Here is a 57,671-nt window from a genome sequence, read left to right on the forward strand (position 1 = left end):
TACACCGTCACTTTCGTTCCTTTTGAAAGTATTGCGACTATGCTTGCGGTAGCTTTCCCACTTTTTCGCATATTCAGTGAACCCGTGCTCACATTCACATATTTCGTCGTCGTTTTTGCAGGTGTGGCTGCCGTTGATCCCGATCCTGGCTTCGTTGACGATAAATACTTGGTACTGACATATCCTTCTTTTCCATTGGCTTTGACTTTCGCCCAGCCATTGGATTCCGAATACACCGTTACCTGTGTACCTCTTGTCAGCTTCGTGACTATGCTGGCACTACCACTTCCGCTTCTCCGCATATTTAGTGAACCTGTGCTCACATTTACATATTTTGTTGTCGTTTTAACCGTTGCCGCAGCTTTTTTTACCGCTCCGGGCTTCGTTGACGATAAATACTTGATACTGACATATCCTTCTTTTCCATTGGCTTTGACTTTCGCCCAGCCATTGGATTCCGAATACACCGTTACCTGTGTACCTCTTGTCAGCTTCGTGACTATGCTTGCACCTTCAGCCCCGGTTTTTCTCATATTGAGCGAACCGGAATTTACATGTACAAACATGACGTCTTCAATATTGGCCTGTTCATCATGTAGTGGAGCTGCAGATATTTTTTCTTCGAAAGCAACTGTAGACAACACTGCAAAACAGAAAGTTGGTATAATTAATTTCTTCATCTCATCCTCCCTACTAAAGAATTATATTTTTAACATTTATTTAAATATCGGTTAAAATAAGTATAACAACATAGGTATTTATACTCATCCACTTAAAATATATCATATTCCTTTAGATTTAGAGGGAGATAAAAGTAAACTAATAGACATTTGAGTAATTAAGTAGAACTATTCGCAATGAAGCTTATGCGACAAGCAAATGATGAATATAAAGTATATTGATATACTTACTTTCGCTCAAATTAATGCTTATGAGACGAGCATCTTTCTGCATTTACCGAATATATATAAAGGGTAAGCACACGATCTTTATATTTGACGGATCGAGGCAATAACCTATATAATAACTGTATATAACTTATAAGAATCCTTCTGTTAAGGGGAGTAGCTATACAATAAAGTCGTCAGTACAGGATTGAATCCTCGGCTTTATTGGCAACTGATTTTAGTTGTTAGCAAGACCTTGCCGATTATTTGGTGAGGTCTTTTAATTTTGAAAAGACGGAATAACCAATAATCGGTTATTCCGTCTTTTTTGATTCGAAAAATTGCACAATAGAGGTGAAAAGCATGCAGAACTATAATGAATTAGCTCAAAGCGTTAAGATTTCCGATGATAAAAAGCATATATTGCTTGATGCCGACCCATCTTTATCACTGATTGGAAAAGGCCGCAGCGCATATGTATTCCGAATACATTCCACCAATAAGGCACTAAAAGTGTTTTTCCCGGATCATACTCACACAGCTAAAGTTGAAGCTGAAATATACAAAACCGTCCAATCCATCGAATACTATCCAACTCTATATGATGCGGGGATAAATTACCTGGTTATAGATCACATTGAAGGACACACTCTTTTTGAATGTTTAACATTGGGAATCCCTATAACGGAAGAAAACATTGCGGAGATAGACCATGCCCTGCAATTGGCAAGGAAAAAGGGATTGAATCCTTCGGATATCCATTTACGAAACATCTTCATCACTTCCGAAAAAAAGGTGAAGATCATTGACGTTGCAAGGTTTAAGCAAGTAAAATCCTGCAATCAGTGGCACGACTTGAAAAGTGCATTTCACCTTTTCTATTCGAAGTCATTTTTTCCGAAGAAGATTCCCAGCTTCATACTGAATTCCATTGCAGCGATTTATAAAAAGAGATTTCTGCCCATCTGATCCTTCCTATAAAAAATCACATTGGAGGCACATATGAAAAAAATAATGACCATTGCTTTACTGTCCATCCTTACATTAAGCGGATGCTCGCTTTTGGGAGAAGTCAATTCATCATTGGAGTATGCAGATAATGCGACGGAGTATGTGAGTACCGTTAAGGAATTTGCCAATGAGGTGCCCGCATTGTCACAGGACGCCGTCACGAATGCCGAAGCAAGAGCAAATCTTGAAAAAGAACTGGAATTGATGAAAACGGAGATTGAAGAATTCAATGCAATTGAACCACCCCAAATCGCTGAAGGCATCCACGAGAAGATGGTCAGCTCAAATCAACAGCTTTCAGAGGGAATTGAATTATATCTGAATAATATTGAAAATGGCCAAATTGACCCTAAGGCATTGGAAGATTCAGAGATAATGAAATCAATCGATAATATAACAGGATTGGCAAAACAAATTGAAGAGTTGGGTAATTAAGCAGCCTGCAATGAATAAAAAGGAATCGCTTGAAACAAATTATTGACATGAAACCAAAAGGTTTTATATAATCAACAAAGCAAAACCAATTGGTTTCATATTTTCATTTAAAAAGGAGAATCAGTATGGAAAATCAACATACATTACAGGATATCAAGAAGACGGTTATTCTTGAAGCACCTATCCAAAAAGTTTGGGATACAGTTTCGACTGCAGAGGGCATAGCTTCATGGTTCATGCCAAATGATTTTCAACCGAAAGTGGGACATGAGTTCCATGTTCAATCACCTTTTGGTCCATCTCCTTGTAAGGTAATGGAGTTAGATGCTCCTCATCGGCTTTCATTCAGTTGGGATACGGACGGTTGGATCATTTCCTTCATTTTAAAAGAACTGGATGGCAAAACGGAGTTCACCCTTATTCATGGTGGTTGGAAAGAGCCTGAAACGATTCTTCCGAAACCGAACGAAAAAAGCTCAGTGATTCGCGATAGAATGGATCATGGCTGGGAACAGATCGTTAATGAAAAACTTAAAAAGGCTGTTGAAGGCTAAGTGTCCGCAGCAGAAAAGCACGATGTATTTCAGGCTATCGCCGACCCAACCCGCAGAAAGGTCCTGCAATTGCTTGCTGAAGGGGATTTACCCATTTCAGAAATCACTTCTCATTTTTCCATGAGCCGTACAGCGATTGCCAAGCATCTTCATATCCTGTCTGAAGCTGAATTGGTCAGTGGCCGGAAGGTAGGGAGAGAGAAACGCTTTCGGCTTCAGCCAGAACCTTTAGCGGAATTGAAACAGTGGCTTTCTTTTTACGATCAATTTTGGGATAACAAATTATCCATCCTTAAACATGTGATTGAAAATTCAGGGGAAAATGGATTGAAAGTCATCGAAAAAGAAAAGGAAACGGATGAACCATCATAATGAAGAAAACCCTCGGCGCATTGCACCGGGGGCTTTTTCATTAGTTTATGCATCCATCTCAATATTATGTTCTTTTCGCTTCCTGATGACCATCGTTAGCAATAGTAGTAGATTAAAGACAATGATGCATCCAGTAAGGAACACTATACTCGTTGTCAATGCATCCGTTCCAAGGCTCGTACTCATCGCCTGACGGAAGCCCATGACAGAGTATGTCATGGGTATGAACGGGTGAACATGACTGAAGAAGTTATTCGTCAGTTCCACAGGAAACATTCCTCCGCTTGCACCTAGCTGTAATACAAGGAATATCATCGCTAATAAACGACCTGGATTACCAAATCCTACGGTCAGGAAGGTAACGATGAACATGAAGGTAAGGGAAGTCAGTATGGAAACCCCAATGAATTGCCCCAAGTTCTCGACCTGTAAATCCATTCCCCAAATCATGATCGCATCCAACACTAATGCTGAAAGCGTCGCTTGGATAAATAGGACCGTAAATTTACTGAACCACCATGCCACTCCTGATGTAGGCCTTGTAGAAGGCAAGCCTGTCGGGAATCCCATATTGAAGGCAATAGCTCCTACAAATAAACCAAGAGACAATACATAAGGAGCCAGGGCATGACCATAATTCGGCACGTCACTGCTTTTTTGTTCTTTAACCTGTGTCGGTTCAGCAATCATGCTGTAATTATCATCGGTTGTTTTATTTTCACTTATTTCTTCTGCACCATCACTGAGTTTTTCCGATAGCTCGACCGTTCCATCTTTAAGTGAGGAGATTCCATCACCCAATTTATCGGAACCTTCAGCAAGTGCTGATGAACCTTCATTGACCTTATCTGCGCCATCAGCAAGCTGGATGACTCCATTGCTCAAAGTAGGCAGATTGCTTGCCAATTGTTCAGTGCCTTTAACAAGTGCTGATGAGCCCTCGTTCAAGGCCGCTGAGTTGGCATTCAGTTGATTGGCCCCATTAGCAAGTTTGCTTGCCCCTTCGCCAACTTGGCTAACCCCAAATGTGTACTTCTCAAGACCATTCCCAAAGGAGGATGACCCTGCTTGAAGTTGTGAAACTCCATCAACCAACTGACCAGATCCCTCAGTTAGTTTTGAAAGGCCATTATTTAACGAGGAACCGCCTTGTGCTAACTGGTTGATCCCCTTCACTAATTCAGGTGTCTTTTCATTTAAACTTTGTGTTGCCGCCGTTAATTGATTGCTGCCTTCAACAGCTTCATTCAAACCGCCATATAATCGGGTTGAACCAGGAATCAATTGTTCTTCCAGTGCATTCCTTATTGCTGTATACCCGTTTAACGCTGAAACAGCGTTTGGATTTACTTTATTCACCGCATTATTTAAATTGGCCACTTGTTCTGGAAGCTGGCCTAATCCATTCAATACAGGCATTACTTTATCCGTTAATTGCGTTGATAAGTCGGATACACTTGCAGCAAGAGTCGATGCGATTTGTTTTTGTGCTTCCGCTTGGTTTTGAAGTTCATTTTGAATGGCTCCGATTAATTCGGATTGTTGTTCACTGGTCACGCTTTTGAATGCTTCCGTGTTTTGAACGGCACTGATCGTGCTCTGACCATTATTCGCAATTGTTGATTGAAGTTCCGTTAAGGCCGCTTGACTGTTATTGAGGTCTTCAGTAATGCCGGATACGGTACCGGACGTGCTGCTTCCTGCGGGAACAGCTTCTTGCAATTGATTTACACCGCTTTGAATGCTTGTCAGTCCTTGCTTAAGCTGATTCAGCTGTTCTTCTGCGGGCAATTGACCATCCATTTTTTTCAGGCCGTCATTTAACGCCTGGCTTCCTTCTCCCAGTTTATTGATTCCCTCATTTAAACTCTGCTGACCTGATGCCAATTTTGGAATTCCTGTCGATGGGTCCGCCAGCTGGCTTGCATTTTGTGATAATTGATTCAACCCATCATTCAAATTCGCACTGCCTGTTTGCGCTTGTGCCAATCCAGTATTTAAAGTTTGCGCTCCCGGAACCACTTTGGCCAGCCCAGTGGATAGTTGGGAAGAACCTTGTATAAGTGCTTCACTATTATTAGTCAATTCCCCTGTACCTGATGCGAGTTCGTCCGCACCCTTTTGCAACTGGCCTACACCGGTAGTGTATTGTGAAATTCCCTTATTTAATTCAGACGCGCCACTTTCAAGTTCATTGGCTCCTTCCAAAAACTCGCCGACGCCAATTTGAAGTTTATTCGCTCCATCTTTAAAAGTTAATGTGCTCGAAGCTAACTTATTCAGATTTTCTGTCACTTCTTTGTTTCCATCATGCAGTTTTTCAGCACCGTCATCCAGTTTTGATGCCCCATCTGCCGCATCGCCAAATCCTTCTCCGATTTCATCCAGTTGGGAGAAGATCGCTTCCGCATATTCTTTTGTGACACTTTCGGCAATTTCCGTTTTCAAATTATTCGTTGCCTGTTTCCCGACCGTTTCAGAAACGAAACTGCGTCCAGGATTCACATCATACGTTAAATTCATTTTTTGGGGCTTATCATCCATGACGGTAGAAGCATTTTTTGAAAAGTCCTCCGGAATGGTAATGACCATATAATATGTACCATCATCGAATCCTTTTTTCGCCGCCTTTTCCGTTACGAAATGCCATTCCAAATCATCATTGTCCTTTAATTGCTCGATTAGCTCATTACCGACTTTTAAGGTTTTCCCCTCATATTCCGCCTTCACATCCTTATTCACGACTGCAACAGGCAATTTTCCTGTATTCCCGTATGGATTCCAAGCAGAACTAAGGAATAACCCCCCATAAATAATCGGGACGAACAGTAAAACGATTGCGACACCGAGCAGTTTTCGATTTGTAAGGAAAAGCTTCCATTCTTGTTTAAGCATGTTCACTCTTTTTCACCTTTCTTTTTCCGCAGTACTTCACTCAATGACGCCGAATTCCAATTAAGAGTCGGTATATCCGTGGTGCCAAAGCTTTCTTTTAGTAAATCTGCCACTGTTTGTCTGGAAAAGAACTCCATTAATAGTTCATCCGCCTGAGAAAACATCCGCCGAAGGACGTCCATCCCCTTCTCTGCATACTCTCCATCTTTAAACGCTTTTTCTATAAGACCTGTATCCGGAAACATCGAAATGGGTCCTTCCATCGCTTCAATAATTTCAAGGTTTTTAATCTTATCTACGCTTTTGGCAAGAGAAAGGCCGCCGTTATTACCAGGAACGGAAGTGATTATCTGCTTAACGACCAATTTCCTTATGATTTTTTTCAAATAAGAAGGAGACACCTCTAATCGCCTACTGATCTCATTAGATGAAAGCGGTACATTTTTATCCTGGGTAGAGAGTATAACAATGATGCATATAGCTTGCTCAACCCCTTTTGTTAATTGCAAATCTGTTCACCTCTTCTAGTATGTATATAGATGTTCAATATCCATAATGGACATTGGGTATCTATAATTAAATCTCGTTTCATCTTAAAAATCAAGTTATTTCTAGTAAAAATTTCTAAAAAAAAAGTGAACCCCTTATTACAGCACCATGCGGGGTTCACCTTTTCAAGGTCTTTTATAGGTCATTTAGAAATTCATTGACCGCTTCTGGAGTTTTAGCATTTGCACTGTGCAGGTGTGCAACCTTTTCGCCATTTTTAAATACTAATAGTGATGGAATACCCATTACCGTTTGCTCTTCAGAAATCTCAGGGAACTCGTCACGATCGATTGTAAACCACTGTTTGTCTTGATGTTCTTGAGTGATCTCATCGATGAACATGTCTAAACGTTTGCAGTCTGGACACCATGTCGTCGTAAAAATCCCGACCGTCAGTCCCTCTTGGTTGATTTGTTCACGGTATTCTTGTTCAGTATTGATATTTTTCATGATTGTCTCCTCCGGGCTTTTATACTTTAATCCATGAATTAATGTACTCAAGGATTAATATATAATTAATTCCTTCACAGTACAAACGGTTTATCCTGGATCTATCTAACTCTTGCCCGGTTTCCCCCCCCCTTTTAGATCGTCTTTTTATTAAAATCCAAAATAATCAAGCAGCCTCCAATTCTTCTTTATGGTCCTTGGAAAATTTCCTCGCAATAAGGCTGACTCCAATCATTACAATCACATTTATGAGGAGAGCGACAAGACCAATGTTCAAGTCTTTAATGGCTTGCGGCAATGCCCGAAAAAGCTACAGTTTTTTCTAAAAAAAAACATTCCGTTGATTGTAACGGAAGGTGCGAGACTCCTGCGGGAAAAACGTGTCCAAGGGAGACCCCGCAGGCGCAAAGAGCGCCGAGGAGGCTCCCGGACCGCCCGCGGAAAGCGAGTGCCTGGAGTGGAAATCATATAGTACAACCAGGTCTTGTTTATGTTTTTTCATTCGTTAACGCACTTTTTTCAATCTGTCCGTGCCTCATGGTTCGGGGTGTCACTTACGAACCCCCTTTGGCCAACAAACTGAAATAAGCCACTATCCAGTGGCCTTTTCACTTCATTCATATTGGGAGAGTAAGCTGCCAGGAAACACCAAATTTATCAGATACCCATCCGAACTTCTTACTAAAGGAATAATCACCCAATGGCATCAGCACTTGTCCGCCATCAGTTAAGCTCGAATAAAGCCCGTCAATTTCCTCTTCACTATCACATGTAAGGAATATTGAAAAAGAAGGTGTAAACGTAAATTGATGCTTAACATTGCTATCGATGCACATAAATTCCTGATCCTTCAAGGTAAAGGTAGCCTGCATGACACTTCCCTCTGTACCTGTTTCATTTGCACCATACCGGATCATGCTGGTTATTTTCGATCCTTCGATTAAAGATGTGTAATAATTCATTGCTTCTTCCGCATTTCCTTCGAACATCAAGAAAGGTGTGACCTTCATCATTCTCATCCAGCTCCTTTTCTTCTTTAAATAGTTTCTTGCATTGTATCATGGCGCCCACCAGTTACCTGAAACCACGATCATTGTCTGTAATTTTACCGTGTTGGAAAAATAGTCATCATCGTCTTGTTCCTGTATCGTCCGATTCCATAAGCGGTTCATCCATTGCTGATTGGTGGAATCAACCATGGCACTTACCATGAATGGAGCAACAAAACTTGTACTATTCCCTTCTTCCACTACTTTTCCGCTTAGCGTATAACCGGATTGGATATTTTCAGGTTTGCCATCCGTTTCCGCTTTAATCCAATCATTCATCCGCTTTAATTGCGGAAGCGCTCTTTCATCACCAGTCAGTAAGTAATCGAGCGTAAAGCGCCAAGGGGTCCTGCTGCTGTTCCAGCTATAATTGCCGTCATTTTCCCCTTCTAAAAAATCAGCTTCTGCCGGCAGATATTCTCCCTTTGATTGTATAATGAAGTCCGGCATTAGACCTGTATTGTTGCTTTCCTCCTCATAAATTGAATGAATGACCGCATAGGCTTTATCCGTTACATCTTTCCATTCATCATTCCCAGTTACCGCCCCAAATGACTTAAAATGATTGAGAAGAAGGTCAGATGAACGAGTCGATTGTCCGTATACTTCATCTTGATCTTCCGCCCAGTCCCCTAGTTTAACCAGGGACTGCGACCGATTTATCTCATTCGACATGATCGCATCCAAGATGTCCTTTGCACCGGCAAGATAGTCGATTTCCCCTTCACTTCCCCACTGGCGATCGGCCAATAATAGCGAATAAGCGATATCCATATCGCCATCAGTTGCTGAATCGGCATCCCCTGGCGTATTGATGATTTTACCCGATTTATCCTTTACTTGCTGCCACGCCATTAAGGAAGGGTCATTATCACTTCGATGCGCTTTATAAAAACGATAAAGCCCATCGAAGTACTGCTTGTCCTGGCTGCCTGCCATGATTGCCGTTATCATCATCCCATAACCATGCGCTTCAGAAACGGTCACTGCGTTCTTTGGCTCTGCATATCCTTTATCATTGTAAAAAATATAATATTGATCATTTTTATCGGCAGGCTGCTTAAGATATTCATTTTTCCAGGTTTCATAAAAATTCGCTACGGCAGCATCCATTTCCTCCTGTGACAGATTGTCCGGTTTTATCGTACCCGCCTGATAGACTGTATGCTGAGGAAACGCCCTTTTACCGGTGAGCTCTTTCTTTTTGGTTTGGGAAACCAATGCCATCGAGGCAATGATCCCGAAAACGATCACGCCCATCGCTATCAATAAACTTCTTTTTTTCATGGCTGGCTCCTTGGGTTATGGTGCAGTATTCACTTCGAATATTGAGCGAACCATAAATATTTGTATGTAATTATTTTCCTGATCTTCAATGATTCAATAGCAAGATCAAAAGGTCCTGCCCACTTTTGCTTCCATTCCCTTCCATATTCTCTTTATATTTTCCCGATGCAAAATGATGACGAATAAGCAAATGAATGATGAGAGTGCAAGGATAAGCCTGCCTTCAAATAAAAAGCTGTAAATCAATATGGAAATGCTCCCCAGAATCGAACTGAGGGATACATATTTTGAAAATAGCAAACTAATGAGAAATACCATGCAAGCAATGAATATACCTAATGGAGCTAAAAATAAAAACACTCCCGCCGATGTTGCCACGGCCTTTCCCCCTTTAAATCCCGCGAAAACAGGAAAGGCATGCCCAATTATTGCAAGTAAGCCGCATAGTGCAGGGGAAACGTTCGTATGCAGCGCCATCGGGAGTACGCAGGCTATGAAACCTTTCAATAAATCTGCAAATGCTACCATCGTTCCTGCTGTTTTGCCCAATATTCTAAAGCTATTAGTTGCCCCAAGATTCCCACTCCCATATCCGCGGATATCGGTACTGTAAAACGATTTCCCGATGACCCATGCAAATGGGATGGATCCTATTAAATAGCTTGATAGGAGAATTATCATGTTCAGCATAAATTACCTTCTTCTTGGAATTATTGAGAATCCTACGATTCTTTTATTCATTCTTTTACAATCCCGACATCATAGGAGATACATTAATGGCAGGCAGCCCTGCTTCTACGTTAGCTTTCATGATAGAATCGGTCGAATGAAGTTTATTACCAAAATTATAACTACATCATTCCACTTTTTTCAATTCCATTAACCCTTCGCCATCCAATGAAATAGCTAGTTGCTGATTTATGACTAGCGAAAGGGGAAAGATTTCCGACTCTTTATCCGAGAAAATCCAACGCCGTTTCCTTGGACCTAAAAGTAAAAACGAACCTGCTTCATGTTCCCCCATGAAATTCAATCCATCTTCCCTTATCGCTTCACCCTTCCTTACAGGTACACCATTATTGATCAATTGATTTCCCAAAACGGTGACTTCATCTGTCGTAATGTTTATTTCACTAATGCACAGGACGTTTTGAGCTGAAAAAGACTCAGCCTCGGATTCGGGTGATACGGAATATCTCGATATGAACTCGACAATGTTGCCTGAAGGGTCTAAAAAATAAAAAGAATGTGCGTCTGAAAAGCTGAAATAAACTTCGTCATCATCATCTTCTCTAGTCAATTCCACTTTTGATTTGGCCCATGCTTTTGCCGAAGTAAATAAATTGGTCGGTATGTTTATGGCAAAATGGTAAAAAGGCTTTTTTTTGTGATGATATTTTTTAATTTCAAGCACACTTTCCCCAGCCTTCATTTCAAAACCATCATCAGTTTGCGATAGTACCTCAAATCCTAACACATCAACATAAAAACTCCGCATTTCATTCCATGCATGACTATACAAAGTGACTTTATTGATAATCAACGTTCAATCCCCCTTATCCCGATACACCTAACAAATATTGTAAAGTAATCCTGAATTTGTGCAAACATTCCGTACTCTTTAAAATCTATATGTTTCTATTCACGCTACCTATTTTTACCACAAATAACTAATGAATTATCTCTTAACTATGAAAGCCAAATCAAAAAGGGCCGCCAAATCGGTGGTCCCTCGATTTCTTATAGCTTTATTGAAAGATCTCTTCCCCAGCGCAGTTTACTCTCCATTAGCCATTTTTCACCTTAAAAAGGTTCACTCTTTAATTTTCAGTCCAAGCATGGCTGCAAAGACTATCGCTTGGTCCGGGGAAACTTCGCATCCCTTTAAATCCTCCGGGGAAACGGTAAGCCTTTGAAATGTAGAACTGCTAATATCAATCCCTTTGAGCGGTGTCCGGGAAAAGTTCACTTCATTTAATCTACATGTTTCGAACTTCACTTTGACGAATTTACACTCATAATAATCAGCACTTTCCAATGAGCAATGATCGAACTTCACTTGCTTTAAATTGGAATAACCAAAGGCACTTAAATTCAAGTTGCAATTCTCAAAGGAGACATTTCCTAAACTTGCGTCAGACAGGTTAATCCCTAAAAGTTTGGACTCTTTGAATTCCACCCGATGAATTGAGCCACCCATGAAATCGGCATTCGTCAAATCGCAATGATCAAAAATGACATCCGTCAACTCGATATTCCGGAATGATACATCGCTGAATGTCACATTTTTAAAAACAACCTGTGATAATACGACTTTGTCCATCTTTTCTCTATCGATCGTGCAATTGGTTATGATACAGGAATCAAGATAAGGCTCATCATGATAATATATTTCCTGAAAGTTCGCTTGAGTTAAGTCTTGAGGGATCTTTGGCTGTTCAATTTTGATTTTGCCTGACATATTATCACCTTTTCACCTTATTCTTCAGTCACTGGATAACATTTCCCCAGCTGCATCACGCTTCTATACCGGAAAAAGTACGTCTTGCTTTTAACTGCATATCCCTTTAGCGTTGAAGCGATAAGGGCCCACCGCTGGTTATATAGCAACTGGTCTACTCAATTTCGACTTAAATATAAACTATATTTCAGTGAAGTTCAATCTAAGAATTTCATGAAAATCACTATTATTTTTCGTTATTTTGTGTCATCTTCCATCAAAAAAAAGCTGCCTCATCGACAGCCTTGTGACTTTAAATTTCAGTATCGAATCCTGTTGGCACCCGGAAATAATATAGAGCTGCACCTATTATGGCTATCATTCCGCCTATAAGAAAAAATGCTTGAAAGATATTTCCTCCAACAGTCGGGGAATTGGATACAAAACCACTTGAAAGCAGAAAAAGGATACCCAATCCCAATAAGAATAGAGCCATTTTTTTAATACTTCTTTTGAATAGGATAAATCCCGTAAGTATGATTAAGTAAAATGCTGTGATGACCATAAGAAATGGAAATAACGGTTTGAATTTTGCGGCATACACGAAATGGTCGAAACTCGAAATATCATCTGCATCCATCGCCTGATCATCATTAACTGGTGTGAAATGCGTGGAATACTTCCATTCCCAAGGTCTATCCAGAATTTCACTGCCTTCGTACCAGGTGCAAAATGTAAAAACCATAAAGAAAAGTGCAACGATAGTCATTTGTAAATAATTGTTGAAAGTCAATTTCATCTCCTCCAGCTGTCATTATACCAATAAATGGGTAATTTTCAACCAGGGCTCCCGGTGTTAAAGCTATATGTAAACAAACACTGTTTCCTGAATAATATAATGTAACCACTTTTAAGGAGCGTTTGAGATATGATCACTCATGGAGATGACCTCCTTATTTCAGGAGCATGGCTACTGGGCATCGGCACACTTGTAGGCGCAATCGGGCAAACCCGGCAAACTTTAACGGGCACTAACCTCGGAAAAGACCTGGTCCTCAAAGGGAATGGCATCGAAGCCGTTGGAAATTCGCTGCAAGCAATCGGCCGTTCGAAAATGCTGAACCCGGAAAATGAACGTTCGGAAACCTATTTCATTTTCGGTGCTTGGCTTGAGGCTGTTGGCAATATCACAAATGCAGTTGGAATAGATATGCAGTTGAGTGGTTCAGAGGAAGAGGGAACCAGAACCGATGCACTCGGCAGTGGAATCCAAGGATTAGGAGCCGCATTTGAAGCATTCGGGGCATCATTGACTGAGGAGTCCCTTTCACGCTCTCATGAGATCACGGGAAATGGCCTCATTGCAGCCGGTTCTTTTTTGGAATCGATCGGAAATATTTTCATTTTAAATAAAAAGCGACGGATGGGAGAACAAATTCTTTTACTAGGCAGCTGGACCCAGGTTTTCGGTGCATTTATATTGATCGATGCCTTTTCACTTGACCCAGAACCCGAACAGCCTGAGAAAGGTAAAGATGGACATAACAGCCATTATAGCTATGCCAACCATTGCCTTTGATTAAGGGGCCGCGAGTTCGATCTTCATCCGATTGTGATCTTTGAAATATACCGCATAATGATCCTTCCCGCCTGCGAATGGATGCTTGTCGGCATATAGGATGGTAACTCCTTTGCCCCTTAACTTTCTGGTGATCACATCAACCTGATAGCTGGAAGTGGCATGAAAGGCTAGATGGTTAAGACCCACTCGTCCCCTATGATGGAACGTCAAGAAACCTGTTTCGGCTTGTACAAAAACAATGTACATCTCCCCCAATCTCCAACTCCTCCCGCTTTCCCACCCTGAAATGGCTCATAGCCCATCTCGTCCAAAAACCAGCCCCAAAAATCAATCGACCTATTTAAATTTGATACATACAGCTCAATATGATAAAGAAATCCCTTTGACACCTTTCATCTACTCCTTCTGATCACTTTTTTGGCCCTTTACTCGTGAGTTTGGGAGTTTTACTCGTGAGTTTCCGCCTTTCACTCGTGAATTTGGTGCTTTTACTCGTGAGTTTCCGCCTTTTACTCGTGAATTTCCGCCTTACTCGTGAGTTTGGGGCTTTTACTTAATACAAATCCGAGTGGACAGAATGGATTTGTTTTGATATTATAGTTACTCAGGGTAACGATTACTCACAGTAACTATATATTAATTTAAGGGGTGTTTCTGATAAAGACTTATCAAAAATTCTTTCAGCAATTATTGCTTCTGTACCGTCCATTTGAAAATAATCTTAATATCCAGCTGAACAAGCATGATTTACACAGGGCGCAATGGTCCATTTTATATTACTTAACCAATTATGGTTCGGCGACGCTTGTAGAGCTTGCCAATTACCAAAGTGTGGAGAAACCCACGATTACGAGAACCATTGCCCGCTTGGAAGAGCTGGGGTATGTCGAGCATGTACCAAGCAAAGATCGACGCGAGAAAAGAATGCGGCTTACGGAGCTAGGCTCTAAGATCTACAGTGAAGTCCGCGTGACAATCGATCAATACGAACAGGAAATCTTGAAAGGGATCACGGAAGAGGAACAACTCGCAGCCATCCGCATCATGGGCGAAATAAGAAATAACATAATTAAGTAAGGAGATAATAACATGGAACAATCCAGAACTAGACTGTGGACGAAGGATTTTGTCATCGTTTCTTCCATTAATTTTTTCATAACATTAATCTTTTATTTACTGATGGTGACACTTGCCATCTATGCTGTTAATGAATTGGATGCTTCTACAAGCGAAGCCGGACTCATATCGGGTATTTTTATTATCGGGACGTTAATCGGACGTCTGTTCATTGGCCGTTTCATTGATTCAATCGGCCGTAAGAAAACATTATTCATAGGTTTGATCTTTTTCACTTTGACAACACTTCTATATTTTGTGGATCTTGGAATTGGCTTCCTGCTTGTTAACCGCCTGATCCATGGGATGGCGATGGGGATGGCGAGTACTGCGACAGGAACGATCGTTGCCCAGATCATCCCGGCAACACGAAAGGGAGAAGGCATCGGCTATTACAGCATGAGCGCAACACTTGCGACGGCAATAGGTCCTTTCATCGGTCTGTATATGGCTCAACATACAAGCTTCCAAGTGATTTTCAGTTTCTGCCTGGCTTTAGGGGTGATCTCCCTGATTACAGCATTCTTCCTTTATGTCCCAGCATTGAAAGTGACGGCCAAAGTTTCGGAAAGCAAAGGATTCAAGCTTTCCAATTTCATTGAACCTAAGGCTCTGCCCATCTCGATCATCACTCTGTTATTGGCATTCTGTTATTCCAGCGTCCTTTCTTTCATCAGTTTCTATGCCATGGAAATCGACCTGGTCAATACGGCAAGCTTCTTTTTTGTCGTTTACGCAGTAGCCGTATTGTTATCACGTCCTTTCTCCGGACCGTTAATGGACCGGAAAGGATCGAACTTCATCATGTATCCGGCTTTCATGATTTTCGGAATCGGTTTGCTGCTTCTAAGTATAACAACCAATAGTTTCACTTTACTGGCAGCTGGTTTCCTCATTGGCCTTGGGTTCGGTAATATGCAATCAAGCTCGCAGGCGATTGCCGTTAAACTGACACCGCCTCACCGAATGGGGATGGCAACGTCCACCTTCTTTATCATGCTTGATGCAGGACTTGGTTTCGGCCCTTATATTCTCGGATTCATCATTTCAGTAACAGGGTACAGCACACTTTATGTCATCCTGGGTGTTGTGGTCATCGCAACCTCCGTCCTTTACTACTTCTTGCACGGCAAGAAGGAACGTTCAGCTAGAGCGAACTTAGCTTCCATTTAAATGAAAAAGGGATATCCTATTGAAGGATATCCCTTTTTCATTTAAAGCAGTATGCCGATTAATTACCCACCGGAATTCGACTTTAACGACCGATAATTCGACATTCACCAAAAGAAGCCGCCAAAAATGTTTATACTTTTGAGACAGCTTCTAGCGATAATGGTACTTATTTGACTTCCAAGCCATGGGTAAAAAATCCAATTTTTTTGCCGTTCTTTTTATTTGTTGCTTGCATGACTGTTTCACCTTTATATAAAGTCTTTCCAGTCTTGAAATCAGCGATTAGAAGTTGGGCAGGCTTGTATGTTAAAGAGCCCTCTTGATCAAATTCGTTGCCTAATAGGAAGTACACACGCCCATTCTTAAAGGCAGCGAAGTGCTGTTTCTTTTTATTAACAGGTAAACCTAGCTCCTGGTCATTCGTTAACGTTTGACTGCTTAGGTCAAAGGTTTTAATATGATAATTATCGGATTTCAGATCAATTAGGTAAAGGTTTTTCCCATCCACATAGCCTGATCTTGCCATGTCCAGGCTAAGCGATTCCTTTTTGGGCAATTTAACCGTTTCTATTTTTTCCGTTTCATAATGATAGGATAACAGTTTACTTTCATTTGGTTTTTCCTCATAGGGACCATCCTCATGATTTACCCCTTTCATTAAAGAAAATAAAACCATGTTGTTTGGCTGGGAGGGAGCAATATCAATTGGCATCTCTAAATCAACTTGATTGGGGTAAGTAAAGGTTTCAGATAAAAGGGTTTTATCTCTCAAAACTTTCTTATTAGCTAAATCGATCGTATACAGATGAACCTCTTTCATTTGCTTGTCATCGTTTGAATTCACATCATTCATCGTTAAAACCTGTAGTTTTGAATGGACCAACTGCACATCCCTGACATAAGTATTCATGATTCTCTCTTGATTCGGAAGCTCGATTTGGAAGGAAGTTTCTTCTTCGTCTTTCTTCTCCAGTAAACCGATATCAAATTCCGCTTCCATTTTCCCGCTCTTTGTAAATTCGCTATTCACCCAGGCGTAAGCCAGAAAGTCATCGTCTTCATATAAAGAATCAATGGAATCCTTACCACGCATAAATGAACGATGTTCTTTTATTAATCTCTCACTTTGATAATCTTGTCTTCCAGATAGTTTTTCCCAGTAAGACTTTTCACTGTCATACGTGGTTTGATTGGATTCAAATGTTAATGATTGATAAAATGAACTATTTTCAAACGAAGCATTTATGATCACCGGATCAAGCTCTTTATCATTGCCTTCCAGTGTCTTGAACGTATACTTTGGAAGGCCGGAAGCGGAGGATGCTACTTTGACATAATAGGTCCCGATGCTTAAGATGACAACCATTCCAATAATGATGCTGCATATATAACGTTTCACCTTGTTCACTCTCCTTTAATAGTTGTTATACGGTAACGCGATTTTTCAATAACCAGGAACCAAGCCAAATCGATAGTCCTGTCACAATGATTCCTAATGCGAGCAGCAAACCAAATAATTCATTAGGATAAAAATAGAAATTACCAAGCCCCATTACGAAAACAGGAGCTAAAAACAACGCAGCAGTGATTCCGCAATACACCAAGCCAAAAATGATACCTTTTATGCGGAAACTCCTTTCAAACATGATGGCTGTGAATAATATCGACATAACCATAAGACCGGCTCCATAGGAAAGCAGGAATTGCGTGAATGTACTTGGAATGATAAAGGACAAAACAACATTGACACTCATGATGGAAGAAGAAGACATTTCCATATTCAAGAACACTTCAGGCACGGTTGAATTAAATAGGGCATTTTCCATTGGTAAAATGATAATCTGCAAAGCAATCAATCCTAACACCATCAAAAAGATGGCCGTGGCTTTGGAAAAATAGATTGTTAATCTGGATGTCGGTAACATCAAAAGGCGATAAATGAACGTATTCTTTCCAAACCAATCACGGTACCAAATAAGGAAAATGTAAAAAATAAGAGCAACGGCACTTAACGCAATCGGTCCTTGAAACCAGAGGGAATTGGCGATATAGGTAAAATCAATGCCACCATTATTGGTTACAAAGGCGGCTTCGGATAGTCTTTCTTCCGACATGGTATCCCTGGCTCCATTAAGAAAATTCTTCGTTCCAATGATCACTCCAACAAATTGCGAAACCAAGGTGATCAACAATAAGCTAATATAGATTTTACTGAATCGATTGATTTCAAAATTCACTAGCTTTAAATATCGCATCATGCTTGATACACCTCTCTCATTACATCGACTACCGATTTTCCTTCCTCTTCCCGCATTTCTTCTGTATTGAACTCTCTTAACACTGTACCATTATCCAATAAAATGACCTTGTCGATTAAATGTTCAATATCACCGATTTCATGGGTCGTGATGATGACTCCTCTATCTTCAATAAGGTGGCTCGCAAAGACATCGGCAATTTGCTCGCGGCTAAACATATCGATTCCCGAAAATGGTTCGTCCATCAGTACATAATCCACGTCAAGGGACAATCCAAGCATCAGGTTGAGCTTAGCTGTATTCCCTTTTGACAATTCCGAAATGGGGGTCTCCTCTTTAAGCTTGAAGAAACCCATTAATTGGTTAGCTCTTCTGGAATTCCATGAAGTATAGAAATCCGCCATGAAAACCATAGCCTGTTTAATGGTCATTTGCGGAAGCATGATCGGTGCGTCGGGAATGAAGGTGATTTTTTCATAACTGTCCTTCGTCATCTTTTGATCATCGATCAGGATTTCACCTTTATATGGCGTCAAACCCATAATGGCTTTGAGTGTAGTCGTTTTCCCGACACCATTTATCCCAATCAGACACGTGACTTCCCCTTTATTAGCTGTAAAAGAAACACCATCCAAGATTTTTTTCCGGCCGTATTTCTTGGAAATCTTTTTTACTTCTATCATTTTTCTTCCTCCTCCCTTATTTCTTCCGAATATTTTTCTTTAACCACACGAAGCAGTTCATCAACTGGTACATTAATCGGACGAATCGCATCGACAAACGAATCGACGGCTGCCAAAATCAATTCCTGCCTCACAGCTTGTAGAATCGTTTCATTCGTCGTGATTTGACTGGGAAAATTTCGTTCAGTGTGAATCAAGCCCTGTTCCTCCATTTCTTTATACGCTTTTTGAGCGGTATTGGGATTTATATTCAGTGAAGCCGCCAGTTCTCTTCGGGAGGGAATTTCCTGTCCAGCCACGAATTTGCCTATGGCTATTTGTTCTTTAAAATGCCTAACGACTTGCAGATATACCGGTTCCCGGGTATTTACGTTCATTAAAACCACCCCCTATTTATTTTAAAAAATCTGATATGCGTGTATGTACTAAGTGGTTCATACACCTTATAGATGTACTATACCCGTAGTACACCTAAGCTGTCAATAAAGAATTTAAACAAAATGAAAACCCCCGAATGCTTGGTACAGTCGGGGTTTTCGATAATTTACTTTAGAAGGAGATCGTAAAATCTCATTCGAACAGATGATGAAGCAGACGATCTTTATCTTCAAAAAACTGTTTCATTAACAAATAATGATTGGACTCCTCTAAAGCCACCTCACTCATTCCCTCATCTGAAATTTGAAGGATTTTAGCATCCGGGTAGGCCATGATGATCGGGGAATGGGTGGAAATGATGAATTGGGAACCTTGTTCGGCAAGCTCATTTATCCTGGCCAGCATCGATATTTGTCTCAATGGTGACAAAGCAGCTTCAGGCTCATCGAGGATATACAATCCATTACCTTGAAATCGTTCTACAAAGGCTGAAAAAAACGATTCCCCATGAGATTGCTGGTGAAGTGACTTGCCACCGAAGGAATCGATGATTTTCGACCCAAATGATGCCTCCCTGTCCAATTCCTCTATATTCGTAGCTAAATTATAAAAGGTTTCCGCCCTAAAGAAAAAATGATCCTTCGGTTTGTACACGCCTTTTTTCAAACGGAGGTATTCGTCCAAATTGGAATGTGAATCATAATTGGAAAAATTGAAATTCAGCGTTCCGCCTTCCGGATTGAAGCCATACGCAATCGCAATACCTTCAAGCAAGGTGGACTTTCCCATTCCATTTTCCCCGATAACATAAGTAACACTGGGATGAAAAGCCACTTCCTGAAGGTGCTTGATAACCGGCAGATCAAGAGGGAAATGGTCATACGAAGATATTCGGTCTCTATTCAGGTAGATGCCCCTGATATACTGTGAATCATAATCCAGTTTCATTTGTAATCACCTTCTGTAGAATATATTTAGAGCGCATATGTGTCCTTCTTACATTCCATTAAGACTACAATCCAAGACGCCATTGATTAGCCCAATTGCTAGATTGATAATGTTTGATTCTAAATGACCGCCCACTTTGGATTAGTGTTACGTGAAATCCTTAGCTATTTAAAAAAGCAAAAAATCTCGATTCCTGGGGAAGTGGCCATTGTCAGCATTGATGAGCTTATACGGAGTTTTATGAACCATCCATCACAACAATCGGACAACCCATACAGCAAATGGGAATTAAAACAGCAGAGTTATTATTGAACCGGATAACTAATTCGGATCAGACCCCGTACATTACTTACCGGTTTGCCCCCGAACTGATTGTTCGAAGTTCATGCTAATTGCTCAAAAAAAAACGGCAGTTCGCATTCACTGCCGTTACCATCTTTCAGGTAATTTACAGAAACATGGCTAAATCTTTCACCTTTGAAACCACCCGCCATTCACCTCATTTTTAGCTGATTCTATGACATTCAGGATAAATGGCGCTTTCGCTTTGGTGTACCCCACTATATCAGCAGGATGCTTTTGAGCTAAGGTTAATTTTAATTGCTGATATTGTTTCCGTACGTCAGGATGGCTTCTTAGATAATCCCTAAATGAAAGTTGATTCTTCCACTGTTCACTTCCGAATCTATAGATATGCAAATGGTGTGTCCCTGCCCTCCATCGGCCTTTTCTAAAAAAACGCCTTTCGGGAAACTCCTTATGCGGGACAAATTCATACCCAATCGATTTCAATGGTTCAATGAACGTGTCAACTTCATCTAAATGTTGGACGCCCGCCATGATGTCCAAAATCGGTTTTGCCTCCAACCCTTCGACAGATGTACTTCCAATATGCTCAACACAAAGGGAATAGTTCTTTAAAACTTCCATGATCCTCGCTTTTTCCTGTTGAAATTCACTAATCCAATCAGGGTTATAATCCTCGATCTTAACTGTATTCCCCATGTACTCACTCAACTTTTCATGAAATAGTATTGTCAGCCATCATTTTTCATCACGTGACCATTTGACGATAGGATCTTGCGAGCTCGGCTCATAATAAGTTCCGGCATACACCTTTTCTTTTCCCGTTATTTTATTCGTTCGGATGACTGTATATCTTCCTTTATCATAATTTTTGGTAAGATAATATTTCCGGTATGAAAACCCTTTTTCGGGACCGGTTAATTTTTCTTTAGATTTATAATTCTGCGGCTTGTTCAAGCTCTCTTTCACGACACTTTTAATATTCAGCGGAGTGGCCTCAAGCTTAACACCATTTCGGAAATCGACACTCCTGGTCTCGGTTTTCCCTGAAGGCACGGATGCCATTTCGACCGTATCTTGGTTTTGTTCCGAGAAAGACTTTGTGACACTGTATGAATAAAGGATGTTCATGGAACTAATATTGTCTTTCATTTTTCCAGCAAATTCAGGCATGGTAAAATTCAATAGAAAAGTGATCGATATACATACGATTAATAAGATAAGCGAAATTTTCTTCATATTTACTCTTTCTCAACTATGTATTCTTGTAATTCAACTTGTTCATTTCCCTTGGGAATAATTCCAAATTTAGCGATTAATAGAATGGCAAGAAAACTGAAACAGCAAAAACTAGTATTATCACTTGTAATAAATGAAGCCGGTATAATACGAGATGCCAGCAATGAATTCAAAATATAAGAAAAAAGAAAACCCGAATAGGATAGGCAAATCAGGTAGTTTCCAATCAATATCCTCTTTTAATGTGCATACTCCGATTTAATTCCATTCCTGATACTGACACAATGTCTAAATTGCCTAATGAGACCGTATGTGAAACCAATAATTAACATGACTGCAATGAGAAAATCAATTATTGCTTCCTCCACTTTTACTCCTCCTTGGTCATTTGCTCTAATCAAAAAACTTGTAAAATATTACATTAAACTCATCATATACCATTTACGATAAAATGATAAATATTTCCTACTTTAATATTGGATTTGTATCATGAAAATTTTTGTAAAAGTCCTTTTATCGCTATGTATGATTCTTTATTTATTATTCTTACAATACTCATTTTATTTAAAACCTTCTCGATAACCGAAATAAATAATCATATTAGTTTTTCCTTCAATGCCCGCTATTGGGGATCCCATAACTTCATCCCTTTTAAAACCATTTTCCATTACCTCTTCTTAGCGGATGTAAATACATCCATCCGGATTGAGAACATAGTAGGGAATATCATCGGTTTTGTACCATTTGGCTTAATGCTTCCATTACTATCAAAAAGGTTTTCCCAATTCAAATCGATTTTGATTGCAACATTCTGTTTTAGCTTCACATACGAGATTCTTCAGCTTTTATTTGAATTAGGAAGTTTTGATACCGATGATTTGATCCTGTATACTCTCGGTGGGATTATAGGATACCTGCCGATTAAGCTGTTTTTACACAGTTTTCAAAAAAAATGGAACCAATCGCAGTCAAGCCCAAGGACAGTAATTTACTGTCTTTGTTTTGTGACAAGGTCCTTTTTCCGCAGCGTACGAATTAATCGCGTGTGGGTCGATTTATCCGCTTTTGTTGATAGATGAATTCAATGTTCTTATTCTTACGTTTAAAGTGAGATGAGGTTTCAATATAAAGGAAAATATACCTAATATTACTGTAGATGCATAAAAAAAAGACCACCAGCTTGGTGGTTACATTTTGTAGACAAAAGGGGTTCTATCAAAATTTTAAAACAAAGTTGATTGGAACGGAAGGTGCGAGACTCCTGCGGGAAAAGCGCGTCGAGGGGAGACCCCGCAGGCGCAAGGCGCCGAGGAGGCTCCCGGACCGCCCGCGGAAAGCGAGTGCCTGGAGTGGAAATCGACGTTCGATAAACCTTCATAAAAAAAGACCACCAGCTTGGTGGTTACATTTTGTAGACAAAAGGGGTTCTATCAAAATTTTAAAACAAAGTTGATTGGAACGGAAGGTACGAGACTCCTGCGGGAAAAGCGCGTCTAGGGGAGACCCCACAGGCGAAAGCCAAGGAGGCTCCCCGACCGCCCGCGGAAAGCGAGTGCCTGGAGTGGAAATCGACGTTCGATAAACCTTCATAAAAAAAGACCACCAGCTTGGTGGTTATTTCAAATTTTTAAATCCGTATTTTTCAAAGACTTTCATGGAGGCTTCCGTTTGGAGATAGTCATGGAATAGCTTGGCTTCATTGGCATGATCCAGGTCATTGATCATTCCGACGGGATATATGATCGGATCGTGTAAATCTGCCTGGGCTGCTGCAATGATTTCAACTTTTGATGAGTTGAGTGCATCCGTTTTATATACGAGGCCTGCGTCCACGTTTCCCGTTTCCACATATGTAAGCACTTGCCGGACATCCTTGGCATATACCAATCGATCTTCAACCTCTTTAAAAAGGTTCATGTTTTCCAAAGTTTGTTTCGCATATTGCCCTGCCGGTACAGACTCTGGAGTGCCAATCGAAATTTTAGCGGCTTTTGTGAGGTCTTCCAGCGATTCGATTTCCTTTTTGGAATCCTTTTGCACCACCAGCACCAGGTCATTGCCGACTAAATCGATTCCGTTTTTCTCTTCAATTAGATCTTCCTCTACTAATTTATCAAATTTATCTTCTGCAGCTGAGAAAAACAGGTCAACAGGTGCGCCTTGGGATATCTGTTGCTGAAGTGCTCCAGAGGCTCCAAAGTTATAATGAACTTCCACATTTGCATTCTCTTTTTCAAAAGACCCTTTTATATCATTTAAGGCATCTTGCAAACTTACAGCTGCGGAAACCGTCAATTCCACTTTTTCTCCGGCTTGCGCCTTCATTTCCGTTTTTTCCGCTTCATCATTTGAACAACCTGCGCCCACTGCCGCAAGCAGCATAATCGAAAAAATCATAAGGTATATTTTTTTCAAAATCACTCTTCCTTCCGACCTTTCATTTTAGGATCGCAGCCTTCCGGTTCAGTATGACACAGACTGCATCTCAGCTATAAAGAAGTTTGGGCTGTCGGGCTAGATAGGAAGGCGTACCATTTTGATTAAGATTAAGGATCAATTTCATGACCTCCACTATTCCCTCAGGTTTCTCCAACTCTATTTCCCTATGATAAGATTCTATGGATGTGTTCCATTTTTTCATTTTTTTCTGATCCTTCAATATACTCAGCAATTGTTTTTCAAAAGGCGTTTTCTGATTAAGTTTAAATACAAGTCCTTGTTGTTTTAAATATTGCAGATTAATTTCCTCCTGCCCCGGAAGCCTGGAATGAACAAAAATGGGAAGCCTTTTTCGCAATGCTTCGCTGATCGTGACACCGCCCGGTTTCGTAACGATTGCGTCAACTTCTTCGTAAAGCTTATTCATTTCAGACCTTGATGAGATATAAGGCAATGGTTTGATATGAGGTAAGTTCCATGTTTCGATTTCTTCATAAAGCTTGTTGTTATTTCCGCAAAGAACTAAATAATCAAAGTCAGTTGAATTCTTTAACTCATCACCTAAGTTCAAAATCCCTCCCAGACCGCTATTTCCTCCGGATATCAAAATTCTTGGCCGTTCTGTGTTTCTTTGTACACGGGCATTTTTAGTGATTTCCTCGTGCACGGGAATACCAGTGACCATCATCGTTTGTTTTGGTATTTGACGCTTACTCATCAGCTTTTCTTTTACTTCTTGACTAGGAAGAAAATGGGCATCTATCCCTTCGCTTCCCCACACATTATTAATAAAAAAGTCGGTGTACACGTTTATAACCGGTGTGCTGCACTTCCCTTTCATCTTTAACTGACTCAAAAGATAGGAAGGGAAACCGTGTGTACACACAATTAAATCAGGCTTTTCTTCTTCTATCAATTGTTCCAATTTATTCATGAATAGTTGCTGATACCACTTAAATATCCGTTCCTTTGGCGAGTGCACATAAAACAGATTCTTATAGGCAAGATTATAGGTTTCCGGCGCATAACGGATCCATGTAAGATAACTATTTACAATGATTTTTTCTAGAGAGGTATTGGTATAACTGATTAGATCGATTTTTTTATAAGTAATCCCATTTGAATGCTTTTTTAACATATCCATTAATGCCTCTGCAACTTGATGATGTCCCGACTGCATTCGAAAGAGAGGTAAAAACAAAATCTTCTTCATATGTGTCATCTCCTAAGAAATCATTCTGAAAATACGAAATTATATATAGTTCATGATATCTTCCTCTTACAATATCGTTGAACAAATCCCTTAAATGGATCTCATTTCTAACGCTTTATAATAAGGAGTCGACTCAACTTTTGGACATTTGTTTTCTCTTTTTCACGTATTTGATAGTAACATATAGTACAAAAATAACTAAAAATACAACACCTAAATATGGAACATATTTAGGATTAACATTAAAAGCATCCCCCACATAATAACCGGCCACTATAAAAGGGACGGTCCAGAGTATGGTGCCTAATAGGGAAAATAGGAAGTATTTCCGAAAGGGTATAGAAGAGATTCCTGCAAAATATGGACTGATTTGCCTTATTCCCGGAATATAAAATCCCAATACTAAGGTTTTTTGTGCATTATCCGTATAGTTTTTCTTTGCTTTCTCCCAGCGTTCACTCGTAATTCCAATGAATCTTCCATATTTATTTATAAATGGATACCCCACATATTTTCCGCATGCATAAGCCGCAAGCATTCCGATAAAGGCGCCGAGAATTGCACATAGCATGGCTAAACCAATAGAGAGCTTACCTTGGACAACCAACACCCCAATTAGAAATAGAAGTGATTCTTCTGGTGCAGGCACTCCCACAATGCCGAAGAATAAAAAAAGAAAAATGATTAGGTATCCATATGAATCAATAAAATGTAAAAGCGTATCTATATTCATAATACCCCCAGAATAATTTATAAGTCTTTTAAAGTAATAAAGTGTGTTCCCTTTTCCTTACTCTCCTGCAGGTAAATTTTTAACATTTCAATCATATAGCCCGGTGCTTCTTTATCCGCTCCCAAGGTTTCACCACAGTCATGAAGCAACAGGATGGAACCTTCTGTCGAAGTGCTTCGCAGTTGATCAAGCAGAGTATTTTTGCATTTTTCGACTTTCCAATCCCCGAAGATGCCGGACCACATTATCATTCTATATTTCTTACTGAAAAGTGGGGTGAACATATTAAAATGACCCCATGGCGGTCTATAAAAAACAACCTTTTCATTCGTACATTCATTTATCGCCTTTTCAGTCATTTCCAACTGTTTCCGTAGATGGATTGGTGATAGGATCCAACTTGAAACATGATGAAAATGATGGATACCTATAGTATGTCCCTCTTCATGCATTCTTTTAATAATCTCAGGATTTCTTTTCACTTTACTGCCAACAACAAAAAATGTGGCCTTTATCTCATATTCTTTTAAAAGATCAAGTAATTTTATCGTGTATTCAGGGTTTGGACCATCATCGAAAGTTAGCGCAATCCCATTATTCGAATTGATTTTTTTTGTTATTCCCAGACTGCATACACGAATAAGCACCGTTGGGATAATAGTATAAAATATTAATAGCAATAATAAAATAATAAAACTAATCAGCCATATATGCATCACACAAAACTATCCTCTCATTATTGATATTACCAATACTGATCCTTTCCCTATATCATAATCGTTTACTACCATGCAGCAAATGTTATTGTATTCAGGTAATTCATTATAAAACCTCTCCTTACAATTTAGCATTTTTTTTTCATTATTTTCACTTATCATTATTTTTTTATTTTTGTAAAGGTTGAAGGACATTAGTTCTATTACAGCAATGTCTGCAGTTTTTTTCTTTGAAAACCGTTCCAGTTGATTCCACCCTTTTAGGATTACTGTAAAAAACTATGAAGGATCCCCTATCTTAAACTTGCTTCGGGATATGTCCGAGCCTTCAGTTTTTTCTTGAAATTACATTCCAGTTGATTCCAGAAATCCGCTCCCTTTCCGCCGACTGTCTGCGTCTGCCGAGCCTCCTCGGCGCAAGCGCCTGTGGGGTCTCGGCTAGCCAGTTATTCGGCAGGAGTCTCGCAAATTTCTTCCATCCTTTAAGGGGGACTGTAAAAAACTATGAAGGTCCCCTATCTTAAGCTTGCTTCGGGATGTGTCCGAGCCTTCAGTTTTTTCTTGAAATTACATTCCTGTTGATTTCAGAAATCCGCTCCCTTTCCGCCGACTGCCTGCCGAGCCTCCTCGGCGCAAGCGCCTGTGGGGTCTCAGCTAGCCAGTTATTCGGCAGGAGTCTCGCAAATTTCTTCCATCCTTTAAGGGGGACTGTAAAAAACTATGAAGGTCCCCTATCTTAAGCTTGCTTCGGGATATGTCCGAGCCTTCAGTTTTTTCTTGAAATTACATTCCTGTTGATTTCAAAAATCCGCTCCCTTTCCGCCGACTGCCTGACGAGCCTTCTCGGCGCAAGCGCCTGTGGGGTCTCGGCTAGCCAGTTATTCGGCAGGAGTCTTTCAAATTTCTTCCATCCTTTAAGGGGGACTGTAAAAAAACATGAAGGATAAACTAGTCTTGTTTAAGATTATGGTTCGGGGTGGGAACAATTCGAAACTCCTTTTGCCGGAAAATTGATGGAACCGCCAGACTGTAGACGAATTGGAGAAGAAGAGCCAGTTTCCCTACAATCTCTCTTAAAAAAGAAGTTCCAGCTGATTGGAACGTAAGGTACGAGACTCCTGCGGGAAAAGCGTGGCCAAGGGAGACCCCGCAGGCGAACGCCGAGGAGGCTCCCCGGACCGCCCGCGGAAAGCGAGTGCCTGGAGTGGAAATCATTACACATACCCACTTCCGGAAATCAGCTCCCCTTCCGCCGACTGTGCCAAGCCTCTTCACCGTAAGCGGCTGTGAAGTCTTGGCTAGCCAGTTATTCGGCAGGAGTCTCGCAAATTTCTTCCATCCTTTAAGGGGGACTGTAAAAACATCAAGGATAAACTAGTTATGTTTATGATTACCACCCCTTTATTCGACAAACTGAAAAAAAAACACCCTAAGGGTGTTTTTTTAGTTTGTCTCAATAATCTTCTTTATCAATTAAAGGGCACATTCTTCAATTTCAAATCCCAGGTCTTCGATGATTCCCCAATCAGCTGTGGGTTCTTGACCAGCTGTCGTTAAATAGTCGCCGACGAAGATGGAATTGGCTGCATAAAGTGCCATGGGCTGTATGGAACGGAGATTGACTTCACGACCGCCGGCCAGACGGATTTCTTTACTCGGATTAACGAATCTCATCATCGAAATCAATTTCAGGCATTTAGTGGGGGTCAACTCGGAAGTTCCCTCAAGCGGCGTTCCGTCAATTGCATTGAGAAAATTACAAGGAATGGAATCTGCATCAAGGCTGCGTAAGGATAGAGCTACTTCCACCGCTTCCGCCTCAGATTCCCCCATACCGAAAATGGCACCAGAACATGGAGACATTCCGGCTTCTTTCACAGCTTCGACTGTATCTACCCGGTCTTCATATGTATGTGTCGATGTAATTTTGCTGTAGTTTTCCTGTGATGTATTCAAGTTGTGGTTGTAGCGATGAACGCCTGCTTCCGCCAGTTTACCGGCATGTTCCTCATTCAGGAAACCTAAACAGCAGCAGATTTTAAGATCAGTCGTTTCGCGGATTTCTTTTACCGCTTCAATGACATGATCGATTTCCCTGTTGGTCGGACGACGGCCAGACGCAACGATGCAATAAGTACCCGCTTTACGACGAATTGATTCTTGCGCTCCCTCGACAATCTTTTCTTTAGTCAGCCAAGCATATTTATCGATTGGGGCCTCCGACACGATCGACTGTGAGCAGTAGCCGCAATCTTCAGGACATAATCCTGATTTCGTATTGATGATCATATTCAATTTAACTTTTTTCCCGTAATGATGCTTACGTATGAGATAGGCTGCATTCAAAATTTCCAAAACCTCTTCGTCTGGGGCTTGTACGATGGATAATGCCTCTTCCTCCGTCACTTTATATCCTTTGATAACGTTCTCCGCTAACATCTTCCAATCCCTTACCAATGTTTCCAAACCTAATCCCTCTTTTCTTTTAATGTTGTATATTCCTTCCCGTGAATCTTCCGCGATTAATTACCAGAACCCGGGATGGATTGGATAATTTTGCACACGCTAATCACATCTGTTGTTCCCGATGTGCTGCCATTTAAGTGTGCCAAATCGCTGGTGCATGGATTCCGTGACTATGTAATTCTTGAAAAAGAATTTAACCCGTTCCGGTTCTCCGCACATAAAACGGATGATATCTGGTAAATAGACCTACTTCCGGCAACCTACAGCTCCAGTTGCGAGTGTCCCCATCTCTAATCCACTTTCCCTTCCAACCAACCGGTCGCATGTACCATCAACCACAATGGGCAACCTTTAACATTTAGCAGTATCAACAATGCCTGGCAATGAAGCCATAAGATTTGTTAACCTAAAATACTTTAAGTTAACATATTGATAGAATAATAACATACAAACAAAATATTATTCAATGGTCTTTTTTCAATATTTTCCTAGTCTGTTCTTTAAATCCTAAGAAAGCTGGCATTTTATATGTTAACCAAATGATAAATTAGTTGACATATAAAATGGGAATCAGGCAAACTAATAGTGGGCATTCTGCCTGCCATTTCTAAAAAGGAGGGTAAAAACTTGAAAGCAAGGACGATTTCTTATGTTGCCCTTTTTGCCGCGTTAACTGCAATTGGCGCCTTTATTAAGATACCTATCCCTTACATACCATTCACACTGCAAATTCTGGCAGTCTATTTGGCAGGCGCATTATTGGGGCCCCGGCTTGGGATGCTCAGTCAGTTATGCTACGTCTTGATCGGGCTTATCGGGGTGCCCGTGTTTGCTGAAGGCGGGGGATTCGGCTATATATTCAAACCCACTTTCGGCTATTTGCTCGGATATATACTGGGAGCCTATGTAAATGGATGGCTGATCAACCGGTTTTCCCTGTCCACGATTCGTTCCATATTCTTTGCAAATGCCGCCTCTCTGCTGACCGTTTACTTTTTCGGCTGCATCTGGCTGTATGGTGCGATGAAGTGGATTGTGGAAACGCCGCTTTCAATCAACCAAACGATTCTTTACGGTTTCTTATTACCTGTACCCGGTGATTTAATGCTATGCATTCTATGTGCTGTCATCATTCAACAAGTACGTCCGCGCATTGCAAGATATATAAATGTAAAGGAGCTGAATCATCCATGGGCCAAGCCTACTTTATAACCGGAACTGGCACGGATATTGGAAAGACCATCGTCACGAGTGCACTCTATCTGTCTCTTCAAACATTGGGGAAAAGCGTCACGATATTCAAGCCATTTCAAACTGGAATCAATGAGGAAAATAATACATACCCCGATATATCTTGGTTTGAGCAGGAACTCGGTGTAAAGGAATCAGGGTTTTACACACTGGAACCCGAAACCTCCCCACATTTGGCGATTAAATTAACCGGTAGTCTAATTGATGAGAAGAAAGTCGTGGAAAGGGTTCATGAACTTGAGGAAATGTATGACATCGTATTAGTCGAGGGCGCTGGCGGATTGGCTGTGCCGCTTATTGAACGAACGGAAGGTTTCTATATGACGGCGGATTTCATAAGGGATTGCGGCATGCCTGTCCTCTTCGTATCCACAAGCGGTTTAGGGGCGATTCATGATGTCGTGACGACCCATTCTTATGCCCAAGTCCATGATATAAACGTGAAAACCATTTTGTATAATCATTACCGGCCAGAAGATCGGATTCATCAAGACAATATCGAAACCATTGAAAAGCTGACTGGGCTGAATGGCCTCGCCTGCATCCCAACACTGGCCGATGTTAGAAAAGACTTGAGGATCTGCATCCTTGATTTACTTGGTGATCAAGATTATACCCAACAACTGAAAGAGGTGTTCAAAGCATGAACAGTCAGGATTTAGAACAATGGGATAAGGAATATGTATGGCATCCGTTCACACAAATGAAAACGTATCGGGAAAGTAAACCGCTGATCATCGAACGCGGCGAAGGCAGCTACCTGATTGATGTGGATGGCAAACGCTACCTCGACGGCTATGCTTCATTATGGGTGAACGTGCACGGGCATAACGAGCCGGAATTAAACGGCGCCCTTATTGAACAAGTGAATAAAGTCGCGCACTCCACGCTGCTGGGATCTGCGAATGTACCATCGATCTTACTGGCAAAAAAACTGGCAGAGATCACTCCTGGTTCTTTATCGAAAGTCTTCTACTCTGACACGGGATCTGCCGCTGTGGAAATCGCCCTTAAAGTCGCTTATCAATATTGGCAGAATATCGATCCCGTCAAGCATCAGAATAAAAACAAATTCGTCTCACTTGACGAAGCATACCACGGCGATACTGTCGGAGCTGTGAGTGTGGGCGGTATGGATCTATTCCATAGAATCTTTAAGCCCCTCTTATTTCAACGGATTTCCGCCCCTTCACCATATGCCTATCACATGGCTGAGTATGGAGATCAAGAAGCCGTGAAAAACCATTGCTTGAAGGAACTGGAGAAGTTACTGCAAGAACAATCAGACGAAATTGCAGGATTGATCATCGAACCGCTGGTGCAGGGAGCAGCAGGCATCATAACCCATCCCCAGGGCTTTTTGAAACAGGTCGAACAATTATGCAAAAAGTTCAATATCCTCTTAATTTGTGACGAGGTGGCCGTAGGATTCGGTCGCACCGGTACAATGTTTGCCTGCGAACAGGAAGATGTCGTCCCCGATATCATGTGTATGGGCAAAGGGATCACTGGGGGATATATGCCACTCGCAGCCACCATCATGAACGAGCAGATCTTTCAATCCTTCTTGGGAGAACGGGAAGAACATAAAACCTTCTATCACGGCCACACCTATACAGGAAATCAGCTTGCCTGTGCACTGGCCCTGAAGAATATCGAGCTAATGGAAAGCCGCAATCTCATTAAAGACATCCAGAAAAAATCAAAATACCTATCACAAAGACTGCAAGCGCTATACGAACTTCCGATAGTCGGCGATATCCGCCAGCGCGGCTTCATGATTGGAGTGGAAATCGTTAAAGACCGCCAAACAAAAGAAACGTTCACCCTCCAAGAGAACGTCGTTTCTGGAATCATCCATACAGCACGGGAAAATGGCCTGATCATCCGGGAACTTGGTCCAGTCATCACGATGATGCCGATCCTTTCCATGTCAGAAAAGGAACTCGATTTCATGGTCGAAACCGTCTACCGTGCCATTCAGGAAGTCTCCATTCATAAAGGATTGATCCCAGCAGCAAACTGATTCACAAAGAACCGGAAAAGCAAGGCTCATTCCGCTTCCTTCTATATCTTTGCAAGGGACTTCATGAAGAAAGATCACAGATGTTGTCCATATACCGAAGAGATCAAACATCTTTGGCTATCCAAGAAGAAGCAGATCTTGAATCTGAGGAAGTTTTATATACTTATGTTTAAACAACCTTTTTTAAGCGCAGCTATTGATCATCTCCATCAATGATTGGATGGAATCAGAACGGGCACCCTCGATGGGATGCCCTTTTTTTTGATTGAATTTTGGATGATGTCACCTATTCAAACAAAGGGATTACCGGCATCCCGGCTTCAGGCAAGAATTAAATGAAAATGGTGAACAAATGATAAGCAAGGAAAAGATGATTGCAATAAACGAAATGCCCAAGAAGTCTTGCCTGCTAAATATAAGCTGATCACCAGACTTGCAAATCCAATGATCAAATAAATGCTTGCTCCAACATATGAATATAGCGTTGGAGTAATCCCCGGGATGAAAAGCAGCACGAAAGTCATTTGCAGGGATATGCATATTCCAAGTAAAAGTTTCATTTTCACCTCCTGTTTTTTGAAAATCGAGTTCGATATAAATATAATATTCATCCCTATCCGCTTTTTCATTACGCACCATTACTGGACTACATTTTAAAAAAACTGTTTTAATAATTTTTATGTAAATGATTGGATATTTATTGTAAACTGGATTAGCAAAGGAGTAGAGTTGCAATTTGGCGATAACAAAGAAAAGATTTTTCATTAGTTGTATAGTAGGTATCATACTCACGTATCTTGCCCGCTCTGGTCAGCAATACTTTAGTGGCCAACCGATAAAGTGGTCAGGGAATTTAGGATATGCATTCTATTTCGTAGCATTTATTGTATTTTTCAGTTGGCTATTTGGAGATTTCGATAAGAAAAAGGCTGATCACTAATATAAGTGAACTTTGTCTGTACACAAACTCGATAATAATAGATTTTGCCTACAGTCTTTTGAGGGAAAATTCGAACGTTGATTGGAACGTAGGGCACTCGCTTTCCGCGGGCGGTCCGGGAGCCTCCTCGACGCAAGCGCCTGCGGTGTCTCCCTTAGACGCGCTTTTCCCGCAGGAGTCTCACACCTTCCGTTCCATTCAACTTTGTATAATTTTCAGATAGAACCCCTTTTTCCGACAAACTGCGATCACTAATATAAGTGATCTTACTGACCATTAGCCTTATTTACAGCTATCTATGTCGCTTGCAGTTAGTCTCCCCTGCCGAATAATTGTCTAAGACTCCAACTAAATAATCCATATAAAAAGACTGTAACTTAACTGTTGCGCCTTTTATTCAAAAGGTTTTATTAAGAATCTAAGTTACGTCACAAATTTTACCTTCACACCTCCCCTGAATCCAACTTCTTAAACCTATTTTCACCTTTACGTTCGAATTTTTTGTTTTCCTCCCTCACATCTTCCAAGAAGATGACCACCACCGGCTGTCCTTTTCATTCTTTAAATAAATAAGAATAAATTTACTTGGAGTTCCCCTCCTGGTCGCTTGTGTCCCTGGAATGTTAGTAATATTTTAGCGTGGTCGTTTAGGAAATTACATTTATCTTTATTTGTAAAGCTTTTACCAAGCATATTAACCGTTATAGCTTCGTTTATTTTGTTTTATATGGGTTTTGTGAACATTAAAGGGTTTGAAGGAGCTGGATATGGAATACTGGCTTTCTTTTTACTTCCCTTTGCAATTGTGGCTTCAATTATTGCGAGTAAAAACAAAGGTGTACAAAGCTAGAATTTTGTTCAATCACTATGAAAGTATGAATATATACAATGGCTAAAACGAATAAAACCAAAAAGAAAACCATTGGTGAAATGACAAATAGCCGAATGCGTTGGGCGTTTGACCCCTCCACCCGTCAAAAAAGGAAAAGGTTCTTACAACCGGAAAAAAGAGCAATTCTATAAAGGATGCTCTTTTTTTTCATATTTCGCTTATTTCTTCCTGGCAACCATATCCTTTCTGAAATTCCACGGATCACTTTTGGAACCTATAGAGCCCCCATTCAAGGGGCACAGAAAATGAAAAAAAGATGACCTCGTCTAATTCGGAGGTCATCTTTCTTTTACTGCTTGCTAAGTGTTTAGCGAATGCCTTTCATGTAACCTTGTATCCTTGGTGATAAGGCCATCAGGGCCAGTCCAAGGACTATTGAAGCAACACCGATCACTCCAAAATAAGCCATTTCGGTTTGAGGTGTGTAGAATCTTACGATTTGTGCGTTCAGTGCTTGTGCTGCTGCACTTGCCAGGAACCACAGGCTCATCGTTTGTGCCGAGAATGCGGCCGGAGCCAATTTTGTAGTTGCTGAAAGTCCAACAGGAGATAAACAAAGTTCTCCAAGTACTACAAGGAAATAGCTAAGGACAAGCCATAGCGGATTGACTAATGCGTCCGATCCGCCGAAATAAACAGGAAGCAGGATCACCAGGAATGATAAGCCGGCGAACAGTAGACCTATTGAGAATTTTTGAGGAATGGTCGGCTGACGCTTTCCTAGTTTAATCCATAACCAGGCGAATACTGGTGCAAGGGTAATGATGAACAAAGGGTTCAAAGATTGGAACCATGCCGGGTTTATTTCTATACCAGCAAAATTCAATTGTGTCCGTTTGTCTGCATAGTTTGCCAATATTGTTGCACCTTGCTCTTGAATCGCCCAGAACATGACAGCTGCTATAAACAAGGGAATATAGGCAAGCAAGCGTGAACGTTCAACAGAAGTCGTTTTCGGGCTGCGATACATGAAAATGAAATAAAGGGTCGGAATAACGATCCCTAGGATACCTACAAGATTAATGAATGTTTCAATCGTTAAGATGCCTGCTGAGGCAGTGATGCCGATGATGGCAGCTATGATAAGTGCAGCTATCCCCAATTTAGTGAATACTTTTTTCTTTTCATTCTGTGATAATGGGTTAGCAGGAAAAGTTCCAGCCAGACCCAGGTTCTTTTTCTTTGTTGCAACAAATACGATGAGTCCAATCAACATACCAATTGCGGCTATGCCAAACCCAAGGTGAAAGCTGTAGTTCATGACTGAACCAACAATGAGTGGTGAAAGGAATGCACCCATGTTGATACCCATATAGAATATACTGAAACCGGAATCCCGGCGTTCGTCATTTTCCACGTAAATTTCACCGACAATGCTGGAAACATTCGGTTTTAATAAACCAGTACCCAGAACAATGAGTACCATGGAAACAAAGAACATGGAGAGATTGCCTGGTACAGCAAGGACAATATGCCCGAGCATGATCAAGATACCACCGTATAATACGGCTTTTGAGGTCCCGAAAATCCTATCGGCAAGCCATCCGCCAATAATACCTGACATATATACTAAAGATCCATAAATGGATACAAGGGCAAGGGCTGTGGTTTCTTCAAGACCTAGTCCCCCTTTAGAAACTTCATAATACATATAGTAAACAAGAATGGCCCTCATGCCATAATAGGAGAAACGCTCCCAGAACTCAGTAAAGAAAAGGGTGAATAGTCCTTTTGGGTTTCCAAAAAAACCTTTTTGAGGTACACTATCCACAATTTTCTGTTTATTTATCGTTGCCATACCTAGCCCTCCTTTTATTATTGTATAATAACTTTTATTTTCTTTGATGTAAATAAATATTTATTATATTTAAATAATTGATTTCAAAGTAAACAGAAGTGGCTTTCCACCATACAAGCAAAAGTTCGCATTCCCCAGTAAAAAACATTCTATATAGTCTAATAGGGAGCGTTCATCAATGATATATTGCCCTAACTTCACCAATGGTATTACGTTTCATATCACTTTGGTTGCCATGCACATATTAATGAGAATCGGAAATGGCGAATTTTGCAAAACCCCACCACAACCGTTATATTCACCAAATAATAGATATAAAAACGAGGAGGCACCATAATGTTCGGGATCATAACCGTCGTGATGATTTTTTCCATCCCTATACTCGGAATACTGACAACCCATTTCGAAAAACAGTCAAAAACCAAACACAATATGCTACAAGTTGAATTGGAACTTGAAAAACTCAAACATGAAAACTTCCTTATGGAGACGGAAAAAATGAGGCTGGAACTGGATCAGATGAAATTAGAACAAAAAAGAGACGAGCCAAGGTTACTGTAATCAAGTAACGTCGGTTCGTCTTTTTAATGGGTATTGTGGCGTTTTAAAAACCTCCCGCCCCTCATAAGAATGACAAATAGGGTCGTTTTAATGGATATATTGATCGCCCACAAGAAGGTCTGACAGCACCTTTGTCGGGATGATGAACTCGACGGCCCCCATATATCCAGGCGCAGCTTCATAGCTGTTAAAGGCGATGACTAGCTTGCCATCTTCGTTTATATAAAAGTTATGGTTTTCATCGATGCCTTTAAATGCAGTTAGATCATCATCTTCGACCCAATATATCTTTTCCGGATCTTCAGCCATCTGCCGCTTCATCTGTTCCTTGATGTTCTCGCTGATCACCTGAAGATAACGATCATCTTTAAATAAGCTATTTAGCGTTAATAGCCCTTCGTTTTTCTTGTCGACTGTATCGAATTGACTTTCTGTAGAACTGGAAGCCTGAATCGTATCCGTATAACGCTGTACGGATAATATCGTTTCATTATCCGTCAATATCACATATCCGCTTTCCACCGAGATATTGCCCTTTTCGCCTTCCTTCAGTTTTGACATGGAGTCCGTGAATTCCTTATAAAGCTGCTTGCTTTCCGATAAGTATTTATCATTCAAGCTATCTTCGAGCTGTTTATTCTCCAGACCGGATATAGCAGGTGTTTTGATTACTGCCGAGGAATCATTCGCTTCTTCGTTCCATTCTACGAAGGTAATCACTTTGATGACCTTATCGACTATCGGAATATCACTCATGGCTTTTGCCGCTGCCGGACTGATGTTTACGGAAGCTGTTACAATCAGAAGCGCCGCAGCCGCTGAAACGAGGATATTCCTGCCAACCCTTGGCTTCTTCCTGGGCTTTTCATTCAAGGCTGCTTGAACGACATCATTCAATTCCTTTGGTATCGGTGTTTTAAGATATTCTTCCCGCAGATCTTTTAATTTTTTTTCCATTTTTTCGTTTCCTCCCGTTCAGTCATGTTGATCCGCAATAGTTTCAGCGCTTTATATAATCTCGTTTTAATCGTGCTTACGTTCTCTTCCAGCACTTCCGCTATCTCTTCCAACTTCAGGTCCTCAAAGAAACGGAGAACGACTACCGTTTTGTACTTGACCGAAAGTCCTTCCAGGGACTTTTGCAAATCCAGGTCAGGATAGGGATCTTCCTCACCGCTGCGTAAGTATTCTATTGTTTCGTCATCGGCGACGGTCAGTTTCTTTTTCTTCCGCAAAACATCCAGTGCCGTTCGGACGATGATCTTATATAACCAACTATCTATAGAAGCAGCGTCTTTGATTTTGCTGCTGGAGGCTAGCGCTTTCCTGATCGATTCCTGCACGATATCAAGGGCATCCTCTTGATTTTTGACATAGTAAAAAGCAAGTCTGTACAAATTATCTTGCCGTTTGGTTATCCGGGCCTCGATTAATTGATTCATATCTAGATTTTTCATTGCATGATAGAGCTCCTTACATTTAAATTACATATCCTAGGTACATAGAATAGACGTTAATGCAGCCATAAAAGTTTGAAAATGAACGAGGAAATATATAAATATAAAAAAATGAAAATTTTTACAAACTTTCAAGACTTTTGGCGCGTCTATATAGTAGAATGATTATCGAGGTGGAGTGCATCATGAGAAAATTAAATTATAAAAAAGTAATTATTTTTCTATTTTGTCTAACAGCTGCTGTGGGAACATTGGGGTTAGCCATCAAAAGCCTTGCTTTTGATAAGAAAAGAACCGTTTCGGCCTATACAACCGATAAAAATTACCCTGAAGCCGACATACAAACGTATGTGAAAGATAATACGAAAGGCGGATATTCAGCCAGCAGGCCCGTTCTGCATTTGGAAAATATCGACAAGCAGCTAGAAGCCTACATAAAGAAAGAAATTAAACATTATGAAAAGAAATGGAAAGCATCCGACGGAAAAGCTTCCGAGCTTAACCTCACCTATACGATCCTCCATTTCAGCAAACAGACGATTACGATTTCCTTCGATAAATATGAGCAAGTGGAAGGAAAGAAGCAGTCTGGATCCCAGATCTTCACTTATGATATTCCATCTCAGCAAAAGCTCTCTATAGAAGACATCTTTGCCACGGATACTGATTATTTATCCGTTTTATCCGATATTGTTTTTGAAGAGTTGACGGAGAAGGAAGAAGAAGGCATTTCAAACAGTCTCATTAAAAAGGAAAACAAACTGAAGGCAGCCAGCTTCAATTCTTTTTCAGTCTTGAAAAATACGCTTGTATTCTACGTTAAGACTGATGATTCAACTAAGACCCATACAATAGCCATCAATAAGGAACTCTTTAAAGATAGTTTGCTAGATTCATATCAAAGTGAAGATTTGAATGAGGATCTTGTAAAGGAATGGCAGCCGAAACATATCGTCGCCAAACTGCCCGTGCAAAATGAATGGATCGACCCTTCCAAAAAGGTCATTGCCTTGACGTTCGATGACGGTCCACATCCAAGTCATACCATGTCCATTCTTGAAGACCTGAACAAGTATGATGGACACGCGACATTTTTCGTGCTTGGAAGCCGCGTTCAGCACTATCCAGAAGTTCTGCAAAAGATGCTACAGCAAGGAAATGAGATCGGCAACCATTCATGGGATCATCCGCAGCTGACGCGCTTAAGCAAGAACAAAATCGAAGATCAAATCAAAAAAACCCAGGACGCTGTAGAAAAAGCTACAGGTGCTGAGCCAACTCTCGTCCGTCCCCCATATGGAGCGATTAACAATAATGTGCGTGAATACATGGAGGATAAGAAAGTCACGCTTTGGGATGTCGATCCCGAGGATTGGAAAGAACGCAATGAAAAGAAAATCGTAAACAAAGTGATGAGCAAAGCCAAAGATGGCAGAATCATATTAATGCATGATATCTATCAAACTAGCGCCCAGGCTGCAGGAAAAATCATCAAACAACTGCATGACCAAGATTATCAACTGGTCACCATTTCGGAATTGGAGAAGGTAAAGAAAGACCGTGAACTTTCCGGAATCACCATAAATGAATAATCAAAGGTAAAAGCCTGTTTCGTGATTCGGAACAGGCTCTTTGCATTCAAATAAAATAAGCAGGCCTTTGATCATATAGCAAAGGTCTGCTCGTTTTTTTTCATTCACCAAGATCTACATTATGATAAACTTGTTGAACATCTTCCAAATCTTCCAATGCATCAATCATTTTCTCGAAATGTGCTTGTGCATCTTCTGGTAGGGTTAGGTCATTTTGTGCAAGCATCGTCAGCTCTGCCACAGTAAAATCGCTGATTCCTGCATCCTTGAATGCTTGTTGTACAGCATGGAATTGTTCAGGTTCAGCATAAACGATGACACTTTCTTCTTCTTCAATGATGTCACGTACATCAACATCCGCTTCCATTAAAAGTTCAAGAACATCATCAGCCGTTTTACCTTCAATCCCGATTACAGCCGTTGCATCGAACATATAAGCAACAGATCCGCTGACACCCATATTCCCGCCATTTTTCCCAAATGCGGCACGTACATCAGATGCCGTCCGGTTCACGTTGTTTGTCAATGCATCCACGATGACCATTGAACCATTTGGACCGAATCCTTCATAACGAAGTTCGTCATAGTTTTCTTCCGAACCGCCTTTGGCTTTTTCAATCGCACGGTCAATGATCGCTCTTGGAACATTGTACGTTTTCGCACGCTCAAGTACGACCCTTAATGCCTGATTGGATTCTGGATCTGGTTCACCTTGTTTTGCCACTACATATATTTCCCGTCCGAACTTAGCATAAATCCGACTAGTATTAGCATCTTTTGACGCTTTTTTTTCTTTAATGTTATTCCACTTACGACCCATTATATTCCACTCTCTTTCATCATTGATATATACGAATAGATTTTTTAAGATACGGCCCTATTAGAAAACCCACCAGGGGAATTCCGTTGAAGATAGGCTATACGTTTACTAGATTATATTATACATCAATTGTATAATTTTGAAAAAGTCCTGCACATCCCTCACTGGCATTTATCGGAGCTTGGCGCAATTTTTTATGAAATACTATGGAAAAGATCAGTAGTGGTATAGTATGAAGTGAGCGGAAAGGAGAGATGATCCATGAAGGACAACCAAATCATCATCGGGATACCCGGTAAATGGAAGGACCGGACAGAATTGATTCAATCGGTCGCTTCTCGAAGCGAAGGGTATCTGTTAGCCGGGAATGTTTTTCATAACAAGGATAAGAACATTACTTTTCAGGCGGAGATCCATGATTATGAACCCACTTTAAAAGAGAGCTTTTCTTACGCCAGTAAAGACGCCTTTTCAGAGAGTGAATTAGAGGAAATCAATGACCATACCTTTACCGTTTATATAATAGCCGATGTATCCGATACCGGAACTGTTATCGATTTGATCGATGCCGGGGCAGCGATCCTCCGGGCAGGCGGAATGGCAGTGAAAATAGAAACGGCTGGAATTGCCCATCCAAAGGAAGATTGGCAGCAACTTCATCATAGCTCGGATATTCTCTCGGTATATGCCCATTTTGTCACGATCATCGGAGAGGAAGATTATTATTGTTCATTCGGAATGAAAGCTTTTGGTCTTCCCGATGCGGTGACACTTAACACAATGAGTCCGAAAGAGGCGGCTGCTCTGCTTAACACATTTAATTATTACCATTTAGGTGAACGGCCTCTCTTTAAGAATGGCGAAACCTTTAGCATTCAACAAGATGCACCCGACTTTATATTGACTGGCCTTCAGGACTTTAGATATGAAGAAGACCATCCCTTCTACAACCCGTTTGGATTATGGAATTTAGGGACAAGTAAATAGAGGAGCAATTCGCTCCCCCAGACTGTAGACAAATTCGAATAAATCGAGTTTGCCTGCAGTTTTTTTATTAAAAACGTTCCAGTTGTTTCAGAAATCCGCTCCCTTTCCGCCGACTGTCTGCCAAGCCTCATCAACGCAAGCGCCTGTGGGTTCTCGGCTATCCAGTTATTCCGCAGGAGTGTCGCAAATTTCTTCAATTTAGTTAGAGGTTTATAAAACAGTAAAAAACCCAAAGTGTAACCTTGTCTTAATCATGGTTCGGGGTGAGACCAGACTACAGTTTTTTCTTAAAAAAACAATCCAGTTGATTGAAACGGAAGGTACGAGACTCCTGTGGGAAAAGCGCGTCCAAGGGAGACCCACAGGCGCAAAGAGCGCCGAGGGGGCTCCCGGACCGCCCGCGGAAAGCGAGTGCCTGAAGTGGAAATCAACGTTCAAAAACCATAATGTATAACCTTGTCTTAATCATGGTTCGGGATGAGACCATCCCTCCTCTCCTTTTGCCGACAAACTGAGTGGAGTAATTCGCTCCTCCATTTTTATTTTTTCAACCGAGTTTTTCACGCTTTTCTTCTTCATATTCTTTCTTCACGAGGGTCATGCCGCTCGCTTGGTATTTGAGGATCTTTTGAATGACCGTGCCAAGATGCGCTCCAGCTTCAACCGGGGGGATCCCTCCTTTATGGATGTTGGAAATGACCATCCTCTCTGCTTCAATGGTGCCCAAACGTGGTTTATAGCAAATATAAGCGCTCAATGATTCCGCACTGACTAGACCAGGCCGTTCACCGATCAACAGGACAATGACCTCAGGTCCAAGGATTTCACCGATATCATCCATTACGGCAACCCGGCCCTTTTCAATATAAAAAGGTGTACCTGTATTCAGACCTGCCACTGCCAAAGATTGTTTGAAAGATAAATAGACGTCCTCCGCATTTTCTTCGATCGCCTTGGCACTTAAGCCATCCGAAATGATGATTTGAACCGTTGGGGCCTTTATGCATTTGGCTTCTATCACCCGCTTTGCTTCATCCGAAAGCTTCCTGCCATAATCGGGACGCCGTAAATAGACTTCCTTATCATCGGCCTTCGTTTTCACCTTGAATAAATCCAAGCGTTTCAAAAGAATATCACTGACTTCACCATATACAGCATCGACGGCCGCCGCATGGTCAAAACGGAATTTCAGCCAAGAATCCGTCTTCGGCCGGGTCCCTGACCTGCCTACCCCTATACGTGCAGGGGTTTTGGCCACCAAATCATCCAAATCTTCCTTATTATTCATTCCCATATCATCACTCCTAATGGTTAAATATAGTTGGATCGCCGGCACGCTTCGTTAATTTTCCATTCTCCATAATCCCCATCCTCTCCAGCCAAGCTTCATATAATGGGGCAGGCCGCTTATCCATCGTTTGCCTCAAAGTCGCTATATCGTGGTAACTCAAAGACTGATAGTTTAACATGCAGTCATCCCCCATCGGAGTTGCGATGATGAAATTCACACCAGCCGCCGTTAAAAGTACACCCAAGTCCTCGATATCATTTTGATCCGCCTTCATATGATTCGTATAGCAAATATCCACTCCCATCGGCAGTACATGCATCTTCCCCATGAAATGATCTTCTAACCCTGCGCGGATGACCTGCTTGCTGTTATATAGATATTCAGGTCCGATGAATCCGACGACCGTATTGACAATGTACGGATCAAAATAGCGGGCAAATCCATAGTTCCTGGCTTCAAGCGTCACCTGATCGATTCCGAAATGCGCTTCAGCCGATAACTCGGAGCCTTGCCCCGTTTCAAAATAAAGATGCTGCGGGCCTGTGCCGGTCCCATAGGCCTTCGCGACCTCATTAGCTTCTTCGAGCAATTGTACGTTAATTCCAAAAGAGCGATTGGCCGTTTCCGTTCCGGCTATGCTTTGAAAGATCATATCAGCAGGCGCACCCTGCTGTACGGCCTTCATTTGCGTGGTCACATGCGCAAGCACACAATTTTGGGTCGGGATGTTCCACTTCTGGATGACATCCTGTGTCGCATGAAGCAGCCGCTTTACGCTTTCTACTGAATCATCGACAGGGTTGATTCCAATGAGTGCATCCCCGATTCCATAGGAGAGTCCTTCTTTTAAAGAAGCCAGCATGCCATCCACATTGTCAGTCGGGTGGTTAGGCTGAAGGCGCGAAGCAAGCGTTCCTTTGTATCCGATCGTGCTATTATTCTTGGTGAGCACTTCGATTTTATTGGCTGCATGGATAAGATCGAGGTTCGACATTATCTTGGCTGCCGCAGCAATCATTTCACTATTCAATCCCCTGCTTATTCGCTTTAAATCCTCGCCGGTCGTTTCGTCACTCAAAATATATTCACGCAGCTCGGCAACGCTCCAATTCTTCACAGATTGATAGATGGTTCCATTGATGAGACCATCTATGATCCGCGACACTTCATCCTCTTCCGGGGAGAGCAGGGGATAGTTCCTAATGTCCGCCAAAGTCAATTCGCTAAGCACCGCTTTCGCCGCAATCCGTTCTTGGACCGAATCTGCTGCAATTCCCGCAAGTCTATCTCCTGATTTCTCTTCATTCGCCTTGGCCAAGACCTCTTTCAACGATTTGAATTGATGGGTCTCCCCAAAGTATTGAGTGGATAATTTCATCGTATAATCCTCCTTTTCCTCTAACTGTGAAAGGTTAGCGTTTTTACTACAACCGGAACGACCCCTGTCCGCAGCAGCCTTCCTATATCTAAATAATCACCATGCTCCACTTCTGTCTGATCAATGCAAATGACCGGCAGATCCGGTTGGTTCGCTAAAATTGTTTGACCAAGTGACTTCCCATAATCACTATCCATGACAATGATCAGAGGCTGCTGCCGATTCGGTTTTTGCTTCAGCGCCTCGGTAAAAGCGACTGCGAGCTGGTGAATGTCCCGAAATGATTGATAAGGTAAATTCGTTAAATAAAAGGCAAAATTCACCCCCTCCTGCTGGGGATCGTAAATCGTGATCGCATCCTGGACAGCTTGTGCCATTCTCGCGGTTACATCATCAAGCACGCCATGAAAATCGACCCGATAGACCGGGATATTACGAACGGGCAGATGAGAATCATTCACCTCGATGGTAGCACCGCTTATTTCAGTCGTATGTGCGCCTGCTCCAAGGACAGTCGCCCGAACCGTTTCAACGGGCTGTTCCCACGCCCATGCAGCCAATTCTTCATTTTCCTTAATAGAGGCGGCAAGCATCATGCCGATATCCAGGAAGCTTTTATCCTCCCGTTCTTCATGATAGATGCAATCACTGACACCTCCCGAGAACATCAACACATCAATTCGTCCTGTCCAAGATGGCTCCTTCCCCACTAAAAGAAGTTCATCTTCTTTTGTGAATGAACCAGCCAAAAACCTCGAAAGCACCTTCGCCATTTCATTTGCGATGATTGCCCCATCACCATTCAAAGGAGAGTGCCCCTTTGATTTCAGCCATTTCCCTATTGAAGGAGCAACCTTCACCTTCGCTCCCTCCCACTCCACCAAACGGCCTCCTATATGCAGTGTGCATGTTCCGCAAAGCATCCCAGAACGGTATACGGCAATATTCGCCGTTCCCCCGCCAATGTCTATGTTCGCTACAGTCTTTCTTGTCTCAATTGAATGTTGATAGGCGCCGGATCCTTTGGCGGCAATGATACCCTCCAAATCCGGACCGGCTGCCGCTACAAGGAATTCCCCCGCCGCTTTAGATAACCGGTAAACCATTTCTTCTGCATTTTGTTTGGTTGCCGTTTCCCCCGTGATGATGACAGCCCCTGTTTGTATGTTATCGATCGTGATTCCGGCTTTTTGGTATTCACTTTCCACCATTCTTTGAACTGAAGGAATATCAATTACCGTCTCGGATAAAAGCGGGGTCCTGAAAATGGGACTTCGATACAGAATTTCTTTTTCGGTAATTTCGATTTTTGGCACCTGTCCGCCACCTGCCACATTCCTAAGCGAAAGCTTGCTAATAACAAGTTTCGTCGTACTGGTGCCAATATCAATTCCTGCACTGATGATTCGTTCCACCTGTTCATTCATTAAAAATCACACCCCAGTTTTATACCACTTGGATTTCATTGCTGTTTTCTTCCTCGTTTTTCGTTTTATATTCATTTACGCCGATAACTCCTTCTGCACGATCCTTTTCCTCCAATTCCAAAGCTTTCGGAACGGACAGCCAGTAAGCAAGACCGATTCCAATCGCTCCGGCAGATAGCTTGCCGACAATGATCGGCAATATCAAGGAGGGCTGAAAGTTGGCTGTGAATGATAAATGATCGCCTAATAGGAAGGCCGCACACACAGCGAAGGAAATGTTTATGACCTTATCCTTCGGCGGCATATCCTTAACAAGTTTGAACATCGCTAATATATTGGCAACCGTGGCTAATATCCCGGCACTTCCCGCTTTGCTCAATCCGATTTTCCCGCCCATCGCTTCAAGCGGCTTGCCAGCATATTTTTGAATCAGGTAAATCATTGGAAAAGCACCCGCCAGCATTATCCCGATATACCCCGCCGTTTCCAGGGCACGGAACTGGTCTGCCTTATCGGCCATGATGGGATGGAACCCCCAAGCACCAAATACATGGGAAAACAGTCCGGTGAAAATTTCCACGATTGAAAACACGAGTACAAGTTTAATCGCGGCATCCAATATTTTTCCAAACCACATGAAACCTTTGATCATCAAATCCGGAAGGAAATAAAGACCTAACGCGAGCAATACCACAAAAATAAGAAGGGGGGAAAGATTCAGGGCAATTTCCAAATAGCTTAACGCGAATTCGTATGTAGAATCCGCATTCGTGGAAATCACTTCGCGGATTTTCGAATTCGTTGCCACCACCAGCACGCTTGAGATAAAAGCGCCAATCGGAATCGTCAGGATTCCTGACATGACACCAAGTGCCATGTATTTATGATCACGCTTCTCCAGCATCGCAAGCCCCATTGGAATCGAGAATACAATCGTTGCCCCAGACATAAAGCCGACAATCATCGCCATGATCCAGCCTTCATATGATTCCTGCAGCTCGGCCGCTAATTGGTAACCCCCCATATCCGTTGCCAGAATCGTTGTTGCGGCGAGGGCGGGATCTGCACCGATCGCAGCAAAAATCGGGCCGCATACTGTATCGATGAACCATGATAAATAAGGGATCGAGGCCATGATTCCAGCTGCCGGGATAAATATATGGCCAACGGTATGCAAACCTTCCATGAACTGTTTCCCCAAGCCTTTCTCACTGTCTTTAATCGATGCAATAGCACCGACAACGGCACACACCATAATGATATAAATAACGAATTTACCTACCATCTCCATACATATTCCCCCTGAATTCCAATTTGATTTGGCCTAACGGCTTTAAAAAAAGGGTATAAAAAAGACGCCTCTTAGAGCCCAAACTTAGGTTGTTCGGCAGAAATGCCTGCCTACAACCAAATTTGGTCCATCAAAGCGCCATTGCTTCATCTATTTACTTGTTTTTGATCATTTGAAATGATTAGGCGTGCCACCGTCTCCATGGAAAGCTGCTTATCCATACTTAGCCTTCTCAGCTTATTGTAAGCGATTTCTTCTGTTACATTCTTCCTTTTCATGATAATGCCTTTTGCCTTTTCAATGACTTTACGATTTGCGAGCGTTTCATCCAATTGAGCATTTCGTTCCTGATACTTCTTTGTATTGGCTGCTTGCAGCAAAGCTATCTCCACTGCCGGAATCAAATTCGCCTCCGTAATTGGCTTTACGAGATATCCGACGATATTCGCCCGCTTCGCCTCGTCGATATATTCACGCTGGCTGAATGCCGTTAAAAGCAGGACCGGAATCTGAAAGGTATTGGATATCACATCGCTAGCCTTAAGCCCATTCATTTTAGGCATTTTGATATCCATCAAAACGAGATCCGGCTGTAGTGCATGTGCCAATTCAATCGCCTTCTCTCCGTTACGGGCATGTCCAACTACATCGAAACCTGCATCCTTGAGCATAATCGTTATATCAAGCAGAACAATCGATTCATCCTCCACGACCAAAATCCTCTTGACCACTTCTCCCACCTACCTCTTGTATGGAAATCTTACAGAAGCCAGGGTACCTTCTTTAATCCGATGAATCGAAAACTCCCCATCCAAATCATTTTCCACCGTCATGCGGATGATATCCAGCCCCAAAGAAGGTTTCAAAGCCTGAGAATAACCGATGCCATCATCTCTTACTTGAATTTCCAATTCAGGACCATCCTTTTGAAAGCATACGGTGATCTTCCCTTCCGTTCCTTCCTCGAAAGCATGCTTCACACAATTATGAATGAGCTCATTCACCACCAGCGCAACAGAAATGCCAATGTCGGAATCAATGGAATGAAGCTCATCACCACTATATTCAATGCTTAGGCTTTGACGGGCATGTTCCTCCGTATGAACAATCATATCGCCTATTTTCCTAATAAGCTCCAGCAGATCCACATGATCGACCTGACTGCTTGCCAAAATGATTTCATAAACCGACGATATGCTTAACACCCGGTTCAAACTGACCAATAAATGGGGCTTGCTTTCTTCAGGGGCTCCTATCCTCATTTGCAGACGAAGTAAACTCGCGACTGTCTGCAAATTATTCTTCACCCTATGATGAATTTCACGAATGGCTACTGACTTGCTAATCAGCTCTCTTTCTTTATCCCGCAGTTCAGTCAAGTCCCGGATGATGATGAACGTTTCATTGGAATTCTTGTTGCCCAAATGGAATTTCTTTATTTGGAAAATCTTTTTACCAATGTTCATTTCCTTCACTAAAATATCCTCTTTTGAAGCAAGTACATCGGCAAAGCCCGGAAAATAATCGAAAACCGATTCACCTAAGACACAGTCCGTCAAACATATTTCCGATACTAAATTAATGGCAGCAGGATTCGTATAGACAAGTCGGTTTTGGTTATTAATCAGGAAAATGGACTCCTCGATAAATTCAGGAACTAAGGAATTTTGTTGATCTTGCCTATCAAACTGTTTTGAAGTTTCAGGTTCTTCATGAATCACCTTTTCCATGATCAGAACGGCGATGACCCGATTGCATTCCCCCTTGACTGGAACGACACTTTGTTGGACCATTGCCCCCTCTTGAGTCAATGCCCGATTCACGAACATGTCCTTTCCGGTGCGCAATACATAAAATACTGCCGGTTCAAAAGCCTCATAGGCAAATTTCCCGACAACCGGATGATCGTAAACCGATTTTACGGAATGTCCGCATGCCTCTGCCACGACAATGGCATGCTTCCCTTCACGCACCGGACAATCAATAAACACATTCGCTTTATTCAAATTGGCTATCAACGATAAATTCGTTGATAGGTTTTCAAGAATTTGAATATCCTTGTCCAGTAAATGAGTATACATCTCACATAATTCTCGGACAGTCATTGTCCGTTCCATAGGCAAAACCCCAATAAACGTTTATTCATGGATATTATTATTGATTATTATAGATATCACCCTTATTTTTGTCAATATTCCAAATATTCTAATGTCACATAATCTTACAATAGTATCCCTCAAAATTATTAATGGAAAGTGAGGGTGGGCATCAAACAGTGTATCGATCATCCGAATGAATTTTTTTGAATTTAAATGAATCCACCATTCACCCTGATTGTCTGACCCGTAACCCATTGAGCTTGTTCACTAGCCAAAAATGAAACCACATTAGCAATGTCATCCATTTCTCCTAAACGTCCGAAGGCATTCATTTTTTTCATCCCTTCGATTTGCTGCTCCGATTTCCCTACATTAAACAACTCTGTGTTAACCGGCCCTGGAGCAATTGCATTGATCGTTAAAAGAATCCCCACAGTCCATATATTACCACCTTTTCCTCTTTATAAGGTAGTCAGCATCACTTCCATACTCATGAATTTCACCTCTTCTGGTTATAGTAAAGAAGAAAATAACGGAGGAGGTTCATTCCATGAAAAGTTCAAAGGAATTTGTGGAAAGCATTCAAGAGCAGCAGAAAAAGGAAGAAGGCAATATGCGCCGTCAAGGCAATGGGAATCCCGCTCAGAAATTACCGAATAAAAAACATTAATGAAAACAGCAATTTAAAAAATCCCTGCCTTATTTCATGCAGGGATTCTTTTCACCTTGAAGTACTTTTTTTCTTCTTCATCTCTTCGATTTCTTTTGAAAATGTGTCTTCTATCTCTTTTTTATTTCCATATAAAAAGAGGTTATCCCCTAATTTGATTTTATACTCATATAACTCTTTCCTGATTTTCACTTCTCCGCTTTCAATAAATAAAATATTGATGTCGGCTCCATGTGATATGACATCAAAGGCTTTGACATCGATGAACTCCGAGCCCTCATAAATATCGATCTCCATGACCACGTCTTCATCTTCTAAAAATAGGACCTCTTCTATCGGGTGTTCCCATAATTCATAATGATTGTACATTTCACTTTTCATCTTATTCGATAATCTATTATTTAGGAATGGAACTTTCACTAAAACGGTTAAAACCAGCAGTATTCCAATAATGATGCTTAACTCCATCAAGCGCAGATCATCTGTAAGCAATGTACTGATCGATGAAATGATGACAGCAAGCGAGAATGCACCAAATAAAATTAAGAACATGCTTATTTTCCTTCGAACGGGGTGATCGATAATGGATTTTGACTCGTCAGTTGTAAAACCAGTACCCGTCAGCATGGAGATAACCTGAAATCTTGCCACTGTGCTTTTTAATCCAGTCAATTTCATCAAGGTTACCGATATTTCAATAACAAGAACAATGATTATAAAATAAAGCAACATAAAAAGTAAATTCATCAAAATGATCACTTCCTCATCTATGGTTTACCCCAATCCTGACAAAAGAAATCTCATTCGACGTTCATTTTAAGTTTCCATCAATAGCTGACAAAGCAAACAAAAAAACAGTAAGATCCAAAACTTGAATCCTACTGCGTTTTTATCTATATATTTCTTAAATGGTCTTCAGCAGCAATTTTTTTAACAGCGGTGTAAATTGCTCTGGCAATTCAGCTACACTCGGAATCATTAGGCGTTCTTTGCCATAGATGTTTTTCATCGTCATCTCTTCACTTTCATCGATGCCTCCATCCGCTAAAAACAAGCCGATGACTTCGATGCCTTTTTTTCTGGCTTCCGAAACAGCAAGGTGTGTATCGACAATGCCATTTTGATCATAATCGCTTGCTGCCGGCTCACCATCGGAAAACACGAGCAAGAAACGGTTCTTTTCCCGTCTTTTTTCCAATTCTATTGCGGCAACCCTGATACTATATCCGTCCCGGTTGTCTTCCTCTGGTTCAAGCTGCATGATTTTAGCTCCTGAGTTTAGATAAAGAGAATCGGAATGAGACTGGATTACATGGAAGTAGTTCGGCTGATATCCTTCTCTCACTTCATTTGCATCTTCCCAAAATCCAATGATCGAGTGGGGGATCCTTAATTTTTTCAGTACTTCATGAAACAGGACGACCCCTCGTTTCGTTTCATCCATTTTGTTATGCATGGAAGCCGAGCAATCGATAAGCAATGTGAATACGGCATCCATTTCTTTTGAATCCTGGTTCTTTTTATAAAAAACCCTTGGATTTTCTTCAAATACAAGCGGAAGTAATTTCTTCGATAAACGGCCAAAAGCCAAATCTTTTCTTGGTGCGTTCTTTTTATTTTCCAGCGTCTTTTCAATTGTACTGGAGAGTTTTCTCTTGAACGGTTCGATATCCGCAACAAACTCACGGTAGCGTTTCTCTTCTGTAAGTGTTGGTATTTTCGCTTCCTTGATTACTTGGACGACGTCTTTGTTTTCTTCACCAAATGGATGTTCACCACTTTTGCCCATATTGGTTTGTTTCTTCTCCAGTGTTTCCTGCTGATTGTATTCCTTTTGTTGACTTTCCCCTGATGAACCCTGGATCGAAGCCAGTGCTTGGTCGGCATCTTCCGCTTCCCGTGCACCTCCGCCCATCAGACTTGTTTTCGTTCCCTGCTCCAATTCAAATTGAAGAAAAGTTGAATTACTCTCGCCGTTCTTATTCTCCCGGTGCCAAGTCGAGAATTTTTCATCAATGAACTCACTTTTTTCTTCGTCTGCATCTTCCGTATCATCGTTCAACAGTTCATCATTTCTAGTCAGTTCATCAAATAAGGTATTTCCCTTATACTTTTCCACATTTGCAATGGGGAAGATGAAATATTCATTCATCGTATCCTCGTATCCATCGTTCACACGGAAAACGATTTGCTCGCAAATCCTCGTGATATCACTGGTTTTAGTGGCTTCAAAGACAGAATGGATGAATGGTTTGAGTTTCTCCAGTTCTTCCAGCTGCCTTACATTGGCTCTTGGAAAAATCGGATCCGGCCTGTCAGATTGAAGCAGTAAATATATGAGGCAGTATAATTCATCCAGTGCAAAACTTCTTGTGACATTCGTCGCCAATTGGCTTTCGAAATATTGTTTAAGGTAAGCCCCCCTTACCGAAAACCATTTTTTTGTGCCTGGCCTTTCTTTCTTCACCAACTCTTCCAATCGCAAGTCTTCCAGTAAAGCGAATAATTGGGCTGCAAACTTCGGAAGCGTACTTTCCCAGATGATGTCCTGGTACTCCTTCATGCTCTGGATTGTTGAATGATGCAGCGTACCTATCGTCCTAAGGAGCACATCCGTTTTCAGTCCCGCTTCCTTCACTTCCTTATTTCCATTTTCCCAAAAATGGCTGGCTGTGACCTTATTCTCGATCAGATCAATGAAGGAGCCATAATTGTATTCGAATTCCAGCTCAGGAATGCCGGATAACACAGTCGACAGATCCTGAAGCTGTAAAAAAAGAGCCGTATCTATTATTGAATCATTGAACCGGATATACTTCATGAGGCATTCTCCTAGTTAGAATAATGTGTCAGCCAAGTTCTTTACAAACTCACGCTCCCGTTCCTCGTCCAACTTATCCACAATGGAACGAAGAATCGCCCGTTTCGGCGGGATCAACACACTCAGATCGCAAGCATCAAGCAAAGCCCTGATCGATGCCGCATCTTCAGCCACCTTCCCTTGATTCACGGCATTTATCAAATCACTCGACAGTTTAACGAACAATTCAATACTTCTTGGGTCCTTCAACTTTGTATTGGTTTCTATCAATTGCTTTAACTGCTCCCCTTCGATATAAGGAACTTCAATTACGACAAACCTATTTTTTAGCGCTTCATTCAGCGGCACTGTACCTACATACCCTTCGTTGATTGCAGCAATCACATTAAAGCCCTCTTTTGCCGTTATGACTTCATTCGTGAACGGATTCGTTATCGTCCTTCTGTAATCAAGCACACCATTGATAAGCGGCAGAGTTTCCGGTTTTGCCATGTTGATTTCATCTATATATAGGAAGTGACCGTGATTCATCGAATTTGTCACTGGTCCAGGTACGAATTCTATCACTTGTTTTTCCTCTTTGTAAGCCAACGTCTTGAAGCCCAATAAGCTTTCGGCATCCAAGTCGACTGAGCAATTGACACTGAACATCGGCTGGTTGAATAAATTCGATAATGTCTCGGCAAACTTTGTCTTCCCAGCCCCTGTCGGACCCTTCAAAAGGATATTCTTCCCCATGCTTAAGGCCGTGATGGCATCCACCATCAACTCCATCTCGGGAGGCAGATATCCGCCGCTCCTTATCAATTCCTCAAATTGAGCAGGATTCTTTTTGCTTGCTTGTAATATATTTGCGATTTCTATTGGTAATCGATTGATCATTGTGTCCCTACACCCCTTTCTGAACATTTTAAAGCTCTTTCCCATTAAAAACAAACACTAAGAAAAGGAGCTGTCATCAAGACAGCTCCCAGACTTTAGATAAACTCGAAGTAAAGCGAGTTTGCCCTGCAATTTTTCATTTCAGAAATCCGCTCCCTTTCTGCCGACTGTCTGCCAAGCCTCATCAAAGCAAGCGCCTATGGGGTCTCGGCTAGCCAGTTATTCGACAGGAGTATCGCAAATTTTCTCAATCCAGTGAGGGTTATAAAATAATTAAAAAACCAAAGTGTAACCTTGTCTTAATCAAGGTTCGTGATGAAACCAGACTACAGTTTTTTCTTAAAAAACAATCCAGTTGATTGGAACGGAGGTACGAGACTCCTGCGGAAAAAGCGCGTACAAGGGAGACCCCACAGGCCCTCGTAAAGCGAGTGCCTGGATGGAAATCAACGGAAGTTTCTGATGACCCTTAATAAGCTTCCTTAGGGTCGCCTTTCAATAGGTATATCATATACCCCAATACACCGCCGATGATGGCAGGAATCACCCATCCTACCCCTACACTATATAGTGGAAGATATTGAGTTAATAGATCCGAAACAGCTTCCATTTTAATGCCTGATGCCACTATTCCATCCATAATGCTGATGATGGCCGTTAATAATAAGCTTCCTAAATATACCTCCGATTTCCCTTTGAAAAGGGAATGGAAGAACGTAAGAATGATCAAAACGATCGCCACGGGATAAAGCGCCGTTAACACAGGCACTGTAATGGAAATGAGCTTGGTCAAACCTACATTGGCAACAGCCGCACTAAAAACAGAGAAGATGACGACATATGATTTATACGATACAGCAGGCAGTATTTTGTTGAAATACGTAGCACAAGCCGTTATCAAACCGATGCTTGTCGTCAGGCATGCAGCGATCACAATCAATCCTAACAAAACGGCACCAGCCGGTCCGAAAAAATGATTCGAGGCTTGAGCCAAAACGTCTCCGCCATTACCCAGTTGACCGAGTTTTTCCACACTTGTTGCCCCGACATAAGTTATGGACGCATAAACGATCACCAACAAAGTGGCAGCAATTAAGCCGGCTTTCAAACAGAAGCCTAACACTTCTTTTCTTGATGTTATCCCCTTATCTTTGATCGCATTGATGACAATGATCCCAAATGCAAATGCGGCCAGCGTATCCATGGTCAAATATCCTTCTTTAAATCCTTTGAAGAAAGAATTATCTGAATAATCTGCCGATGGTGACTGGATTTCACCCATTGGGTTAATAATTGCGACCACAATGAGAATCCCGATGAAAATCAATAATAACGGTGTTAATATTTTTCCGACGATATCCAGCATTTTTGATGGATTGAGGGATAATAAACAGGCAATTCCAAAGTATATGATTGTGAATACCAGCAATGGTAAAAAACCGACATCATTAGAAAGGAAAGGTTTAATCCCTATTTCGTAAGATACACTCCCCGTTCTGGGAAGCGCAAAAAGCGGTCCCAAAGATAAATAAAGAACGACAGTGAAAATGATGCCGAATAACGGGTGCGCCCTGCTTGCAAGCGATTGGACATCATTTTTTCCTGAAAAACCAAATGCCAATATTGTAATGAATGGCAATCCAACCCCAGTAATGATGAAACCTAAACTGGCCGACCATAAATTGGTCCCCGCGGATTGACCGAGCATGGCGGGGAAAATTAAGTTTCCTGCACCAAAAAATAAAGCAAAAAGCATTAATCCTGTTACAATGATAAAAGATAGCGGTGCTTTCTGTGACATATAATAGCCCTCCATTGATTTGATTATCTTAACGAAGAAAAGAGTTGTCCATCAACCGGTAAAAAAAGTGACATGTACTTCGAACTATTCTACCTATCTGTTAAAATGCACCTTCATGAAACTATGAATCATCCATGACTCTCCTAACTATAAAATCCTGCGGAACGTTTGTCAAAGCTATTTCATTCATTATTCGGAAAAATCTTTCTTTTCTTACTTCTTTTCAAGAAACTGAAAGAGGCATTTAGATTCAACAGAAAAGTTGAGTAAAAAGTACTGCAATTTATTTTGCAGGAAAAATATTTTAATATTCTGAGATTTATTAAAACTATTTAAAAAAACAAGAAATTGGAGGAGTCATCATGAATACTGAAAGAGAAAAGATGGTGAGCGGGGAACTTTACATGGCCGCTGATCCGGAATTAATAAAAGATAGGGAAAATGCCAGAAAGTTGACCCGGTTATACAATCAGACAACGGAAAGCGAACGGGATGAACGAACTGCACTGCTGAAACAGCTTTTAGGTTCCACTGGACTAAATGTATATATTGAACCAACTTTCCGTTGTGACTATGGATACAACATTTCTCTCGGGGAAAACTTTTATGCTAATTTCGATTGTGTCATTTTGGACGTTTGTGAAGTGAAGATTGGCAGGGACTGCATGTTGGCTCCTGGAGTGCATATCTATACAGCCACACATCCGCTGGATCCCTTTGAACGCAGTTCTGGAGTGGAATACGGAAAACCGGTTGCGATAGGGGATCATGTCTGGATTGGCGGAGGGGCCATCATCAATCCTGGCGTAACAATAGGAAGTCATTCCGTCGTAGCTTCAGGGGCCGTCGTAACAAAGGATGTTCCTGAAGGCGTTGTTGTCGGTGGAAACCCAGCGAAGGTCATCAAGCATATTGAAGGAATTAAATAAGGCAGAGCTCACTCCCCGCGAGTGGCCCTGCCTCCTTTTTTCGTTAAATTTCCCTTAATGCTTCCGCGATTGCAGTATCACCAGAGATTAAATCAAATGAACGCTTGTAGGTATTTTCTTCAGTTAAAGAAGCAAGAATCGTTCGAGCCACATCTTCACGGGCAATCGAACCTCTTTCCAATTCTTCAGCGGCGGTCACCTTGCCCGTTCCCGGTTCATTAACCAACCCCCCAGGCCGAATGATGGTATAATTTAAATCGCTTTGTAACAATGCCCTATCCGCGTAGTGCTTGGCCACATAATACGGTTTGATGGCTTCATTCCAGTTTTCGCGATTATTGGCCTGGAAAGCACTCACCATGATGAAACGGTCGATTCCCAAGCTTTCTGCCGCTTCAATCGTTTTAACAGCACCATCCAGATCAATCAACAGCGTTTGATCAGCACCCGTGCTTCCTCCGGATCCTGCTGTAAACACGATGGCATCACAGCCTTTTGCCGCATTCGCAATCTCATCCACTGATCCGGTTAAACTGACGACCGCAGATTCAATGCCATTTTTCTTCAAATGCATACTTTGCTCTTCTCTGCGAACCATCGCCCGTACACTATGATCCCGGCTATCTTTTAATAAATCTATAAGCTGTTTACCGATCTGCCCATTTGCCCCAACTACGAATACTTTCATAAAGGTCAGCTCCCATAATGGTTAGTTTGGTTTTCATTCAAATTATTTCATGGACTCAGAACATTATCAAACAATCAGCCCGTCGATTCATCTTTAACATTGGAAAAAGTTTGGCAACCAAACTTATATATTTTATAATAAGAACAATACGTGTTCTTCAGGGACACCAAGGGGAGGTGTAAAGATGGCAATAAGAATGTTAATGCCACCTTCTGCAGCGTCTCATGCAAAGCCCAGTATTGGAGGCGATACTTTGCATGGGGTTGAATTAAGCTAAACTTAATCGCCCGCCTTATCATTTCTAATATTCGGCTTTGCACCTTATTTCATTCTTAAAAAAGAATAAGGGGCTGGCAGAAATGAAATATGTAAAAGCGACGGCCGTTTTGCCTGAAAAGCTGATCGTTGAAATCCAAAAGTATGTGCAAGGTGAAACCATATATATCCCTAAACCTGAAAAGGCCCATCACAAATGGGGAACACGTTCGGGATCAAGGGAAATGATCGATGACCGAAATGCCTCTATAAAATATGCATTCAAAGAAGGGCATACCATCCATCAATTAGCCGAGGAGCATTTTCTCTCCGCGGAAACCATCAAGAAAATCGTTTATTCTAAATAAAATACTGCATGGTTAGCACTGATAATAATATCAGTGCTATTCGTATGCCGAGTATGTTTCATAATTGTTTTCCCCCTTTTAAAGCAGGTTCGATTTCTGTAAAGTAAAAAGAAACGGTATCATGTGACAAGTATCGAGTAACAGAAACAGGAGTGAAGAAAATGGAACCTTTTATCAGGAGCGAGCAGTATAACTTCATAAAATCCCAAACACAGATTCTCATAAATGGACACGCGACTGCCAACGATAAGGATGTGATCAACACCCT

General features: G+C 41.4%; 57 protein-coding genes and 5 pseudogenes (1 of these 62 running past the window's edge). 20 read left to right on the forward strand and 42 right to left on the reverse strand.

All coding sequences use genetic code 11. From position 1 onward, the window contains the following. The coding region (locus Q8G36_RS15575; RefSeq protein WP_305275111.1) for an SH3 domain-containing protein at nucleotides 1–680 on the reverse strand (680 nt) is incomplete at its 3' end. A 570-nt stretch (nucleotides 681–1,250) separates the two neighbouring features. Here Q8G36_RS15575 and Q8G36_RS15580 point away from each other — a divergent pair. The 4 genes from Q8G36_RS15580 to Q8G36_RS15595 all read left to right on the forward strand — a co-directional run bounded on the left by Q8G36_RS15580 (nucleotide 1,251) and on the right by Q8G36_RS15595 (nucleotide 3,259). Then, nucleotides 1,251–1,856, forward strand: a complete 606-nt coding sequence (locus Q8G36_RS15580) for a protein kinase family protein (RefSeq protein ID WP_305160775.1) — start codon at nucleotides 1,251–1,253, stop codon at nucleotides 1,854–1,856. Nucleotides 1,857–1,889: 33 nt separating this feature from the next. After that, the gene (locus Q8G36_RS15585) at nucleotides 1,890–2,333 is read left to right on the forward strand and encodes a DUF6376 family protein (RefSeq protein ID WP_305160776.1); all 444 of its coding nucleotides are present in this window, start codon (nucleotides 1,890–1,892) and stop codon (nucleotides 2,331–2,333) included. A gap of 125 nt (nucleotides 2,334–2,458) precedes the next feature. Further along, nucleotides 2,459–2,887 carry an SRPBCC family protein gene (locus tag Q8G36_RS15590; protein ID WP_305160777.1) on the forward strand — a complete coding sequence of 143 codons (429 nt, stop codon included), beginning with the start codon at nucleotides 2,459–2,461 and terminating at the stop codon, nucleotides 2,885–2,887. Next, complete coding sequence (locus Q8G36_RS15595) at nucleotides 2,888–3,259, forward strand: ArsR/SmtB family transcription factor (protein WP_305160778.1); 372 nt, start codon at nucleotides 2,888–2,890, stop codon at nucleotides 3,257–3,259. 45 nt (nucleotides 3,260–3,304) lie between these two features. Here Q8G36_RS15595 and Q8G36_RS15600 read toward each other — a convergent pair whose 3' ends face one another. From Q8G36_RS15600 to Q8G36_RS15645, 10 genes and pseudogenes are all read right to left on the reverse strand, one after another. Then, complete coding sequence (locus Q8G36_RS15600) at nucleotides 3,305–6,154, reverse strand: YhgE/Pip domain-containing protein (RefSeq protein WP_305160875.1); 2,850 nt, start codon at nucleotides 6,152–6,154, stop codon at nucleotides 3,305–3,307. A gap of 2 nt (nucleotides 6,155–6,156) precedes the next feature. Further along, a complete protein-coding gene (locus tag Q8G36_RS15605; RefSeq protein WP_053347813.1) occupies nucleotides 6,157–6,663 on the reverse strand; it encodes an RrF2 family transcriptional regulator in 507 nt (168 codons plus the stop codon). 175 nt (nucleotides 6,664–6,838) lie between these two features. Continuing rightward, the gene (locus Q8G36_RS15610; RefSeq protein WP_048686672.1) at nucleotides 6,839–7,153 is read right to left on the reverse strand and encodes a thioredoxin family protein; all 315 of its coding nucleotides are present in this window, start codon (nucleotides 7,151–7,153) and stop codon (nucleotides 6,839–6,841) included. Nucleotides 7,154–7,319: 166 nt separating this feature from the next. Beyond that, a pseudogene (locus tag Q8G36_RS15615) lies at nucleotides 7,320–7,463 on the reverse strand (hypothetical protein); the annotation flags it as partial. Nucleotides 7,464–7,770: 307 nt separating this feature from the next. After that, the gene (locus Q8G36_RS15620; RefSeq protein WP_305160779.1) at nucleotides 7,771–8,166 is read right to left on the reverse strand and encodes a VOC family protein; all 396 of its coding nucleotides are present in this window, start codon (nucleotides 8,164–8,166) and stop codon (nucleotides 7,771–7,773) included. Nucleotides 8,167–8,211: 45 nt separating this feature from the next. Next, nucleotides 8,212–9,489: a glycosyl hydrolase family 8 gene (locus Q8G36_RS15625; RefSeq protein WP_305160780.1), complete on the reverse strand. Its 1,278-nt coding sequence runs from the start codon at nucleotides 9,487–9,489 to the stop codon at nucleotides 8,212–8,214. A gap of 105 nt (nucleotides 9,490–9,594) precedes the next feature. Then, nucleotides 9,595–10,179, reverse strand: a complete 585-nt coding sequence (gene plsY, locus Q8G36_RS15630) for a glycerol-3-phosphate 1-O-acyltransferase PlsY (RefSeq protein WP_305160781.1) — start codon at nucleotides 10,177–10,179, stop codon at nucleotides 9,595–9,597. Nucleotides 10,180–10,345: 166 nt separating this feature from the next. Then, the gene (locus Q8G36_RS15635) at nucleotides 10,346–11,032 is read right to left on the reverse strand and encodes a VOC family protein (protein ID WP_305160782.1); all 687 of its coding nucleotides are present in this window, start codon (nucleotides 11,030–11,032) and stop codon (nucleotides 10,346–10,348) included. A gap of 270 nt (nucleotides 11,033–11,302) precedes the next feature. Next, complete coding sequence (locus Q8G36_RS15640; protein ID WP_305160783.1) at nucleotides 11,303–11,950, reverse strand: pentapeptide repeat-containing protein; 648 nt, start codon at nucleotides 11,948–11,950, stop codon at nucleotides 11,303–11,305. 292 nt (nucleotides 11,951–12,242) lie between these two features. Then, complete coding sequence (locus Q8G36_RS15645) at nucleotides 12,243–12,722, reverse strand: DUF4306 domain-containing protein (RefSeq protein ID WP_305160784.1); 480 nt, start codon at nucleotides 12,720–12,722, stop codon at nucleotides 12,243–12,245. A gap of 135 nt (nucleotides 12,723–12,857) precedes the next feature. Between Q8G36_RS15645 and Q8G36_RS15650 the strand changes: the two genes are divergently transcribed. Beyond that, a complete protein-coding gene (locus Q8G36_RS15650) occupies nucleotides 12,858–13,508 on the forward strand; it encodes a DUF6944 family repetitive protein (RefSeq protein WP_305160785.1) in 651 nt (216 codons plus the stop codon). Here Q8G36_RS15650 and Q8G36_RS15655 read toward each other — a convergent pair. Then, nucleotides 13,509–13,900, reverse strand: a pseudogene (locus Q8G36_RS15655) (VOC family protein). A 268-nt stretch (nucleotides 13,901–14,168) separates the two neighbouring features. On the opposite strand from Q8G36_RS15655, the gene Q8G36_RS15660 reads away from it, so the two are divergent. Both Q8G36_RS15660 and Q8G36_RS15665 read left to right on the forward strand, forming a co-directional pair. After that, the gene (locus Q8G36_RS15660; protein WP_305160876.1) at nucleotides 14,169–14,588 is read left to right on the forward strand and encodes a MarR family winged helix-turn-helix transcriptional regulator; all 420 of its coding nucleotides are present in this window, start codon (nucleotides 14,169–14,171) and stop codon (nucleotides 14,586–14,588) included. A 12-nt stretch (nucleotides 14,589–14,600) separates the two neighbouring features. After that, nucleotides 14,601–15,800 (forward strand): MFS transporter, encoded by a 1,200-nt coding sequence (locus Q8G36_RS15665; protein ID WP_305160786.1) that lies wholly within the window; start codon nucleotides 14,601–14,603, stop codon nucleotides 15,798–15,800. Between the two features lie 166 nt (nucleotides 15,801–15,966). Here Q8G36_RS15665 and Q8G36_RS15670 read toward each other — a convergent pair whose 3' ends face one another. From Q8G36_RS15670 to Q8G36_RS15690, 5 genes are all read right to left on the reverse strand, one after another. Then, the gene (locus tag Q8G36_RS15670; protein WP_305160787.1) at nucleotides 15,967–17,199 is read right to left on the reverse strand and encodes a hypothetical protein; all 1,233 of its coding nucleotides are present in this window, start codon (nucleotides 17,197–17,199) and stop codon (nucleotides 15,967–15,969) included. 25 nt (nucleotides 17,200–17,224) lie between these two features. After that, nucleotides 17,225–18,058 (reverse strand): hypothetical protein, encoded by an 834-nt coding sequence (locus tag Q8G36_RS15675; RefSeq protein ID WP_305160788.1) that lies wholly within the window; start codon nucleotides 18,056–18,058, stop codon nucleotides 17,225–17,227. After that, nucleotides 18,055–18,741, reverse strand: a complete 687-nt coding sequence (locus tag Q8G36_RS15680; RefSeq protein ID WP_305160789.1) for an ABC transporter ATP-binding protein — start codon at nucleotides 18,739–18,741, stop codon at nucleotides 18,055–18,057. The genes Q8G36_RS15675 and Q8G36_RS15680 overlap by 4 nt, the downstream gene beginning before the upstream one ends. Further along, on the reverse strand, nucleotides 18,738–19,118 hold the full coding sequence (locus Q8G36_RS15685; protein ID WP_289314719.1) for a GntR family transcriptional regulator: 381 nt from the start codon (nucleotides 19,116–19,118) through the stop codon (nucleotides 18,738–18,740). The genes Q8G36_RS15680 and Q8G36_RS15685 overlap by 4 nt, the downstream gene beginning before the upstream one ends. A 193-nt stretch (nucleotides 19,119–19,311) precedes the next feature. Continuing rightward, entirely contained in the window at nucleotides 19,312–20,067 is a 756-nt protein-coding gene (locus Q8G36_RS15690; RefSeq protein WP_305160790.1) for an AAA family ATPase, read from the reverse strand. A 245-nt stretch (nucleotides 20,068–20,312) separates the two neighbouring features. On the opposite strand from Q8G36_RS15690, the pseudogene Q8G36_RS29305 reads away from it, so the two are divergent. Beyond that, nucleotides 20,313–20,459, forward strand: a pseudogene (locus Q8G36_RS29305) (substrate-binding domain-containing protein); the annotation flags it as partial. 79 nt (nucleotides 20,460–20,538) lie between these two features. Here the strand turns inward: Q8G36_RS29305 and Q8G36_RS15695 are convergent. The 3 genes from Q8G36_RS15695 to Q8G36_RS15705 all read right to left on the reverse strand — a co-directional run bounded on the left by Q8G36_RS15695 (nucleotide 20,539) and on the right by Q8G36_RS15705 (nucleotide 21,980). Then, nucleotides 20,539–21,072: a GrpB family protein gene (locus Q8G36_RS15695; RefSeq protein ID WP_305160791.1), complete on the reverse strand. Its 534-nt coding sequence runs from the start codon at nucleotides 21,070–21,072 to the stop codon at nucleotides 20,539–20,541. Nucleotides 21,073–21,111: 39 nt separating this feature from the next. Then, entirely contained in the window at nucleotides 21,112–21,612 is a 501-nt protein-coding gene (locus Q8G36_RS15700) for a hypothetical protein (protein WP_305160792.1), read from the reverse strand. 239 nt (nucleotides 21,613–21,851) lie between these two features. Next, a complete protein-coding gene (locus Q8G36_RS15705; RefSeq protein ID WP_305160793.1) occupies nucleotides 21,852–21,980 on the reverse strand; it encodes a hypothetical protein in 129 nt (42 codons plus the stop codon). A 153-nt stretch (nucleotides 21,981–22,133) separates the two neighbouring features. Between Q8G36_RS15705 and Q8G36_RS15710 the strand changes: the two genes are divergently transcribed. Next, entirely contained in the window at nucleotides 22,134–22,691 is a 558-nt protein-coding gene (locus tag Q8G36_RS15710) for a VanZ family protein (protein WP_305160794.1), read from the forward strand. A gap of 535 nt (nucleotides 22,692–23,226) precedes the next feature. On the opposite strand, the gene modA is transcribed toward Q8G36_RS15710, so the two are convergent. The 5 genes from modA to bioB all read right to left on the reverse strand — a co-directional run bounded on the left by modA (nucleotide 23,227) and on the right by bioB (nucleotide 29,152). Beyond that, nucleotides 23,227–24,027 (reverse strand): molybdate ABC transporter substrate-binding protein, encoded by an 801-nt coding sequence (gene modA / locus Q8G36_RS15715; RefSeq protein WP_305160795.1) that lies wholly within the window; start codon nucleotides 24,025–24,027, stop codon nucleotides 23,227–23,229. A 70-nt stretch (nucleotides 24,028–24,097) separates the two neighbouring features. After that, nucleotides 24,098–25,264, reverse strand: coding sequence for an MGDG synthase family glycosyltransferase (locus Q8G36_RS15720; protein WP_305160796.1), 1,167 nt, complete (start codon nucleotides 25,262–25,264; stop codon nucleotides 24,098–24,100). A 133-nt stretch (nucleotides 25,265–25,397) separates the two neighbouring features. After that, nucleotides 25,398–25,997, reverse strand: a complete 600-nt coding sequence (locus Q8G36_RS15725) for a DedA family protein (protein WP_305160797.1) — start codon at nucleotides 25,995–25,997, stop codon at nucleotides 25,398–25,400. 17 nt (nucleotides 25,998–26,014) lie between these two features. Then, the gene (locus Q8G36_RS15730) at nucleotides 26,015–26,713 is read right to left on the reverse strand and encodes a polysaccharide deacetylase family protein (RefSeq protein WP_305160877.1); all 699 of its coding nucleotides are present in this window, start codon (nucleotides 26,711–26,713) and stop codon (nucleotides 26,015–26,017) included. Between the two features lie 1,473 nt (nucleotides 26,714–28,186). Continuing rightward, nucleotides 28,187–29,152 (reverse strand): biotin synthase BioB, encoded by a 966-nt coding sequence (bioB, locus tag Q8G36_RS15735; RefSeq protein ID WP_305160878.1) that lies wholly within the window; start codon nucleotides 29,150–29,152, stop codon nucleotides 28,187–28,189. Nucleotides 29,153–29,806: 654 nt separating this feature from the next. On the opposite strand from bioB, the gene Q8G36_RS15740 reads away from it, so the two are divergent. Genes Q8G36_RS15740 through bioA form a run of 3 tightly spaced genes read left to right on the forward strand, consistent with a single transcriptional unit; the run spans nucleotide 29,807 to nucleotide 32,456 of the window. Beyond that, entirely contained in the window at nucleotides 29,807–30,391 is a 585-nt protein-coding gene (locus tag Q8G36_RS15740; protein ID WP_305160798.1) for a biotin transporter BioY, read from the forward strand. Beyond that, nucleotides 30,370–31,077, forward strand: a complete 708-nt coding sequence (gene bioD, locus Q8G36_RS15745; RefSeq protein ID WP_305160799.1) for a dethiobiotin synthase — start codon at nucleotides 30,370–30,372, stop codon at nucleotides 31,075–31,077. The genes Q8G36_RS15740 and bioD overlap by 22 nt, the downstream gene beginning before the upstream one ends. Continuing rightward, on the forward strand, nucleotides 31,074–32,456 hold the full coding sequence (gene bioA / locus Q8G36_RS15750; protein ID WP_305160800.1) for an adenosylmethionine--8-amino-7-oxononanoate transaminase: 1,383 nt from the start codon (nucleotides 31,074–31,076) through the stop codon (nucleotides 32,454–32,456). The genes bioD and bioA overlap by 4 nt, the downstream gene beginning before the upstream one ends. Before the next feature lie 320 nt (nucleotides 32,457–32,776). Here bioA and Q8G36_RS15755 read toward each other — a convergent pair whose 3' ends face one another. Further along, nucleotides 32,777–33,016: a hypothetical protein gene (locus Q8G36_RS15755; RefSeq protein WP_305160801.1), complete on the reverse strand. Its 240-nt coding sequence runs from the start codon at nucleotides 33,014–33,016 to the stop codon at nucleotides 32,777–32,779. Nucleotides 33,017–34,003: 987 nt separating this feature from the next. On the opposite strand from Q8G36_RS15755, the gene Q8G36_RS15760 reads away from it, so the two are divergent. Beyond that, nucleotides 34,004–34,246 (forward strand): YesK family protein, encoded by a 243-nt coding sequence (locus Q8G36_RS15760; RefSeq protein ID WP_305160802.1) that lies wholly within the window; start codon nucleotides 34,004–34,006, stop codon nucleotides 34,244–34,246. Between the two features lie 349 nt (nucleotides 34,247–34,595). Here Q8G36_RS15760 and Q8G36_RS15765 read toward each other — a convergent pair whose 3' ends face one another. Beyond that, nucleotides 34,596–36,086 (reverse strand): peptide MFS transporter, encoded by a 1,491-nt coding sequence (locus Q8G36_RS15765; protein WP_305160803.1) that lies wholly within the window; start codon nucleotides 36,084–36,086, stop codon nucleotides 34,596–34,598. Nucleotides 36,087–36,422: 336 nt separating this feature from the next. Here Q8G36_RS15765 and Q8G36_RS15770 point away from each other — a divergent pair, with 336 nt between their 5' ends. Further along, on the forward strand, nucleotides 36,423–36,647 hold the full coding sequence (locus tag Q8G36_RS15770) for a hypothetical protein (protein ID WP_305160804.1): 225 nt from the start codon (nucleotides 36,423–36,425) through the stop codon (nucleotides 36,645–36,647). A gap of 87 nt (nucleotides 36,648–36,734) precedes the next feature. Here Q8G36_RS15770 and Q8G36_RS15775 read toward each other — a convergent pair whose 3' ends face one another. After that, complete coding sequence (locus tag Q8G36_RS15775; RefSeq protein WP_305160805.1) at nucleotides 36,735–37,604, reverse strand: anti-sigma-V factor rsiV; 870 nt, start codon at nucleotides 37,602–37,604, stop codon at nucleotides 36,735–36,737. Next, nucleotides 37,589–38,104, reverse strand: a complete 516-nt coding sequence (locus Q8G36_RS15780; RefSeq protein ID WP_305160806.1) for an RNA polymerase sigma factor — start codon at nucleotides 38,102–38,104, stop codon at nucleotides 37,589–37,591. Before Q8G36_RS15780 ends, Q8G36_RS15775 begins: the two co-directional genes overlap by 16 nt. A 185-nt stretch (nucleotides 38,105–38,289) precedes the next feature. Here Q8G36_RS15780 and Q8G36_RS15785 point away from each other — a divergent pair, with 185 nt between their 5' ends. Further along, nucleotides 38,290–39,696 carry a polysaccharide deacetylase family protein gene (locus Q8G36_RS15785; RefSeq protein ID WP_305160807.1) on the forward strand — a complete coding sequence of 469 codons (1,407 nt, stop codon included), beginning with the start codon at nucleotides 38,290–38,292 and terminating at the stop codon, nucleotides 39,694–39,696. Between the two features lie 100 nt (nucleotides 39,697–39,796). Here Q8G36_RS15785 and Q8G36_RS15790 read toward each other — a convergent pair whose 3' ends face one another. Next, nucleotides 39,797–40,516: a YebC/PmpR family DNA-binding transcriptional regulator gene (locus Q8G36_RS15790; protein WP_305160808.1), complete on the reverse strand. Its 720-nt coding sequence runs from the start codon at nucleotides 40,514–40,516 to the stop codon at nucleotides 39,797–39,799. 261 nt (nucleotides 40,517–40,777) lie between these two features. Between Q8G36_RS15790 and Q8G36_RS15795 the strand changes: the two genes are divergently transcribed. Beyond that, the gene (locus tag Q8G36_RS15795) at nucleotides 40,778–41,503 is read left to right on the forward strand and encodes a DUF4261 domain-containing protein (protein WP_305160809.1); all 726 of its coding nucleotides are present in this window, start codon (nucleotides 40,778–40,780) and stop codon (nucleotides 41,501–41,503) included. 547 nt (nucleotides 41,504–42,050) lie between these two features. Here the strand turns inward: Q8G36_RS15795 and eutC are convergent. The 7 genes and pseudogenes from eutC to Q8G36_RS15830 all read right to left on the reverse strand — a co-directional run. After that, nucleotides 42,051–42,779: pseudogene (gene eutC, locus Q8G36_RS15800) on the reverse strand (ethanolamine ammonia-lyase subunit EutC); the annotation flags it as partial. Nucleotides 42,780–42,807: 28 nt separating this feature from the next. After that, complete coding sequence (locus tag Q8G36_RS15805) at nucleotides 42,808–44,172, reverse strand: ethanolamine ammonia-lyase subunit EutB (protein WP_305160810.1); 1,365 nt, start codon at nucleotides 44,170–44,172, stop codon at nucleotides 42,808–42,810. Between the two features lie 20 nt (nucleotides 44,173–44,192). Beyond that, entirely contained in the window at nucleotides 44,193–45,599 is a 1,407-nt protein-coding gene (locus Q8G36_RS15810; protein ID WP_305160811.1) for an ethanolamine ammonia-lyase reactivating factor EutA, read from the reverse strand. Between the two features lie 19 nt (nucleotides 45,600–45,618). Next, nucleotides 45,619–46,890 (reverse strand): ethanolamine utilization protein EutH, encoded by a 1,272-nt coding sequence (gene eutH, locus Q8G36_RS15815; RefSeq protein WP_305160812.1) that lies wholly within the window; start codon nucleotides 46,888–46,890, stop codon nucleotides 45,619–45,621. Nucleotides 46,891–47,036: 146 nt separating this feature from the next. After that, entirely contained in the window at nucleotides 47,037–47,621 is a 585-nt protein-coding gene (locus Q8G36_RS15820; RefSeq protein ID WP_305160813.1) for an ANTAR domain-containing response regulator, read from the reverse strand. Nucleotides 47,622–47,630: 9 nt separating this feature from the next. Further along, nucleotides 47,631–49,007: a sensor histidine kinase gene (locus tag Q8G36_RS15825; RefSeq protein ID WP_305160814.1), complete on the reverse strand. Its 1,377-nt coding sequence runs from the start codon at nucleotides 49,005–49,007 to the stop codon at nucleotides 47,631–47,633. A gap of 191 nt (nucleotides 49,008–49,198) precedes the next feature. Further along, a pseudogene (locus Q8G36_RS15830) lies at nucleotides 49,199–49,411 on the reverse strand (SDR family oxidoreductase); the annotation flags it as partial. Nucleotides 49,412–49,539: 128 nt separating this feature from the next. Here Q8G36_RS15830 and Q8G36_RS15835 point away from each other — a divergent pair. Next, entirely contained in the window at nucleotides 49,540–49,659 is a 120-nt protein-coding gene (locus Q8G36_RS15835; protein ID WP_048686276.1) for a DUF4023 family protein, read from the forward strand. Nucleotides 49,660–49,710: 51 nt separating this feature from the next. On the opposite strand, the gene Q8G36_RS15840 is transcribed toward Q8G36_RS15835, so the two are convergent. The 4 genes from Q8G36_RS15840 to brnQ form a co-directional block, all read right to left on the reverse strand. Continuing rightward, entirely contained in the window at nucleotides 49,711–50,406 is a 696-nt protein-coding gene (locus tag Q8G36_RS15840; protein ID WP_305160879.1) for a hypothetical protein, read from the reverse strand. 157 nt (nucleotides 50,407–50,563) lie between these two features. After that, on the reverse strand, nucleotides 50,564–52,480 hold the full coding sequence (locus Q8G36_RS15845) for a vWA domain-containing protein (protein WP_305160815.1): 1,917 nt from the start codon (nucleotides 52,478–52,480) through the stop codon (nucleotides 50,564–50,566). 15 nt (nucleotides 52,481–52,495) lie between these two features. Continuing rightward, nucleotides 52,496–53,362, reverse strand: a complete 867-nt coding sequence (locus Q8G36_RS15850; protein WP_305160816.1) for an ATP-binding protein — start codon at nucleotides 53,360–53,362, stop codon at nucleotides 52,496–52,498. Nucleotides 53,363–53,831: 469 nt separating this feature from the next. Then, nucleotides 53,832–55,163, reverse strand: coding sequence for a branched-chain amino acid transport system II carrier protein (gene brnQ / locus Q8G36_RS15855; RefSeq protein WP_305160817.1), 1,332 nt, complete (start codon nucleotides 55,161–55,163; stop codon nucleotides 53,832–53,834). A 362-nt stretch (nucleotides 55,164–55,525) separates the two neighbouring features. Between brnQ and Q8G36_RS15860 the strand changes: the two genes are divergently transcribed. After that, nucleotides 55,526–56,092: a sugar O-acetyltransferase gene (locus Q8G36_RS15860; RefSeq protein WP_305160818.1), complete on the forward strand. Its 567-nt coding sequence runs from the start codon at nucleotides 55,526–55,528 to the stop codon at nucleotides 56,090–56,092. Nucleotides 56,093–56,135: 43 nt separating this feature from the next. On the opposite strand, the gene Q8G36_RS15865 is transcribed toward Q8G36_RS15860, so the two are convergent. After that, a complete protein-coding gene (locus Q8G36_RS15865; RefSeq protein ID WP_305160819.1) occupies nucleotides 56,136–56,780 on the reverse strand; it encodes an SDR family oxidoreductase in 645 nt (214 codons plus the stop codon). 359 nt (nucleotides 56,781–57,139) lie between these two features. Between Q8G36_RS15865 and Q8G36_RS15870 the strand changes: the two genes are divergently transcribed. Next, a complete protein-coding gene (locus Q8G36_RS15870; protein WP_305160820.1) occupies nucleotides 57,140–57,403 on the forward strand; it encodes a CD3324 family protein in 264 nt (87 codons plus the stop codon). Between the two features lie 161 nt (nucleotides 57,404–57,564). Continuing rightward, on the forward strand, nucleotides 57,565–57,671 hold the start of the coding sequence (locus Q8G36_RS15875) for a FusB/FusC family EF-G-binding protein (protein WP_305160821.1). The gene runs 529 nt beyond the window's last position; 107 of the gene's 636 nt are visible here — the first part of the coding sequence; its start codon is at nucleotides 57,565–57,567; its stop codon lies off the right edge, out of view.

Origin of the sequence: Peribacillus frigoritolerans (assembly GCF_030676415.1) — a bacterium.
GTDB classification, from domain to species: domain Bacteria; phylum Bacillota; class Bacilli; order Bacillales; family DSM-1321; genus Peribacillus; species Peribacillus frigoritolerans_A.

Excerpts from the sequence above, each read along its gene's own strand:
- Q8G36_RS15580 (WP_305160775.1), top strand. The coding sequence starts at position 1,251 with ATGCAGAACTATAATGAATTAGCTCAAAGCGTTAAGATTTCCGATGAT.
- Q8G36_RS15585 (WP_305160776.1), top strand. The coding sequence starts at position 1,890 with ATGAAAAAAATAATGACCATTGCTTTACTGTCCATCCTTACATTAAGC.
- Q8G36_RS15590 (WP_305160777.1), top strand. The coding sequence starts at position 2,459 with ATGGAAAATCAACATACATTACAGGATATCAAGAAGACGGTTATTCTT.
- Q8G36_RS15600 (WP_305160875.1), bottom strand. The coding sequence starts at position 6,154 with ATGCTTAAACAAGAATGGAAGCTTTTCCTTACAAATCGAAAACTGCTC.
- Q8G36_RS15610 (WP_048686672.1), bottom strand. The coding sequence starts at position 7,153 with ATGAAAAATATCAATACTGAACAAGAATACCGTGAACAAATCAACCAA.
- Q8G36_RS15620 (WP_305160779.1), bottom strand. The coding sequence starts at position 8,166 with ATGATGAAGGTCACACCTTTCTTGATGTTCGAAGGAAATGCGGAAGAA.
- Q8G36_RS15625 (WP_305160780.1), bottom strand. The coding sequence starts at position 9,489 with ATGAAAAAAAGAAGTTTATTGATAGCGATGGGCGTGATCGTTTTCGGG.
- plsY (WP_305160781.1), bottom strand. The coding sequence starts at position 10,179 with ATGCTGAACATGATAATTCTCCTATCAAGCTATTTAATAGGATCCATC.
- Q8G36_RS15640 (WP_305160783.1), bottom strand. The coding sequence starts at position 11,950 with ATGTCAGGCAAAATCAAAATTGAACAGCCAAAGATCCCTCAAGACTTA.
- Q8G36_RS15650 (WP_305160785.1), top strand. The coding sequence starts at position 12,858 with ATGATCACTCATGGAGATGACCTCCTTATTTCAGGAGCATGGCTACTG.
- Q8G36_RS15665 (WP_305160786.1), top strand. The coding sequence starts at position 14,601 with ATGGAACAATCCAGAACTAGACTGTGGACGAAGGATTTTGTCATCGTT.
- Q8G36_RS15675 (WP_305160788.1), bottom strand. The coding sequence starts at position 18,058 with ATGATGCGATATTTAAAGCTAGTGAATTTTGAAATCAATCGATTCAGT.
- Q8G36_RS15680 (WP_305160789.1), bottom strand. The coding sequence starts at position 18,741 with ATGATAGAAGTAAAAAAGATTTCCAAGAAATACGGCCGGAAAAAAATC.
- Q8G36_RS15685 (WP_289314719.1), bottom strand. The coding sequence starts at position 19,118 with ATGAACGTAAATACCCGGGAACCGGTATATCTGCAAGTCGTTAGGCAT.
- Q8G36_RS15690 (WP_305160790.1), bottom strand. The coding sequence starts at position 20,067 with ATGAAACTGGATTATGATTCACAGTATATCAGGGGCATCTACCTGAAT.
- Q8G36_RS15695 (WP_305160791.1), bottom strand. The coding sequence starts at position 21,072 with ATGGGGAATACAGTTAAGATCGAGGATTATAACCCTGATTGGATTAGT.
- Q8G36_RS15700 (WP_305160792.1), bottom strand. The coding sequence starts at position 21,612 with ATGAAGAAAATTTCGCTTATCTTATTAATCGTATGTATATCGATCACT.
- Q8G36_RS15710 (WP_305160794.1), top strand. The coding sequence starts at position 22,134 with ATGTATGATTCTTTATTTATTATTCTTACAATACTCATTTTATTTAAA.
- Q8G36_RS15720 (WP_305160796.1), bottom strand. The coding sequence starts at position 25,264 with ATGAAGAAGATTTTGTTTTTACCTCTCTTTCGAATGCAGTCGGGACAT.
- Q8G36_RS15725 (WP_305160797.1), bottom strand. The coding sequence starts at position 25,997 with ATGAATATAGATACGCTTTTACATTTTATTGATTCATATGGATACCTA.
- Q8G36_RS15730 (WP_305160877.1), bottom strand. The coding sequence starts at position 26,713 with ATGCATATATGGCTGATTAGTTTTATTATTTTATTATTGCTATTAATA.
- bioB (WP_305160878.1), bottom strand. The coding sequence starts at position 29,152 with ATGTTAGCGGAGAACGTTATCAAAGGATATAAAGTGACGGAGGAAGAG.
- bioD (WP_305160799.1), top strand. The coding sequence starts at position 30,370 with ATGGGCCAAGCCTACTTTATAACCGGAACTGGCACGGATATTGGAAAG.
- bioA (WP_305160800.1), top strand. The coding sequence starts at position 31,074 with ATGAACAGTCAGGATTTAGAACAATGGGATAAGGAATATGTATGGCAT.
- Q8G36_RS15755 (WP_305160801.1), bottom strand. The coding sequence starts at position 33,016 with ATGAAACTTTTACTTGGAATATGCATATCCCTGCAAATGACTTTCGTG.
- Q8G36_RS15765 (WP_305160803.1), bottom strand. The coding sequence starts at position 36,086 with ATGGCAACGATAAATAAACAGAAAATTGTGGATAGTGTACCTCAAAAA.
- Q8G36_RS15770 (WP_305160804.1), top strand. The coding sequence starts at position 36,423 with ATGTTCGGGATCATAACCGTCGTGATGATTTTTTCCATCCCTATACTC.
- Q8G36_RS15775 (WP_305160805.1), bottom strand. The coding sequence starts at position 37,604 with ATGGAAAAAAAATTAAAAGATCTGCGGGAAGAATATCTTAAAACACCG.
- Q8G36_RS15780 (WP_305160806.1), bottom strand. The coding sequence starts at position 38,104 with ATGAAAAATCTAGATATGAATCAATTAATCGAGGCCCGGATAACCAAA.
- Q8G36_RS15785 (WP_305160807.1), top strand. The coding sequence starts at position 38,290 with ATGAGAAAATTAAATTATAAAAAAGTAATTATTTTTCTATTTTGTCTA.
- Q8G36_RS15790 (WP_305160808.1), bottom strand. The coding sequence starts at position 40,516 with ATGGGTCGTAAGTGGAATAACATTAAAGAAAAAAAAGCGTCAAAAGAT.
- Q8G36_RS15795 (WP_305160809.1), top strand. The coding sequence starts at position 40,778 with ATGAAGGACAACCAAATCATCATCGGGATACCCGGTAAATGGAAGGAC.
- Q8G36_RS15805 (WP_305160810.1), bottom strand. The coding sequence starts at position 44,172 with ATGAAATTATCCACTCAATACTTTGGGGAGACCCATCAATTCAAATCG.
- Q8G36_RS15810 (WP_305160811.1), bottom strand. The coding sequence starts at position 45,599 with ATGAATGAACAGGTGGAACGAATCATCAGTGCAGGAATTGATATTGGC.
- eutH (WP_305160812.1), bottom strand. The coding sequence starts at position 46,890 with ATGGAGATGGTAGGTAAATTCGTTATTTATATCATTATGGTGTGTGCC.
- Q8G36_RS15825 (WP_305160814.1), bottom strand. The coding sequence starts at position 49,007 with ATGGAACGGACAATGACTGTCCGAGAATTATGTGAGATGTATACTCAT.
- Q8G36_RS15835 (WP_048686276.1), top strand. The coding sequence starts at position 49,540 with ATGAAAAGTTCAAAGGAATTTGTGGAAAGCATTCAAGAGCAGCAGAAA.
- Q8G36_RS15840 (WP_305160879.1), bottom strand. The coding sequence starts at position 50,406 with ATGAATTTACTTTTTATGTTGCTTTATTTTATAATCATTGTTCTTGTT.
- Q8G36_RS15845 (WP_305160815.1), bottom strand. The coding sequence starts at position 52,480 with ATGAAGTATATCCGGTTCAATGATTCAATAATAGATACGGCTCTTTTT.
- Q8G36_RS15850 (WP_305160816.1), bottom strand. The coding sequence starts at position 53,362 with ATGATCAATCGATTACCAATAGAAATCGCAAATATATTACAAGCAAGC.
- brnQ (WP_305160817.1), bottom strand. The coding sequence starts at position 55,163 with ATGTCACAGAAAGCACCGCTATCTTTTATCATTGTAACAGGATTAATG.
- Q8G36_RS15860 (WP_305160818.1), top strand. The coding sequence starts at position 55,526 with ATGAATACTGAAAGAGAAAAGATGGTGAGCGGGGAACTTTACATGGCC.
- Q8G36_RS15865 (WP_305160819.1), bottom strand. The coding sequence starts at position 56,780 with ATGAAAGTATTCGTAGTTGGGGCAAATGGGCAGATCGGTAAACAGCTT.
- Q8G36_RS15870 (WP_305160820.1), top strand. The coding sequence starts at position 57,140 with ATGAAATATGTAAAAGCGACGGCCGTTTTGCCTGAAAAGCTGATCGTT.